Origin of the sequence: Acinetobacter sp. P8-3-8 (assembly GCF_000214135.1) — a bacterium.
Lineage (GTDB): Bacteria > Pseudomonadota > Gammaproteobacteria > Pseudomonadales > Moraxellaceae > Acinetobacter.
On the sequence record NZ_AFIE01000003.1, the window covers coordinates 57,672 to 115,342 of the forward strand.

General features: G+C 38.1%; 56 protein-coding genes (1 of these 56 only partly in view). 32 read left to right on the forward strand and 24 right to left on the reverse strand.

All coding sequences use genetic code 11. The annotated features are described in order from the left end of the window. Nucleotides 1-97 precede the first annotated feature (97 nt). From GGG_RS0102460 to GGG_RS0102480, 5 genes are all read right to left on the reverse strand, one after another. A complete protein-coding gene (locus tag GGG_RS0102460) occupies nt 98-430 on the reverse strand; it encodes a chaperone modulator CbpM (protein ID WP_010111802.1) in 333 nt (110 codons plus the stop codon). 38 nt (nt 431-468) lie between these two features. Further along, nucleotides 469-1,446 carry a DnaJ C-terminal domain-containing protein gene (locus GGG_RS0102465; RefSeq protein ID WP_010111804.1) on the reverse strand — a complete coding sequence of 326 codons (978 nt, stop codon included), beginning with the start codon at nt 1,444-1,446 and terminating at the stop codon, nt 469-471. Between the two features lie 258 nt (nt 1,447-1,704). Then, on the reverse strand, nt 1,705-2,580 hold the full coding sequence (locus tag GGG_RS0102470; protein WP_010111806.1) for an Hsp33 family molecular chaperone HslO: 876 nt from the start codon (nt 2,578-2,580) through the stop codon (nt 1,705-1,707). Nucleotides 2,581-2,675: 95 nt separating this feature from the next. After that, entirely contained in the window at nt 2,676-4,568 is a 1,893-nt protein-coding gene (locus GGG_RS0102475; protein ID WP_010111807.1) for a monovalent cation:proton antiporter-2 (CPA2) family protein, read from the reverse strand. Nucleotides 4,569-4,735: 167 nt separating this feature from the next. Beyond that, a complete protein-coding gene (locus GGG_RS0102480) occupies nt 4,736-6,961 on the reverse strand; it encodes a primosomal protein N' (protein ID WP_010111808.1) in 2,226 nt (741 codons plus the stop codon). 154 nt (nt 6,962-7,115) lie between these two features. Here GGG_RS0102480 and gspF point away from each other — a divergent pair, with 154 nt between their 5' ends. The 3 genes from gspF to GGG_RS0102495 all read left to right on the forward strand — a co-directional run bounded on the left by gspF (nt 7,116) and on the right by GGG_RS0102495 (nt 9,435). Next, nucleotides 7,116-8,321, forward strand: coding sequence for a type II secretion system inner membrane protein GspF (gspF, locus tag GGG_RS0102485; RefSeq protein WP_010111809.1), 1,206 nt, complete (start codon nt 7,116-7,118; stop codon nt 8,319-8,321). Between the two features lie 49 nt (nt 8,322-8,370). Continuing rightward, entirely contained in the window at nt 8,371-8,808 is a 438-nt protein-coding gene (gene gspG, locus GGG_RS0102490) for a type II secretion system major pseudopilin GspG (RefSeq protein WP_010111810.1), read from the forward strand. Nucleotides 8,809-9,099: 291 nt separating this feature from the next. Next, a complete protein-coding gene (locus GGG_RS0102495; protein WP_010111812.1) occupies nt 9,100-9,435 on the forward strand; it encodes a hypothetical protein in 336 nt (111 codons plus the stop codon). A 61-nt stretch (nt 9,436-9,496) separates the two neighbouring features. On the opposite strand, the gene GGG_RS0102500 is transcribed toward GGG_RS0102495, so the two are convergent. Next, entirely contained in the window at nt 9,497-9,919 is a 423-nt protein-coding gene (locus GGG_RS0102500; RefSeq protein ID WP_010111814.1) for a GFA family protein, read from the reverse strand. 89 nt (nt 9,920-10,008) lie between these two features. Between GGG_RS0102500 and GGG_RS0102505 the strand changes: the two genes are divergently transcribed. Then, nucleotides 10,009-10,347, forward strand: coding sequence for a tRNA-binding protein (locus tag GGG_RS0102505; RefSeq protein WP_010111816.1), 339 nt, complete (start codon nt 10,009-10,011; stop codon nt 10,345-10,347). Between the two features lie 68 nt (nt 10,348-10,415). Here GGG_RS0102505 and lnt read toward each other — a convergent pair whose 3' ends face one another. Both lnt and GGG_RS0102515 read right to left on the reverse strand, forming a co-directional pair. Continuing rightward, nucleotides 10,416-11,975 carry an apolipoprotein N-acyltransferase gene (gene lnt, locus GGG_RS0102510; protein ID WP_010111818.1) on the reverse strand — a complete coding sequence of 520 codons (1,560 nt, stop codon included), beginning with the start codon at nt 11,973-11,975 and terminating at the stop codon, nt 10,416-10,418. Further along, nucleotides 11,972-12,811, reverse strand: a complete 840-nt coding sequence (locus GGG_RS0102515) for an HlyC/CorC family transporter (RefSeq protein WP_010111819.1) — start codon at nt 12,809-12,811, stop codon at nt 11,972-11,974. The genes lnt and GGG_RS0102515 overlap by 4 nt, the downstream gene beginning before the upstream one ends. Nucleotides 12,812-13,002: 191 nt before the next feature. Between GGG_RS0102515 and tusA the strand changes: the two genes are divergently transcribed. Beyond that, the gene (gene tusA, locus GGG_RS0102520) at nt 13,003-13,260 is read left to right on the forward strand and encodes a sulfurtransferase TusA (protein ID WP_010111820.1); all 258 of its coding nucleotides are present in this window, start codon (nt 13,003-13,005) and stop codon (nt 13,258-13,260) included. 101 nt (nt 13,261-13,361) lie between these two features. Here tusA and GGG_RS0102525 read toward each other — a convergent pair whose 3' ends face one another. Further along, nucleotides 13,362-15,074, reverse strand: a complete 1,713-nt coding sequence (locus tag GGG_RS0102525; RefSeq protein ID WP_010111821.1) for an electron transfer flavoprotein-ubiquinone oxidoreductase — start codon at nt 15,072-15,074, stop codon at nt 13,362-13,364. 202 nt (nt 15,075-15,276) lie between these two features. On the opposite strand from GGG_RS0102525, the gene GGG_RS0102530 reads away from it, so the two are divergent. The 5 genes from GGG_RS0102530 (at nt 15,277) to GGG_RS0102550 (ending at nt 19,736) form a co-directional block, all read left to right on the forward strand. Continuing rightward, a complete protein-coding gene (locus tag GGG_RS0102530; protein ID WP_010111822.1) occupies nt 15,277-15,888 on the forward strand; it encodes a DUF1285 domain-containing protein in 612 nt (203 codons plus the stop codon). A gap of 48 nt (nt 15,889-15,936) precedes the next feature. Next, nucleotides 15,937-16,815 (forward strand): glutamate racemase, encoded by an 879-nt coding sequence (gene murI, locus GGG_RS0102535; RefSeq protein WP_029574412.1) that lies wholly within the window; start codon nt 15,937-15,939, stop codon nt 16,813-16,815. 110 nt (nt 16,816-16,925) lie between these two features. Continuing rightward, complete coding sequence (locus tag GGG_RS0102540) at nt 16,926-17,942, forward strand: DUF4062 domain-containing protein (RefSeq protein WP_010111824.1); 1,017 nt, start codon at nt 16,926-16,928, stop codon at nt 17,940-17,942. Between the two features lie 108 nt (nt 17,943-18,050). After that, on the forward strand, nt 18,051-19,061 hold the full coding sequence (hemH, locus tag GGG_RS0102545) for a ferrochelatase (RefSeq protein ID WP_010111826.1): 1,011 nt from the start codon (nt 18,051-18,053) through the stop codon (nt 19,059-19,061). A 30-nt stretch (nt 19,062-19,091) separates the two neighbouring features. Then, on the forward strand, nt 19,092-19,736 hold the full coding sequence (locus GGG_RS0102550) for an MBL fold metallo-hydrolase (protein WP_010111827.1): 645 nt from the start codon (nt 19,092-19,094) through the stop codon (nt 19,734-19,736). Nucleotides 19,737-19,874: 138 nt separating this feature from the next. On the opposite strand, the gene GGG_RS20985 is transcribed toward GGG_RS0102550, so the two are convergent. Both GGG_RS20985 and GGG_RS0102560 read right to left on the reverse strand, forming a co-directional pair. Further along, complete coding sequence (locus GGG_RS20985; protein WP_157998074.1) at nt 19,875-20,015, reverse strand: hypothetical protein; 141 nt, start codon at nt 20,013-20,015, stop codon at nt 19,875-19,877. Nucleotides 20,016-20,567: 552 nt separating this feature from the next. After that, complete coding sequence (locus tag GGG_RS0102560; RefSeq protein ID WP_010111830.1) at nt 20,568-20,735, reverse strand: DNA gyrase inhibitor YacG; 168 nt, start codon at nt 20,733-20,735, stop codon at nt 20,568-20,570. A 72-nt stretch (nt 20,736-20,807) separates the two neighbouring features. Between GGG_RS0102560 and GGG_RS0102565 the strand changes: the two genes are divergently transcribed. The 3 genes from GGG_RS0102565 (at nt 20,808) to GGG_RS0102575 (ending at nt 23,240) form a co-directional block, all read left to right on the forward strand. Beyond that, nucleotides 20,808-21,470 carry an SAM-dependent methyltransferase gene (locus GGG_RS0102565; protein WP_171057643.1) on the forward strand — a complete coding sequence of 221 codons (663 nt, stop codon included), beginning with the start codon at nt 20,808-20,810 and terminating at the stop codon, nt 21,468-21,470. Continuing rightward, on the forward strand, nt 21,460-22,686 hold the full coding sequence (locus tag GGG_RS0102570) for a TIGR03862 family flavoprotein (protein ID WP_010111833.1): 1,227 nt from the start codon (nt 21,460-21,462) through the stop codon (nt 22,684-22,686). Before GGG_RS0102565 ends, GGG_RS0102570 begins: the two co-directional genes overlap by 11 nt. A gap of 143 nt (nt 22,687-22,829) precedes the next feature. Continuing rightward, nucleotides 22,830-23,240, forward strand: a complete 411-nt coding sequence (locus tag GGG_RS0102575) for a GFA family protein (RefSeq protein ID WP_010111834.1) — start codon at nt 22,830-22,832, stop codon at nt 23,238-23,240. 96 nt (nt 23,241-23,336) lie between these two features. Here GGG_RS0102575 and GGG_RS0102580 read toward each other — a convergent pair whose 3' ends face one another. Further along, nucleotides 23,337-23,669 (reverse strand): HopJ type III effector protein, encoded by a 333-nt coding sequence (locus GGG_RS0102580; RefSeq protein WP_010111835.1) that lies wholly within the window; start codon nt 23,667-23,669, stop codon nt 23,337-23,339. Between the two features lie 329 nt (nt 23,670-23,998). On the opposite strand from GGG_RS0102580, the gene GGG_RS0102585 reads away from it, so the two are divergent. After that, a complete protein-coding gene (locus GGG_RS0102585) occupies nt 23,999-24,253 on the forward strand; it encodes a hypothetical protein (RefSeq protein ID WP_010111836.1) in 255 nt (84 codons plus the stop codon). Nucleotides 24,254-24,388: 135 nt separating this feature from the next. Continuing rightward, nucleotides 24,389-25,228, forward strand: a complete 840-nt coding sequence (locus tag GGG_RS0102590; protein ID WP_010111837.1) for a DUF2071 domain-containing protein — start codon at nt 24,389-24,391, stop codon at nt 25,226-25,228. 381 nt (nt 25,229-25,609) lie between these two features. On the opposite strand, the gene GGG_RS0102595 is transcribed toward GGG_RS0102590, so the two are convergent. Together GGG_RS0102595 and GGG_RS0102600 are read right to left on the reverse strand one after the other, a co-directional pair. Further along, nucleotides 25,610-25,858 (reverse strand): type B 50S ribosomal protein L31, encoded by a 249-nt coding sequence (locus GGG_RS0102595; protein ID WP_010111838.1) that lies wholly within the window; start codon nt 25,856-25,858, stop codon nt 25,610-25,612. A 142-nt stretch (nt 25,859-26,000) separates the two neighbouring features. Continuing rightward, the gene (locus GGG_RS0102600; RefSeq protein ID WP_010111840.1) at nt 26,001-27,299 is read right to left on the reverse strand and encodes an AarF/ABC1/UbiB kinase family protein; all 1,299 of its coding nucleotides are present in this window, start codon (nt 27,297-27,299) and stop codon (nt 26,001-26,003) included. A 202-nt stretch (nt 27,300-27,501) separates the two neighbouring features. Here GGG_RS0102600 and GGG_RS0102605 point away from each other — a divergent pair, with 202 nt between their 5' ends. Further along, nucleotides 27,502-27,723, forward strand: a complete 222-nt coding sequence (locus GGG_RS0102605) for a DUF1737 domain-containing protein (RefSeq protein ID WP_010111842.1) — start codon at nt 27,502-27,504, stop codon at nt 27,721-27,723. Nucleotides 27,724-27,793: 70 nt separating this feature from the next. Here the strand turns inward: GGG_RS0102605 and GGG_RS0102610 are convergent, their stop codons facing one another. Next, on the reverse strand, nt 27,794-29,146 hold the full coding sequence (locus tag GGG_RS0102610) for an MATE family efflux transporter (protein WP_010111843.1): 1,353 nt from the start codon (nt 29,144-29,146) through the stop codon (nt 27,794-27,796). A 40-nt stretch (nt 29,147-29,186) separates the two neighbouring features. After that, on the reverse strand, nt 29,187-29,648 hold the full coding sequence (locus GGG_RS0102615; RefSeq protein WP_010111844.1) for a DMT family transporter: 462 nt from the start codon (nt 29,646-29,648) through the stop codon (nt 29,187-29,189). A gap of 120 nt (nt 29,649-29,768) precedes the next feature. On the opposite strand from GGG_RS0102615, the gene hemW reads away from it, so the two are divergent. Further along, nucleotides 29,769-30,923: a radical SAM family heme chaperone HemW gene (hemW, locus tag GGG_RS0102620; protein WP_010111845.1), complete on the forward strand. Its 1,155-nt coding sequence runs from the start codon at nt 29,769-29,771 to the stop codon at nt 30,921-30,923. Between the two features lie 150 nt (nt 30,924-31,073). Next, nucleotides 31,074-31,382, forward strand: a complete 309-nt coding sequence (locus tag GGG_RS0102625; protein WP_010111846.1) for a hypothetical protein — start codon at nt 31,074-31,076, stop codon at nt 31,380-31,382. 146 nt (nt 31,383-31,528) lie between these two features. Here the strand turns inward: GGG_RS0102625 and GGG_RS0102630 are convergent, their stop codons facing one another. Next, nucleotides 31,529-33,352, reverse strand: a complete 1,824-nt coding sequence (locus tag GGG_RS0102630) for an acyl-CoA dehydrogenase C-terminal domain-containing protein (protein ID WP_010111848.1) — start codon at nt 33,350-33,352, stop codon at nt 31,529-31,531. A gap of 234 nt (nt 33,353-33,586) precedes the next feature. On the opposite strand from GGG_RS0102630, the gene GGG_RS0102635 reads away from it, so the two are divergent. Then, nucleotides 33,587-35,944: a hypothetical protein gene (locus GGG_RS0102635; RefSeq protein ID WP_010111849.1), complete on the forward strand. Its 2,358-nt coding sequence runs from the start codon at nt 33,587-33,589 to the stop codon at nt 35,942-35,944. Between the two features lie 113 nt (nt 35,945-36,057). Here GGG_RS0102635 and aroE read toward each other — a convergent pair whose 3' ends face one another. Both aroE and hemF read right to left on the reverse strand, forming a co-directional pair. Further along, entirely contained in the window at nt 36,058-36,846 is a 789-nt protein-coding gene (gene aroE, locus GGG_RS0102640; RefSeq protein ID WP_010111850.1) for a shikimate dehydrogenase, read from the reverse strand. Between the two features lie 935 nt (nt 36,847-37,781). Continuing rightward, nucleotides 37,782-38,723 (reverse strand): oxygen-dependent coproporphyrinogen oxidase, encoded by a 942-nt coding sequence (gene hemF / locus GGG_RS0102645; RefSeq protein ID WP_010111851.1) that lies wholly within the window; start codon nt 38,721-38,723, stop codon nt 37,782-37,784. Between the two features lie 259 nt (nt 38,724-38,982). Here hemF and hemN point away from each other — a divergent pair, with 259 nt between their 5' ends. After that, the gene (gene hemN, locus GGG_RS0102650; RefSeq protein WP_010111852.1) at nt 38,983-40,347 is read left to right on the forward strand and encodes an oxygen-independent coproporphyrinogen III oxidase; all 1,365 of its coding nucleotides are present in this window, start codon (nt 38,983-38,985) and stop codon (nt 40,345-40,347) included. Nucleotides 40,348-40,688: 341 nt separating this feature from the next. Here the strand turns inward: hemN and ribA are convergent, their stop codons facing one another. Further along, nucleotides 40,689-41,291 carry a GTP cyclohydrolase II gene (ribA, locus tag GGG_RS0102655; protein ID WP_010111853.1) on the reverse strand — a complete coding sequence of 201 codons (603 nt, stop codon included), beginning with the start codon at nt 41,289-41,291 and terminating at the stop codon, nt 40,689-40,691. A 317-nt stretch (nt 41,292-41,608) separates the two neighbouring features. Here ribA and dxs point away from each other — a divergent pair, with 317 nt between their 5' ends. Then, complete coding sequence (gene dxs / locus GGG_RS0102660; RefSeq protein ID WP_010111855.1) at nt 41,609-43,525, forward strand: 1-deoxy-D-xylulose-5-phosphate synthase; 1,917 nt, start codon at nt 41,609-41,611, stop codon at nt 43,523-43,525. Between the two features lie 141 nt (nt 43,526-43,666). Then, nucleotides 43,667-44,497, forward strand: coding sequence for an inositol monophosphatase family protein (locus GGG_RS0102665; RefSeq protein ID WP_010111857.1), 831 nt, complete (start codon nt 43,667-43,669; stop codon nt 44,495-44,497). Nucleotides 44,498-44,557: 60 nt separating this feature from the next. Here the strand turns inward: GGG_RS0102665 and GGG_RS0102670 are convergent, their stop codons facing one another. Next, nucleotides 44,558-44,977 carry a hypothetical protein gene (locus GGG_RS0102670; protein WP_010111860.1) on the reverse strand — a complete coding sequence of 140 codons (420 nt, stop codon included), beginning with the start codon at nt 44,975-44,977 and terminating at the stop codon, nt 44,558-44,560. A 456-nt stretch (nt 44,978-45,433) separates the two neighbouring features. Between GGG_RS0102670 and GGG_RS0102675 the strand changes: the two genes are divergently transcribed. The 6 genes from GGG_RS0102675 to GGG_RS0102700 all read left to right on the forward strand — a co-directional run bounded on the left by GGG_RS0102675 (nt 45,434) and on the right by GGG_RS0102700 (nt 50,979). Next, on the forward strand, nt 45,434-47,335 hold the full coding sequence (locus GGG_RS0102675; protein WP_010111862.1) for a DEAD/DEAH box helicase: 1,902 nt from the start codon (nt 45,434-45,436) through the stop codon (nt 47,333-47,335). A 413-nt stretch (nt 47,336-47,748) separates the two neighbouring features. Then, nucleotides 47,749-48,567: an ABC transporter ATP-binding protein gene (locus GGG_RS0102680; RefSeq protein ID WP_010111864.1), complete on the forward strand. Its 819-nt coding sequence runs from the start codon at nt 47,749-47,751 to the stop codon at nt 48,565-48,567. After that, a complete protein-coding gene (gene mlaE / locus GGG_RS0102685; protein WP_010111866.1) occupies nt 48,564-49,343 on the forward strand; it encodes a lipid asymmetry maintenance ABC transporter permease subunit MlaE in 780 nt (259 codons plus the stop codon). The genes GGG_RS0102680 and mlaE overlap by 4 nt, the downstream gene beginning before the upstream one ends. Continuing rightward, the gene (locus GGG_RS0102690) at nt 49,343-50,020 is read left to right on the forward strand and encodes an outer membrane lipid asymmetry maintenance protein MlaD (protein WP_010111868.1); all 678 of its coding nucleotides are present in this window, start codon (nt 49,343-49,345) and stop codon (nt 50,018-50,020) included. The genes mlaE and GGG_RS0102690 overlap by 1 nt, the downstream gene beginning before the upstream one ends. Nucleotides 50,021-50,040: 20 nt before the next feature. Next, nucleotides 50,041-50,664, forward strand: coding sequence for a phospholipid-binding protein MlaC (locus GGG_RS0102695; RefSeq protein WP_010111870.1), 624 nt, complete (start codon nt 50,041-50,043; stop codon nt 50,662-50,664). Nucleotides 50,665-50,691: 27 nt separating this feature from the next. Beyond that, nucleotides 50,692-50,979 carry a lipid asymmetry maintenance protein MlaB gene (locus GGG_RS0102700; RefSeq protein WP_010111872.1) on the forward strand — a complete coding sequence of 96 codons (288 nt, stop codon included), beginning with the start codon at nt 50,692-50,694 and terminating at the stop codon, nt 50,977-50,979. 167 nt (nt 50,980-51,146) lie between these two features. Here GGG_RS0102700 and GGG_RS0102705 read toward each other — a convergent pair whose 3' ends face one another. Beyond that, nucleotides 51,147-52,160 (reverse strand): CorA family divalent cation transporter, encoded by a 1,014-nt coding sequence (locus tag GGG_RS0102705; protein WP_010111874.1) that lies wholly within the window; start codon nt 52,158-52,160, stop codon nt 51,147-51,149. Between the two features lie 156 nt (nt 52,161-52,316). On the opposite strand from GGG_RS0102705, the gene GGG_RS0102710 reads away from it, so the two are divergent. Both GGG_RS0102710 and GGG_RS0102715 read left to right on the forward strand, forming a co-directional pair. Further along, nucleotides 52,317-52,934, forward strand: a complete 618-nt coding sequence (locus GGG_RS0102710) for a TIGR00730 family Rossman fold protein (protein ID WP_010111876.1) — start codon at nt 52,317-52,319, stop codon at nt 52,932-52,934. A gap of 100 nt (nt 52,935-53,034) precedes the next feature. Then, complete coding sequence (locus GGG_RS0102715) at nt 53,035-53,427, forward strand: NUDIX domain-containing protein (RefSeq protein WP_010111877.1); 393 nt, start codon at nt 53,035-53,037, stop codon at nt 53,425-53,427. Between the two features lie 47 nt (nt 53,428-53,474). Here GGG_RS0102715 and GGG_RS0102720 read toward each other — a convergent pair whose 3' ends face one another. Together GGG_RS0102720 and recG are read right to left on the reverse strand one after the other, a co-directional pair. Further along, nucleotides 53,475-54,104 (reverse strand): ComF family protein, encoded by a 630-nt coding sequence (locus GGG_RS0102720; protein WP_029574413.1) that lies wholly within the window; start codon nt 54,102-54,104, stop codon nt 53,475-53,477. Between the two features lie 231 nt (nt 54,105-54,335). Then, nucleotides 54,336-56,381 (reverse strand): ATP-dependent DNA helicase RecG, encoded by a 2,046-nt coding sequence (gene recG, locus GGG_RS0102725; protein ID WP_010111880.1) that lies wholly within the window; start codon nt 56,379-56,381, stop codon nt 54,336-54,338. Nucleotides 56,382-56,441: 60 nt separating this feature from the next. Here recG and GGG_RS0102730 point away from each other — a divergent pair, with 60 nt between their 5' ends. Both GGG_RS0102730 and GGG_RS0102735 read left to right on the forward strand, forming a co-directional pair. Further along, nucleotides 56,442-57,227 carry an NAD(P)H-binding protein gene (locus GGG_RS0102730; protein WP_010111882.1) on the forward strand — a complete coding sequence of 262 codons (786 nt, stop codon included), beginning with the start codon at nt 56,442-56,444 and terminating at the stop codon, nt 57,225-57,227. A gap of 155 nt (nt 57,228-57,382) precedes the next feature. Beyond that, nucleotides 57,383-57,671: the 5' portion of a type II toxin-antitoxin system RelE/ParE family toxin gene (locus tag GGG_RS0102735; RefSeq protein WP_010111884.1), read on the forward strand. Its footprint extends 8 nt past the window's final position; only the first 289 of its 297 coding nucleotides appear in the window; its start codon is at nt 57,383-57,385; its stop codon lies beyond the right edge, outside the window.

The window sequence follows — 57,671 nt, forward strand, 5'->3', positions numbered from 1 at the left end:
AAAAACAACTTAGCAAAACATAAAGAACAGGTTGCTGATCATGACAGGTTAAATATTAACCTGTCACTAGCTATTAACAATTTGAAATGAATTAGCGTTATTCAAAGTGAAAGTGTTTGACTTGTTTGCGTAATTGTTGAACTTCATCAATTAAATCCATCATCATTGCGACGGCGGAAAGACTGGCTTCAAAGTCACGTTGTAGACGATAAGCTCGGCGAGCACGTGAAATATCCTCTCCAAAGAATTGATGAATACGATCTTCAGGACGTGCAGGTAAAATTTCATATTCAAGCAATTGCAAAATCCAATCAGGACTTTGACCGCATGCTTGTGCAAAGCGTTTCAGATCTAAATTTAAGTTTTCGTCAACGATTTCTGCATCCTGATAACCGTCATAGACAATCTCACGATATTGAATAGTTGTCATGATTGCTCTCCTTTGACATTGTTAATTTGCATACAGGTTTATGAACGAGGATTAAAATGTGAAAAAGCATCAGCAAAGTCTTGATAAGCTTTTTGCTGGGTTTCTGTTTCTGCTTTTGGATATACAATATTAATCACCAAATATAAGTGTCCTGGTGTTTTATTTGGTATCCCTTTGTCTTTTAAACGTAATTGTTGATTGTTTTTGGCATTTTTAGGAACGGTGACTTTTACTTTCCCTGCGGGTGTACTGACTTCAATGCTTTGTCCGAGTGCAGCTTCCCAAGGTGTGACATCAACGGTGTAATACACATCGGCGCCTTCTACATGAATACGATCTGTATCTTGGTACTGAATTTCAATGTATAAATCACCATTTTCACCACCATTAATCCCAGCTTGACCTTGCTTAGAAAGACGAATTTGTTGGCCTTCTTTCATGCCTTTTGGAATTTTAACTTGTAAGGTTTTACGCTGAACCTCAGGTTCGCCATAAGCATTATAAGTCGGGATTTGTAGGGTAATGCTTTGCGTTGAGCCTTCATAGGCAACGTCAATCGGAACTTCTATACTGGCGTGTTGGTCTTCACCCTTATAGCTTCTTTGCTGTCTAGAACCACGTTGACCAAAATCATGCTGTTGACCACCGCCAAAACCACCACCAAAACGACCGAATAAATCTTCAAATCCGCTAAAGTCTTGTGCATTGCCTTGGTGACTTTGCTGATAATACTGTCCATCACCAAAACCACCTGAACCTTGCCCAAAGCCGCCAGAACCTTGTCCAAAGCCACCAAAACCTTGTGGATGTTCTAATTCAAAGTCGTATTGCTTTTTCTTTTCTGCATCACCAAGCGTGTCATAAGCCACATTGATGGCCTGCATTTTTTCTTCAGCGTCGGCTTCCTTGCTTACATCTGGATGGTATTTTCTCGCTAATTTACGATAAGCCTTTTTAATTTCGTCGGGTGTTGCTGTTTTAGCGACACCTAATTCCTCATAGAAGTTTTTTGCCATATTTAAAGTCATTATTTGTTTAGCTTTATTCTATTTTTATGCTTTTTTTAGACAAGATGGAAGAGGCGAATGGTGTTGTTATTGTTTCAAAAGTTATCTATAGGACAAATTGGATTGATTCTGTAAATTCAGAAATTTTATATATTTAAGCTTAAATAGAAAAGAAGTTGGGTATTGTGAATGGAATCCCGAAATAAGTTCAGTGAATAAACTTATTTCGGGTTAAATATTTGCTGCTTTACATTTAGCTTAAATTACTTAGCTTAAATGTTCACCGAAAAGATCCAATGCCTCTTTTGCTGTGAATTGATATTTCTTATTACAGAATTGGCAATCCATTTCAATCGGATTTTGGATTTCTAAGGTTTCTTTAACTGCTTCTAAGCCAATTTGAATCAAGGCATTTTTGCATTTATCACGAGAACATGTGCAGCTAAATTGAAGTTTTTCAACTTCAGGAAGACGCACTTCTTCTTCGTTATATAAACGATAAAGAATGTCTTGCGCAGGCAAATCTGTTAACTCTGCTGGCTTAAGCGTTTCAGTCAGCATGGTTAAACGAGGCCACAAGTCTTCATCTACACGCTGTTGTTCTTCTTCATTATTACGTGGTAATAATTGAATCAGTAAGCCGCCTGAACGTTGTGCAGAACTTGCGAGGACAATACGTGTTGGAATCTGTGCCGACAAATCATAATATTGCATTAAACAACCTGCTAAAGTCGGTTGATCTAAGGCAACAATCCCTTGATAACGCTCACCAAATTCAGGTTCAATATTGATAAATAAAACAGGTTTGACCAAAGCTGCAAGCACGGCACGGCTGTCTTCACCTTGCATAAAACGAGGATCTTCTTCGTAATCTGCCAAAGCTCGAACATCACCTAAGTGGTTACATTCAGCCATTGCCCATTTAAACGTACCTTGTGCCTGAATTTGTAAGCTGATACGTCCTTTGATTTTTAATGTACTTGCTAACAAAGCGGTTGCGCTGAGCATTTCACCTAATAAAATCTGTACAGCAGGTGCATAGCTTCGTTGAGCCAAAATTGTTTGTAGTGCTTCTTCTAGATGCACAACTTCACCACGCACAGGACTATCTTCAATATAAAAACGTTGACGTAAATCAGACATAAAATTCTCCAAATCCCTGCTTAGATGGTGACGATATCTTAAATCACAAGTTTCATCTTATTGAAAATTCATTTTATAAGGGAAAACTTGATCATTTATAAAGGTGAATTGTCATTATCTCGAGTGACATTGATTCGATCTTGCTCAGTATGTGAAACATCTACTCGTTCAAGTCCTGATTCATCCTGATTTGGATCATCTTTAAATTGAGCTGGGTCTTGAGTAGCAGCTTGCGTATCACTTTCAAATAAATGCTCAAGCTCCGATAGGAAATTTTTATAGCTTTCAAACACTTTTTGCTCATCAGCATAAATATGTTGTTGTCGAGCTAATAATTGCTCATCGTAGTTTCGAAATATTTCAATACTGTCGTAGGCTTTTTCTTTAGAAAGACCCAATTCACATAGCATGCGATAACCCATCCCTAAAGAAGTCAGATAGGTTTCACGCCAAATATGTTTTACACCTAAATCACGTAATAAATGCGTATGGTGACGATCGCGAGCGCGAGCTAATAAGGTGATATTTGGATAATTCAAACGAATATGCCGTGCAACGTTCATTGAATCTTCAACATCATCAATTGCTAAAACAAAAACTTTGGCATGCTCAATACCTGCTGAACGTAATAGGTCGGGTAAAGTCACATCACCATAATATAATGTTCCACCATAACGACGAACAAAATCGATTCTTTGTAAATTATTATCAATCGCTGTAAATTGAAAATGTTGTATACGCGCTAAACGGGCAACGATTTGTCCAACACGTCCAAACCCTGCAATGATTAAAGCAGGGTGTTGATTGGGAATATCATCATATTTCGGTTCAACACCTTTATTCAGCCACGGAACGATTTTATTGTTGACCAACCAGAAGAAAATCGGCGTCATCACCATAGAAAGTGTCACGATTAAGGTAATCGGTTCGATGATCGCTAGAGTAAGGACTTTTTCACTTTTGGCAACGTTAAGTACCACAAATGCAAATTCACCACCTTGAGCCAAACAGACAGCAACCATTAAGCTATTTGACCAACTCATTTTCTTCAGGCGTGCTATTGCGACCATCACCAAGGCTTTGATCAAAATTAAAGCCAGTGCGCCCCCAATGATCAGTAAAGGCATATCAACAATTAAAGACAATTGTGTAGTCATACCGACCGTCATAAAGAATAGACCGAGTAATAGCCCTTTAAATGGCGCAATACTGGCCTCTAATTCATGGCGAAACTCTGAATCAGCTAACAATACACCTGTAAGGAATGCGCCTAATGTGGTACTGATTCCGATAAAATCCATCAATAAAACAACGCCAAGAACGATAAAAAGTCCAACGGCAGTAATTAGCTCTGTTGCACCACTTTTTGCGACAAAGCGGAAAAAAGGACGCATCACATAACGACTAAACAAGAATAAGCCTGTGAATGTTGCAATGATTCCAGCAAAGTATGCGATCCCGTGATGAGTGGTTTCACCGCCTGCTAAAAGAGGAATGATTGCGAGTAATGGAATGGCGGCAATATCTTGAAAGAGCAAAATTGAGAAAGATTGTTGACCATGTGTGGTATTGAGTTGCTGTTTTTCAGCAAGTAATTGTAAGACGAATGCTGTAGAAGAAAGAGCGAGGGCAAAGCCAATCACGAAGCTTGCAGAAAGTGATTGTTGAAGAAGCAGATAAACTGTTCCCATCAATACAATCCCTGTCACAACAACTTGTAGTGTTCCCATGACAAAAATGGATTGGCGCATTTCCCAAAGCCGTTGCGGACGAAGTTCTAAACCAATCAAGAACATCAGTAGAATCACACCAAATTCGGCAAGATGCATGATTTCTTCTGGGTCATTGGCAATATTAAATACACTAGGGCCAAGGATGATTCCAGTGAATAAATAGCCGAGGACAGTGGCGATCCCGAGCTTTTTCCCTAAAGGTACCAGTAATAAAGCTGCACCGAGGAAAATAGTAATTTGTAATAACAATGACATCCCTGCGCCTTTTGTCTTTCTCTTTCTATGCGAATTGTAACTTGGTTTTGTGACTGATTTAACGGTATTTGTGTGGTAATTTTCTCTAAAATCTAGTTTTGAAAATAGTTGTTAAAAATGACCCTCGAAATAGCCTAATCTTGAGTCATTTCTATTCAGAAATACCTTTAACTCAATTCTTGCGGATCGACATCAATGGTGACTTTCATATTTGATGGTTTTTGATGTAATAGGTTTTGCCACCATTGGCGAATGTAGAAATGCATTTTTGCCCGATCTTGTGAAAGCAATACGACATGTGCCTGATAACGACCTGCCTTACGTTCCATCGGTGCGGGGATTGGCCCCCAAATATCAATTAAATTTTCTTCTGAATTTTGTCTGAGTAATTGTGCCATTTCAGTGAGAAATTTTAAATTTTCATCCTGATTTTTAGATTCACAGCGAATCAAAATGGCATAACGAGCGGGCGGGAGTAACGCGATCTGACGCTCTTTTAATGTCTGTTTGGCAAAAGCACGGTAATCTTTTTCGATCAATGTATTTAAGAGGGGGTGATCTGGACGCAAAGTCTGCAAATAGACTTCGCCTTTCTTTTCACCACGCCCCGCACGTCCTGCAACTTGAATGATTAACTGTGCCGTGCGCTCTGTTGCACGGAAATCAACACTCAATAAACCTGCATCAATATCTAAAATAGCCACCAAGGTTACATAAGGAAAATGATGTCCTTTGGCGAGCATTTGTGTCCCCAACAAAATGGTGGGTTCACTCTTTTGGATTTGATCATAAAGCCGTTGCCAACTTCCAATACGACTGGTCGAGTCACGATCAACTCGTAATACAGGAAAATTCGGAAAGAGTTCATTTAATGTTTCTTCAACTTTAGCTGTCCCTATGCCAATCGGTTTTAATTGAGTTTGATTGCACTTAGGGCATGCATCAGGTAAACGATTAATTGTGCCACAATGATGACAATGTAAATGCTGATAAGGTTTGAGATGCAAAGTAAAGTGCGCATCACAATGTGGACAATTGGCTTGCCAACCACAACTTTCACAAATTAAAACAGGTGCATAGCCACGTCGATTTAAGAAAATTAAAACCTGTTCTTTTTTTTCTAAACGTTTTTTGATCTCAGCAATTAAAATATCACTTAGCCCATTTTGTTTTTTAGCGACTTTTAAATCGATTAAATGCATTTTAGGCATGACTGCCGAACCTGCACGTTGATTTAATTCGATACGCGTGAGCTTTTCTTGACGTGCTAGATAATAGCTATCGATACTCGGTGTCGCAGAACCTAAAATAATTGGGCAATTTTCAAGGTGTGCACGATACATGGCAACATCTCGTGCGTGGTAGCGAAAACCTTCTTGTTGTTTGAATGAAAGATCATGTTCTTCATCTAAAATAATTAAGCCCAAATTAGGTAAAGGCGTATAAATTGCTGAACGTGTACCGAGAATGATAGAAGCTTTGCCTGTTTGAGCATGCTGCCAAGCTTGTAAGCGTTTAGTGTCGTTTAAACCTGAGTGGAGTAGGGCAATATTGCAATGAAAGCGTGATTGAAAACGGCTAATGGTTTGTGGGGTTAAACCAATTTCAGGTACTAAAACAAGCACTTGTTTGCCTTGCTTTAATACCTCATACATCACTTGCAAATAAACTTCTGTTTTACCACTGCCTGTTAAACCATCCAATAAAAACGCTTGGTATTTATTTTGCGATTTTAAAATGGTTTGAATGGCTTTCTTTTGATCTTCATTTGGCGTTAAGGGCATTTGTGCCAATTGTACGGGTTCAGGTTTTATATTTTGTTCTTCTAAATCGCAACGAACGATTTCTTTCTTCTCAAGTGCTTTTAAGGTTGCTGTTTCAACCCCACTCAAATTGAGAATATTTTCATGCGTACCTTGAGGGTGCAATTTTAGAATTTTATAGGCTTCTTGTTGCTTTTCAGAACGCTTTACTTTGCCTTCAGCATTTAAGTCCAAGACTTTCCAAATGCGTGCCAAAAGATTGTAGGGTTTACCTTGACGTAATAAGGTAGGTAACGCTGTTTGAATGACCTCGCCAATAGGGAATTGATAATATTGTGCAGACCATGTCAATAAACTTAAAACTTTACTGTCTAAAATTGCTTGATCATCTAAAAGTTCAGTAATGAATTTGAGTTTGAAATGTGAGTCAATAGGTTCATCAGGTGCAATTTTTTTAACAATGATGCCAACAAGGTTTTGTCTGCCAAATGAGACAGCTACACGTGCGCCAACTTCTGCTTGAGCATATTGTTCAGCGCTGACTTGATAGTCAAAACAGTCGTTCAAATAGACAGGAACAGCAACCTGAATACGGTGAATGTGTTGTGGCGTATCAATTGTGTTCGGCATATAGAATATTCAATGGCTCAGTGATGAAATTGTATCGTGTACAGATTCGGCTTATGTTAGAGTGTGATCATCATTTATAAACATAAATATGAATGATTTTTAGGGTTTGACGCAACAGCGTAATCAAAAAATTTTGGAAAACTAGAGCATAATAATGCCAGCATATCAGTTTACTGCGATAGACACTTCTGGAAAACAGCAAAAAGGTGTGTTAGAGGGAGATTCAGCACGCCAGATTCGCCAACAATTACGGGATAAAGAACTTATTCCTGTAACTGTCGATGCTGTGGAGCAAAAGGACAAAAACAAAACGTCTGGGTTATTTCAACGTAAATTCTCTGCCTATGATTTAGCTTTGATGACACGGCAACTTTCGGTTTTAGTTGCGGCAGCGATTCCTTTAGAAGAGGCTTTACGTGCTGTGGCGAAACAAAGTGAAAAAGTGCATGTGCAAAATTTATTACTCTCTGCACGCTCAAAAGTTTTGGAAGGACATTCCTTAGCACAAGCCATGCAACAAACAGGAAGCTTTCCAGATTTATATATTGCAACAGTAGCAGCCGGTGAACGTTCAGGACATTTGGATTTAATTTTAGATCAATTATCGGATTACACAGAAAATCGTTTTGCGATGCAAAAGAAAATTCAGGGTGCAATGATTTACCCGATTATTCTGATGTTTATGTCTTTCGCAATCGTCATGGGTTTGATGACCTATGTTGTTCCAGATATTGTCAAAACATTTGATCAGAGCAAACAGGCGTTGCCGTGGATTACTGTGGCTTTAATGAAGGCGAGTGAAATCATTCGTCAAGCTTGGCCATTCATGTTGGTTGCTAGCGTGGTTGGAATTTTTCTATTAATACGTTTCTTACGCACGACTGCTGGGCATTATGCCTTTGATCGTTTAACACTCAGATTGCCATTATTCGGTAAATTATCACGTGGTATAAATGCAGCACGATTCGCAAGTACCTTGTCTATTTTGACTCAGTCAGGTGTACCATTGGTGGATGCATTGAAAATCGGTGCAGCAGTCAGTAGTAATTGGGTGATTCGTGATGCGGTGAATATTGCTGCGGAAAGAGTGACGGAAGGTGGAAATCTAGCAACGCAACTTGAGCGTTGTGGTTACTTTCCACCGATGATGGTACAAATGATCAAGAGCGGTGAAGCTTCTGGTGAATTAGACCGAATGTTGAGTCGTGCATCGGATATGCAAGATCGTGAAGTATCTTCATTTATTTCAACCTTACTGGCTTTGTTAGAACCGTTGATGTTGGTTTTCATGGCAGGTATTGTTTTGGTGATTGTGATCGCTGTGATGTTGCCAATCGTCAATATGAACAATATGATCTAAGCGACCTATATTTTATTATTTTTATAACGAAATTTGAGAGAGATTTTGAATGCAACGCATGTTAAATAAAAGCAAACAGTCAGGTTTCACATTAATCGAAGTGATGGTTGTTATTGTGATTTTAGGTGTTTTAGCGGCGTTAATCGTACCCAATGTGATGGGTCGTGGTGAAAAGGCTAAAGTTGATACCACTAAAATTACGTTAAAAGGCGTTGCTGGCGCTTTAGATCAATATAAATTGGACAATGGACATTATCCAAATACTCAAGAAGGTGGTTTAGATGCATTGGTAAACCAACCTGCGACTGCAAAAAACTGGTTGCCTGGTGGTTATGTGAAAGGTGGTTATCCGAAAGACAGTTGGGAAAATGATATTCAATATGTGATCCCAGGTTCTGAAGGACGCAAATTCGATTTATATTCTTTCGGTGCTGATGGTAAAGAAGGTGGTGAAGGAAATGATGCGGATGTGTATTACCAACCTTAATTGAAGTTATTTAGAAAGCGATTTAGATTGTTTTTATAGGATTAATCACTTCACTTGATTGAGTTAATAAATATTGAGCGAAGTGATAATCTTTCTTATTTGATTAAAATAATATAACATATTGAAAATATTGAATTTTAAAATAACTTCTTGTTTGAGAGTTATAATAAGAATTATTCCCATATTTAATAGTTACAAGAAAGTTAAACTAAGGATAAAAATAGACTTTTTATTTAATAGAAAGCTTGCATAATAGATTCTAAGGTAATTTGAATTACCAAGGAGGATGAGATGAAAGCATTATTATTATCAGATGAAATCAGCCAGTTTCATTGGATGATGCTGAAATCTGTTCTTTTGATTCTGAGCTTATTACCCATTAGCCAATTTTTTATGAATATTTGGCAAGATGCAGATGCAAGCAGCCAAATCATGATTGGTTTTATGGCAATCAGCGTATTTAGTGCATTAACGATTTTAAGTTTTTATAGTGCTTTGAATATGACCGTTGTGCATTTAAAAACTGAATTCTCATCATTATTAGAACAATATGTGGTAAAGATTTACCGTTATATTCCAATGCTGTCTTTAGCCGCAATGGTGTCATATTTAGTGACGCAGATTTAAGCTATTATTGATCTGAAAAAACCGAGGATGTCCTCGGTTTTTTGTGTATGGTCATCATATCTTATTTAAAAATATCAATAGTTTCATTCCATGTTGGTAGATGCTCATAATCAGTAGAATCCAAGTAAATTTTTTCCCAATTGGCTTTTGAACTTAAACAAAAATTTAATTGTTGAGTCGGGTAAATTTCGCCGTCAATAAGTCCTAATGGAATCCAAATCAAATGGGTTTGTCCAATCTGGTTCGGTACAGGTGAGCCACATTTTTTACAAAATGATGAGGTAAAACCTGTGTCTTTTTTATATGTAGAAATATTGTCTTGTCCAACCAGCCATTCAAAGTCATTTGCTTGAACTATTGTTGCATGGTTGGCATGTGTACCAGATTGTTTACGGCATAAACTACAATGGCATTGGTATATTGTTTCAATTTTTTTATTGATCTGAAAATGTATTGAGGCGCATAAACATTGTCCTTTTTGCATGATCTTTTGTCCGTTTTGTGTGAAGTTGTTGTTATAAAATTTATTTAGAATAAATGTGAATGAACGATAAAAACACGAATGGTGAAGCGATGCAACAGATCGAATGGAATGATTTTTTAAAAGTAGAATTACGTGTAGGAAAAATTATTCAGGCTGAGGTTTTTGAAAAAGCGCGCAATCCTGCTTATATTTTACATGTCGATTTTGGTGAAGAGCTTGGTATTAAAAAATCCAGTGCGCAGATTACCAATCTTTATCAGCCCGAAAATTTGATTGGAAAACTGGTCGTTGCTGTGGTGAATTTTCCAAAAAAGCAAATTGGCTCGATTCAATCAGAATGTTTGGTGACAGGGTTTCATAATCAAGATGGACATGTGGCATTGTGTGTGCCTGATTTAGATGTGCCTTTGGGAACGAAATTACTTTAGTTTTTTATTTAATCTCAATTCTCGATCTATCCTCTCGCCTTTAAAAAAGGAGAGAGGATTAATGTGAATTAACGTCTAGATTTAAAGCTGACATCAACTTTTTTAGGGCGGTAAATCCATCCTAAAATCAGTAACAATAAAGAGAAGACTAGAATTGGCCAATCGCTTAAACGTGTATATAAAGTTTCACCTTGCATCGCAGGTAAGTCACCACGTAATACGGCTTTTTTATCCATAGGCGCTTGTTTGACAATATGACCATTTTGATCAATAAAAGCAGTTACACCTGTATTGGTTGCACGAATAAACCAACGCCCATTTTCTTTAGCGCGCATTTGAACCATTTGCAGATGCTGTAAAGGCCCTGCGGTACCAGTAAACCACGCATCGTTAGAAACAGTCACTAAGAAGTCACTATTGATTGCATTGCGTCGTGTCAGATTTGGATAAGCGACTTCATAGCAAATCGCCGCAGCCAGCTTGTGACCTTTAATGTTAAAAGGTTTCTGATCGCTTGAGCCACGAGAAAAACCACTCATAGACGGGTCATTTTGCAGGGCAGGAAGCACCCAGCTTAATAAGCCTGATAATGGGATATATTCACCAAAGGGCACAAGACGTTGTTTCTTATATAAACCTGATGAGTCAGCACCTGAAGCCATCATGCTGTTGTAATACATTGGGTAACCATTTTGCTGAGATTCTTTTAAATCCCAATATGGAATACCAGTCACCCATGCTGTGCCTGATGCTTTGGCTTGTTGATCCATGACATCCAAAAACTGTTCAATATCTGTTTGGAATAATGGTATTGAAGATTCTGGCCAGACGATTAAATCACGGCCCCATTCAGTACGACTCAGGTTGACATAAATTTCAAGAGTTTTAACTTGGTATTCAGTTAGCCATTTTAAATCTTGTGGAATATTGCCTTGTATGAGCGAAACTGAAAGTGGTTTTTCAGCTTTGGGTTGTACAAAAGTGATATAAGAAGCACCCCATGCACCAAGTAATAATACTGCTGAAGGGATAATCCAAATGAGTTTTCGATTGAGAATTTCGACCACTGCGCAGGCAAGAATAATCACCACAAAAGAAACTGCGAACACTCCAAAAAGTGGAGCATAACTATCTAAGAATCGTTCAGTAAAAGCGTAGCCTGCAAACAGCCACGGGAATCCTGTAAATACCCAAGTTTTTGACCATTCAAAAACAACCCAAAGAGGCGCAAATGTAAGTGGTGTTTCAGGAAAGAAACGACGATATACCCAAGTTTGGATTGCAGTAAAAAGCCCCATGACGATCGCCATAATGGCAATCATTAAAATACTTAAAACAGCATTGGTATCGCCATAAACATGGATAGAGGTGTACAGCCAAAAAGCACCGACAAACCATAGACCAAAACCATAACTCCAGCCGATGGCAAAAGCTTGCTTAGGTGAGCGACCTTTTAAACACGCATAGAGTAGGGCTGGCGATAAAATCGCTAACCACCACCAATAATAAGGTGCAAGCGCTAAACTAAACACTGCACCCGAAATGAGTGCAATCAATAGAGGGAAGATAAGGGGAAGCTGTGTTTGTTGTTGTGATGGATTTAGTCGTTTGTCGAAGAATGCTCTCATTTACGTACAGCTCGAATCAGATGAATAGTGCGGGCATCTGCTTCAATAATGGTGAATTGCCAATCATCAAGCTCAATCACTTGACCTTGTAGGTCGCTCACTAAACCAATTTCTTGAAGCAATAATCCGCCAACAGTTTCTACTTCATCATCAGAAAAATCAGCATCTAAAACATTGTTAAAGTGTTCAATTGGTGTAAGTGCTTGCACAATCCATGTATTGGGTGTGCTATGTGATTTGTCTGGAATAATAAATTGAGCTTCTTCATCGACATTATCATGTTCATCTTCAATTTCGCCGACAATTTCTTCAAGAATATCTTCTAAAGTCACTAAACCTGCTGTTGAACCATATTCATCAATCACAATCGCAATATGCGTTTGCGTATTTTTCAACATTCTCAACACTTGGTCAGAACGAGCACTTTCAGGAACAAATAAAGGTTGGCGCATTAAAGAATGTACATCAACAACAGATGAACGATCTGTTAAAAACGGCAAAAGATCTTTGGCTAATAAAATACCAACCACATTTTCAGGTTGATCTGATGAGAAAACAGGAAAGCGTGAATGTGCAGATTCGATCAGAACATGCAAAATATCCAATAATTGATCATCTTCTTGTAAGCTTACCATTGCAGTTCGTGGAGTCATGACTTCACGGATTTTGGTTGCAGGAAGGTCTAATACGCCTTCAAGCATCGCAACAGTATCAGGTTCTAAAAAACGACGTGAATCTTGTACTAATTTTAACAGTTCATCGCGGGTTTCGGGAGCAGTACCTAACCATTTGCGTAAACCACGCATTCCCCACGATGGGCCTGATTCCTCGTGCATGATCTTTCCTAAAGACTCTTAATATCTAATAAATGATTTTTTTATCATACCGAAGAAAATACAGATGTCTATCTCTTAAGTTAAGTAAATAAGTGAATGCATACGTCATATTACACAGTTATGACAAGTCTTATTCATAATTAGAGTTTGTGCTAAAATTGCAGATCGATTTATCTTTTTTGAGAATAGAAATGTCTGAGCAGTTGCCTACACCAAGCATTCAATTGAATACGCGTGGATTGCGCTGCCCTGAACCTGTGATGATGTTACATCAAGCCATTCGCAAGTCTAAATCTGGCGATGTCGTTGAAGTATTTGCAACAGATAATTCAACATCGTGGGATATTCCTAAGTTTTGTATGCATCTCGGGCATGAATTGGTTTTACAAGAAGAAGTTTTGGATGATGCTGGAAATAAGGAATTTCACTATTTAGTGAAGAAGGGTTAATCTTGGTGAAATAGATTAAAATTTATTAATGGATAATAAAAAAATCCCTTCGCTATGAAGGGATTTTTTATGAAAAGCCTTGATTCACAAGGCGATTCGAATTACATATTCGGATAGTTTGGTCCACCACCACCTTCAGGGGTTACCCAAATGATGTTTTGTGAAGGATCTTTAATATCACAAGTCTTACAATGAACACAGTTCGCAGCATTGATTTGGAAACGCTTAGAACCATCATCATTTTCCATAACTTCATAAACACCAGCAGGGCAATAACGTTGAGCAGGCTCATCCCATTTTGGTAAATTCACTCGGATTGGAATCGTAGGATCAATCAACTTCAAATGCGCAGGCTGATTTTCTTCATGCACTGTATTGGATACAAATACTGAAGACAAACGGTCAAAAGTTAATTTACCATCTGGTTTTGGATAATTTGGCTTGAATGTAGACACATCAACAGTTTTCAAGGCACTGAAATCAGGCACTAAATCATGCAAAGTGAATGGCACTCTAAAGATATTTTGATCTACAAAGTTAAATGCACCACCCATCCATAAACCAAACTTATGCATTGCAGGGCCAAAGTTACGCGTACGATATAACTCTTCTTTTAACCAGCTATTCTCAAATTTGTCTGTATAAGCCGTAACTTCTTTAACAAATAAATCTTCACCTTCAGTCACACGAGCAATGGCTAAATCACCACCTTTACCCACGCCAGATTGAATCGCTTCAAACACAGCTTCGCCACACAACATGCCTGACTTCATTGCGGTATGAGAGCCTTTGATTTTGGCAAAGTTTAAGAAGCCAGCATCATCACCAATCAAACAACCACCTGGGAAGGTCAATTTAGGTAAAGAATTTAAACCACCTTTCACCACAGCACGAGCGCCATAAGAAATACGCTTACCACCCTCAAGATACTGCTTGATTAAAGGATGCGTTTTCCAACGTTGCATTTCAGCAAATGGATACATATGTGGATTTTCATAAGATAAATCGACGATCATACCTAAAGTAACTTGATTGTTCTCAGCATGATATAACCACCAACCACCAGTAGAACCTGTTTCAGTTAAAGGCCAACCTGAACCATGCATGACTAAACCAGGTTTATGTTTTGCAGGGTCGATTTCCCAAAGCTCTTTAATCCCAATACCGTAATGTTGAGGATCAGCTTTTTCGTCAAGATTATATTTAGCAATTAGGCGCTTACCTAAATGACCACGGCAACCTTCAGCAAAGATGGTGTATTTGGCATGCAGTTCATAACCTGGAGTAAAGTTATGCGTAGGCTCGCCATCTTTACCAATGCCCATATCACCTGTCTGAATCCCTTTAACCGTACCATCTTCATGATAAAGAATTTCAGCAGCAGCAAAGCCTGGGAAAATAGACACTTCTAATTCTTCAGCTTTAGTTCCCAACCAACGAACGACATTGCCCAAAGAAATGACATAGTTACCGTCATTGTGCATGGTTTTAGGAACCATCCAATGCGGCGCTTCTTGCGACTTATCAGCAGACATTAAAAAATAAGTTTTGTCTTCAGTCACAGGCACATTTAAAGGCGCGCCTTCTTCTTTCCAATTTGGAAAGAGTTCATTCATTGCACGAGGTTCAAGTACAGCACCAGAAAGGATATGCGCACCAACTTCAGAGCCTTTTTCAACCACACAAACAGAAAGGTCTGGCAGGTTGTTTTCAATCGCTAATTGACGAATTTTAATCGCAGCAGAAAGACCAGCAGGGCCTGCACCTACGATGACTACGTCAAACTCCATCGATTCACGTTCGATGTGTTCCATGTAGGACTCCTCATATTTCAAAGGGTGGCAACCGTATACATTTATTGAAAATAATAAAGCGGTGCTGCCGTGAGTGTTCTAAAAATTCCGTGATACGAATTAAGGCTCGTATCGATAATATATTTTGCGTTAGTATAGTTTCAAACCTTGATCTAGCCAATTGGCTGAGTCGTCTTATTTTTTAGTCAGCAGGGTATAAACCATGGTAAATCAAAATAATTCAACATCAGGGATTCAAAATCAACCTAGTGCTGATGATAAAAACTTAATGAGTATTGCACAATACTTAAAAGATGCACAGTCGAGTCACAAAAGGTCAATCCCACCTCTAGAGCAGTGGCATCCAAAGCATTGTGGCAAAATGGATTTGAAGGTAAAAGCCAATGGCGAATGGTGGCACGAAGGTCAATTGATTAAACGCCAAGCGCTTTTAGATCTGTTTAGTACAGTGTTGTGGAAGGAAGATGGGAAGTTTTATTTAAAAACTCCAGTTGAGCAGATAGAAATAGACGTTGAAGATGAACCTTTATTGGTGAATCAAGTTGATCAAATTGAAATTGATGGGCAACACTATTTGCAACTGACCACAACCAATCAAGATATCGTGATTGTTGATCAAGCACATCCGATTTTCATGCGTGAATTCGAAGGTGATATGCGTCCTTATGTACATGTTCGTTTTGGAATAAATGCACTGATTCAAAGACATGCTTTTTTTCATTTGATTGAATATGGTGAATTGCTTGAAAATGAACAAGGCAACACCATTTTATCTTTACAAAGTGGCGATTTGCACTTGCAATTGGGCACTTGAAGTTTAAGCTAATTAATTATTTTTTGACTCATACAAATAGTGGATCAAATGAGCGCCATTCTCCCTTTATATCCGTTAGAAAACCCAATGCCGAAAGCCACGGCAGATGCACCTATTGGTATTTTTGACTCTGGAATAGGTGGTTTGTCGATTGCTCAAGAAATTGCCAACTATTTACCGAATGAACATATTGTCTATTATGCCGATACCGCCCACGTACCCTATGGACCACGCTCGGATCAGAATATTCGTGAATTAACAGCAAATGCAATCGAATGGTTATATCGCCAAGGTTGTAAAATTGCCGTGGTAGCTTGTAATACGGCATCAGCATTTAGTTTGGACTATTTACGAGAACACTATGGGGAAAACTTTCCGATCATTGGTTTAGTCCCTGCGTTGAAGCCCGCTGTTTTGCAAAGTAAAAGCAAAGTGGTTGCTGTTTTAGCGACACCTGCAACATTTAGGGGGCAATTAATCAAGGATGTGATTCAGCGTTTTGCAGAGCCTTCAGCGGTTGAAGTTCTGAATGTAACGTGTTTAGACCTTGTGCCTTATGTCGAAGAAGGTTTGTACAATAGCCATGAATGTAAAGAAAGCTTAAGAAAAGTACTGGATCCGATTGTCGAAAAAAATGCAGATCACTTGGTGTTAGGCTGTACGCATTACCCATTTTTAAAGTCAGCGATTCAATCTTTGTATGAAAATCAATTGACTTTGGTTGATTCAGGATCGGCAGTGGCACGACAAACGGCACGTATTTTACTTAAAAATGAGTTAATATTGAAAAATACCCCTGTTGATAAGACAAGATTACGTTGTTTTGTCAGTGGGCAAAATGCAAAAGAGTTAGAAATGGTTTTAAAACACCTAATTCAACCTGAAATAACATGGTCAATCGAAAATATTGTTGATAAACTGGGCTAATTCTTTCAATATTGAATAGATTTTTAAATTTTTTAATAAGTGTAGGATGTTACTCCGATAATAATTCATGGAAGAATTAAACGAGTAATGTGACAAGAATGGGTTAACCTATGCTCGATAAACGTTATCAAGTTTTTATTACAACATCTGGCAAAGATATGCAGCCAGAAAGAATGGTTGTGTCACAGACGCTCATTGGGATGGGGTTCTTTTCGTGGGGATTAGAACAACGTACGCCATTGAGTACAGCATTTGCACGTCGTCAAATTGATGATTGTGATTATGTGTTGTTACTTTTGGGCAGTCAGTATGGTGAGCAGTCTGTATCTGGTGTGGGCTATATGCACCTAGAATATATTTATGCTGTGACCAAACAAAAACCGATTATTGTCTTTATGCATGAAAATCCAGATGCGCGTGAAGCGCATTTGAAAGATGAAGCACCTATTTTAAAAGAAAAATTTAAAGATTTTAGGCATCAACTTCAAAAAGAAGTTGAGCAGGTTGTGACCTATCGTACGTTACGAGATTTAGAGTTAGCCGTTCGTTCTTATATGCCGCAAATGCTAGAACGTTATCCTGTTGTGGGTTGGGTAAGACCGCAAAATATTCAAGTTCTACAAGATGAAATTGATCGCTTAAAAGCTAAATTGGCGCAAGTCACGGCTGAGCAAGGCAAAAATGAGTCTGATCCGTTTTTGACATTACCCAAAGTTTCTTTGCATGAAGCATTTAGTTTCGAGTATCGAATGCATGCTTATCAAGATGGTAATTTTAAAGAATTATCTCCTGTGCGTGAAATGACTTGGGCTGAATTGTTAAAGATTTTATCGATTGAGTTTCGACGTCCGACACCCGAAGATTACTTTTCTAAAGTATTGAATGAATATTTGAATAATACAGGTTTAACCGATGCTCAGGTGGTCATGCCTAGAGCGCATGCAGTGTCTAGAGCGCAAATTAATATCCGTTCATTGCATACGATTAAACAGCAAATGCGCCAAAATGATTGGATTACACCAGTGGGGCGTGATGACCGTCAACGTATGTTGTGGCAGATGACTGAAAAATGCGTAAAGTTATTGGAAAGTTATCAACGAATTGGTCAACGCTCATCCACCTTTTAATCAAACACATAAAGATATTTGTGCTTCAGGAAATATCTGTAATTTTGTTTGGTCTAAGACTCTGCTAAGCTAAGGTGTGGATTTCGATCTTGTTCAAATTGAGTAAAAATGTCTATATCTAAACCTAAAGTTTTGATTATTTTAGCAAATCTTGGAACGCCAGATGCGCCAACCGTACCCGCAGTACGTGCTTTTTTAAAACAATTTTTATCTGATCAACGTGTGATTGAAATTCCCAAACTGCTTTGGGCATTGATACTTCATGCCTTCGTTTTGCCTTTTCGTCCGAAGCGTGTAGCGGAAGCTTATGCACAAGTCTGGTCAAATGATTCTCCAATGCGAGAAATTCTTTTTGAACAAGTTGCATTAGTGCAAAAACAATTGTTCGCAAACAATGCTGATTTAGACTTAGATATTGTTGCAGCCATGACCTATGGGCAACCGGGTATCGATACTGTGCTCAAAGATGCAGAACACAAACTTTATGATCACATTATTCTTTTGCCTTTATTTCCGCAGTATTCTGCAACTTCAACCGCACCTTTATATGATGCGATTGCACAATGGTTATTGAAACAGCGAAATATACCCGGTTTAAGTTTTATCCGTGATTACTATCAGCATCCGCTATATATTCAAGCACTTGCCAATAGTGTACGAGACTATCAACAGCAACATGGACAGGCTTCAAAATTATTAATGTCCTTTCATGGTATTCCTCAACCGTATGCAGATAAGGGCGATCCTTATGCAGATCGTTGTCGAATTACGGCTTTTAAAGTTGCACAAGCGCTAGGTTTGGCTGATGACCAATGGGCGATCAGCTTTCAATCTCGATTTGGTAAGCAAGAATGGGTAAAGCCTTATACTGATCAATTGTTGTTAGAATGGGCAGCGTCAGGTGTGGATTCTGTACAGGTGCTCAGCCCTGCATTTTCAGCAGATTGCTTAGAAACATTAGAAGAACTCGCTATTCAAAATGCTGAATTATTCTTGAGCAAAGGTGGTCAGTCTTATGCTTACATTCCTGCTTTAAATGCTCGTGCTGATCATATTCAGTTATTTGAAAGTCTGCTACAAACTCAGTTGGATGCTATTCGGTCTAATCTAGCGGTTTGATATTTTCAGAACTATTTTGAGGAAATTATTATGTTGCAAGTCAAAATTGTCCCAGTTACTGCATTTGCGCAAAATTGTTCGATCGTTTGGGATTCTGAAACTAAAGAAGCAGTTTTGATTGATGCAGGTGGCGAACCTGAAAAACTGAAACAAGAAGTTGAAGCATTAGGCTTGAAAGTTAAGGCATTGTGGTTGACACATGGTCATTTGGATCATGCAGGTGCGGTGGGTGCATTGGTGAATGAATGGCATGTTCCAGTGATTGGGCCACATAAAGAAGATCAGTTTTGGTTAGATATGATTCAAGACGTATCTGCACGTTACGGCTTTCCAGTTCCAGAACCTGTACAGGTCGATCAATGGCTTGAAGGTGGTGAAAAACTGAAGCTCGGTGAAGAAGAGTTTGAAGTACGTTTCGCACCAGGTCATACACCAGGTCATGTTATGTTTTATAACCCAAAATATGGCGTGCTGTGGACGGGGGATGTGTTGTTTAAAGGATCGATTGGACGTACAGATTTCCCAAAAGGCAATCATCAACAGCTTTTAGATTCAATTCAAAGAGAATGTTTTAGTTTGCCAGATGAAACACAATTTATTTCGGGTCATGGTCCAATGAGTACCATTGGTTTTGAAAAGCAACATAATCCTTTTGTTGCGAGTAAAGCAGGTTAAGTGTTCAACAGCCTTTAAGTTTGCTGTATCCATAAAAAAGGATTCCTATGCCAATTAAGCACAAGAATCCTTTTTTATTTTATGAATGTGGGGATAAGGCTCTGAGTTAGGCATTGAGGCATTCGGAATATGCAAATTTTAGACAAAAGGATCGAATAAATGATCTTTCATTTCTAATCTGAGAATAAAACTTGCGATCGCAAATAAGCAAGCAATCGAAATCAAAGCACTGTCTAAATGATAAACACCAAGCGCTAAGAACACAGTCCCAATAACCACAAATACACTCATTATTGTTTTAAAAGTTATGTATAGTTTCACTTTTAATACTCTCTTTTGATAAATAATTAACATTTTTATCTTTAAGTGAGTGATTATACATAAGTTAAATTTTTAAAACAATTGTATTAAGTTGGATTAAATAGTTGGTGTTTTAATGTCCTCTAAAGGGATTTGTCACCTTATTTTTAGTTTCCAAAGTAATCAATACTATAGAAATCGCAAATAAAATTCCTACAAAAATAAGCGATAAATCAAGTGCATAAATGCCAATGAAAGTGAAGAAGATGCACAATAAAGATAAGACAATACTAAATACTTTTAGACCTATATACATTTTATGACTCCTACGCCTGCGTATAATGGTGAAATTGCTATAATTAGCTTTATATTTGAAATGTGATAACAGGGTTGCATTGTCACATTTTTTTGATTTCTTTAAAGTAGCTATTTATTATGAATAGTATATGAATTATGTGTTTAATGAATACACAAAATGAACAAGGTTTAGCTTATGTAACGATAAGCTTATCGATAAAAACGCTAAGAAAATTATAAATCTTCTTCTTGCGGGGCATCCTCAGTGGGTAATTTATAATCTTCATTTGCCCATGCACCTAAATCTATGAGTTTGCAACGCTCTGAGCAAAAAGGTCGAAATTCATTATTTTCCCATGTGGTTGGTGTACCGCATCTTGGACATGGAAATGATTTAGTCATGTTGAAATCCTCATTTTAAAAGCAAAATTCGTGAAGAGTTGTTAAACTTGTACAGATTTTTCTTAGTTTGATCTGATTATGCCGATTCGTCAATTTCAAGCACAGCGTATGCATGCTCCTCGTGATTTTCAATCCATTGAAAATAGTCCAATTTGTGTCGAAATTGGTGCAGGTAAAGGTAAACATGCATTACTTTTTTCAGGACAGCATCCTGATTTGAAATTGATTGCAGTTGAAAGAACACGTGAAAAATTCATTGCTATGCAAAAGCAGCATCAACTTGAAGGGCAATTGAATTTAAAACCTTTACATGCGGATGCTATCCCTTGGGTGGTGCATGGATTGTATCCAAATCAAGTGCAGCAATTTTTCATTCTATATCCAAATCCTGAACCGCATAATCCTGCACAACGTTGGCTGAATATGCCTTTCTTTGAGTTTTTAATATCAAGATTGCAGATCAATGGTACGGTGACATTGGCCAGTAATATTCCTGAATACATTGACGAAGCTGAACAGCAGTTGAAAGAGATTTGGAAATTACCTTATGAAAAACAGGTTATTGCTAAAGATTCAGCACGCACACATTTTGAAATCAAATATTTAGAGCGTGGTGAATTATGTCAACAATTGATTATTCAAAAGCCTGAGCACTATTCAACACGGTTTGATGGGTTTCAACCATTACAAGGTAAAAATGTACAAGCTCCAATAGAGACAATAGATGCAGACTAAGAAAATTGCGATTGTTGGTGCAGGTCCTGCGGGGTTAATGGCTGCGGAAGTATTGAGCCAATATTCAAATCAATTTCCAAATCAAAGCTATGAAATCCATGTTTTTGAGCAAAAACCTTCTGCGGCACGTAAATTCTTGATGGCAGGGAAAACGGGTTTAAATATTTCTCATGCTGAACCCATTGAACAATTTATTCAGCGTTATGATCACGTTGACTGGCTTAGACCATGGGTCGAGCAATGGGATGCGCAATGGATTCAAAACTGGATGCAAGGTTTAGGTATTGACTCCTACATTGGCAGTTCAGGACGGATTTTTCCTATTGAAATGAAAGCTGCACCACTATTAAGAGCATGGTTAAAGCGTCTAGCTGAACGAAATGTGGAATTTCACTATCGCCATCAGATTTTAGATCTAAAAAAGCAAAAATTAACAATCAAAAATTTAAAAGACCAAGCGGTTTTTGAGCAAGAATTTGATGCGATTATTCTCGCTTGTGGTGCTATTTCATGGGCACGCTTAGGCAGTGATGGTGAATGGCAAAAATGGCTTCCTCAGCAAGAACTTGAGCCCTTTCAGCCCAGTAATGCAGGTGTACTAAAAACATGGTCTAAATTTATGCAACCTGTATTTGGACAACCTTTAAAGCGTGTTGAGGCATGGGTTGAACATTTAGATTCAGCCAAAACCCAAGGCGACATTGTGATTAGTCATTATGGTTTAGAAAGTGGTCTGATTTATAAACAAGGTCGTGCATTACGTGATCTGCAAAAAGAGTCTCAAAAGTTGCAAATCAATTTAGATTTATTGCCTGATCAAAGCTTAGAGCAATTGATTCAAAAATTACAGCCATCTAAAAAACAATCGACCAATAATATTTGGCGTAAAGCAGGATTGGATGCGGCAAAGTCCAACTTAATTCGAGAGTTAGTCGATAAATCACTATGGAACCATCCTGAAGAATTAGCTCGACAGATTAAACATTTAAAAGTAGAACTTGAAGGTTTTCGCCCAATTGATGAAGCGATTAGCTGTGCAGGTGGAGTCAAACAGCAGGGATTAACAGAACATTTACAGCTTAAATCCAATCCATATGTATTTTGTTGTGGTGAAATGTTGGATTGGGATGCACCGACGGGCGGTTATTTACTCACAGCATGTTTTGCAACAGGACGTGCGGCAGGTGAAGGTGTGCATCATTATCTTGAATCTTGAATCTTGAATCTTGAATCTTGAATCTTGAATCTTGAAATAGGGCAGTCTTGACACTGAGCATATACAAAAAGCCGAGATTAAGCCTCGATTAAAATTGGAAATTTATGCTAGTTTGAGCATATTTCAAATCAAGAGATCGATGTATGTCTACTGAAAAATTATATACAGGAAGTTGTTTGTGCGGTGGGATTCACTATGAAATTCATGGGGAAATTGGGGAGATTGTTGAATGCCATTGCCAACGTTGTCGTAAAGCCAATGGTACTGCTTTTGCAACCAATGCATTGATTCAAAGAGCTGATTTTAAAATAGTAAAAGGTGAGAACTTATTAAAGAAATTTGATTCTACACCGACCACACAGCGTTGTTTCTGTAGTGAATGTGGTTCACCGATTATCAGTATTAAACCAGAGTTGCCTGATCATTATCGTTTGCGAATTGGAACGTTAGATACAGCAATTGAAAGCAAACCAACCATGCATATTTTTGCTGCCTATAAAGCAGAGTGGGATACCATTTGCGATGGTATGCCGCAGTATGACGAACGTCCTTAATAGCTCTTAATATTTGAAATTGCGTGTAAAAGGGATCATTGAAATCCCTTTTTATTTGAGAATGAGATAGCAGAAAAAGCTTATTTATTTAAAAGCTTATTTAGTAATTAAAGCTTGTCCTTCAAATTGAATCCCATTCCAGCCATTTAGCATAAACTGGCGAATATTTTGATGGTCTGTAGCTTCTGGCGTTGCCAATACTGAGGCATAGTGTTCAGCAAATAAAGCTAAAGTCTGTTGTTGATCAAGTTCATTGAGTTGAGCAAAAGAAAATACTTTAGCACTGCCTTGATTTTCAGTTGCAGCATTGTGTTGTTGACCATTTTTAAACGCCGTAGGTGTATGCGTATAACGCGCTTCGATAAAGGCAATTACATCTGCAAATTTTGCATCACCAGTTTGAAGTTGTGCTAATAGTTGTTGAACCATGTCTTTTCCAAAATATTCCTAAAATCAAATGCGACTATATCATAGAGAAATCATAGCGAAAATTTGTCTAATCAACATCGTCTATGAATATGGATTATCCCCATTTTGGTGTACCCACATATTGGATGATCACGGTGTGGTTTTTATTGCATTAAATTGATGATTTTATTTGAAGAGAATAAAAGAAGTTGGTGAATTTTTGACATGTGGCTATTGAATATGATAAATAATTTGAATGAATTAAAAATGATTTTATCTTGAAAAATAAATGCTTGGGCAAAGCATTTTTGCATTATTACAAATACATTTATTCGCATGAGGATTTTCTGATGTATAAAAAATTATTTTTTATATTTTATGGACTAGGTTTCTTTTCTTTGTTGTTCTTTAGCTTAGACAACCCACAGCTTTTTACTCTTCCATTTGTAATGTTTCTTATCTGCTCATTTTTTGCTGGTCTTTTCTATATGAATAAGGTGAAGGAAAATCAAGCAAAGCTATCAAAATTTGAATCTATGCTTTACAAAATGTCTCCTGTTTTATTTCCCTCTTTACTGGTAATGGTTAAGGTTGTTGCAAATTAACTTTTATATTCTTCAGTGATTATAATAAAAAAAGGAATAAAAACAGGAATTAAAACTAGAATACTTCACAGAGTCTGTTGATAAAGTTTATCTTATCAACAGACTGGGTTATGTAATTATCATTGGAAGCTATAGATGAACCGCCATACTTATAAAAACCATCACAGTCACTGGCTTGAAAAAAGTATTGCTTTTATTGTTCATCTTGGCTTTTTGCTTAATCTCCGCCGTTTCGTGATGCTGTTTTTGCCTTTTTTTAAACTACAAAGCCGTGTTAAAAATATTGTGTATTTATCTTGGTTGGTTGATATCGATCAGGTTCGTTCACGTTATCCTGAATCGGTAAAATTATGCGAAAAGCAAAATAAAACCATCTTTACAATTTTGACCTACCAACATGAACATTTTGGTTTTTCATTTTTAGGATGGTTTCGAAAACTCATGCCATCTCCTAAGCAAAGTAATTGGAGATTTTATATTGATCCAATTCAACAAGAAAAAACCGTGATTTTTGAACAGGTGGTGGTTGATCAACTTTTATATGTTTTGAGTGGTCGCTTGGCAAGTGATGCAATGCCTGCTCAGTTTGCAAGACCCTTTGAACATTTATTTAAAGATCAAAAAATTCATACCAATTTTAAAATAGATCAGCAATATCAATTGCAAAGCTCAGTTCAGATAGATGCTGAAAAGCAACTATCTGAAGCATGGCAAACTTTATTCTCTTCTTGGGATGATGCAGTTCGGTATCTGGTCGATCAGGATCATGCATGGGTGGAGTGGGTAGATCAGCCCGAAAAGCTATCACAAGGCGATATTGAAATGCCTTTTGACTTTAGCCAAATTCAAGCTGCACAGGTTTTAGATATTCACTGTCCGCTGTTAAATGAATGGGGTGTGAATGAAAATGAAGTTTTCGCTTTTGTTGTTCCCGAGTTAGATTTTTACGTGAAAAATGAATATTCATTAAAATAGAATCTGCATGTTCCGTATGCAAGTCTGTGGATAAGTTTGTAGTTATACACATGATTTATATTTATACACATTAAATGTTTGAAGTATTGTGGAAATGAATTGGCTTCTTGTCGCATGTAGCGGCGTTATAGATACAAGTTTACGTTATGGAGCTAGATTCATTATCGCAAAACCATAGAATTTATTCCCTTGGACGATGTGGTCTGTCGATGTGATTTGTTTAGCAATAATAGGTTTTTATCTTTTTCAAATGATTCTATCTACAAAATAACTGCAAATTTTTGCATAAAAAAAGAAGTCTAAGCAGGAGGATATCGCTTAGACTTCAAACACAATTTCAATATAAAAGTACATTCTTAAATTAAGATTAACAATCCTTACTTAACGTTTAAAACGGGAAAAACGTTTATTAAAGCTTGCCACACGACCTTCATTGCTGGCTTGGCGAACCTCACCTGTATAGAACGGGTGTGATGCACTTGATATATCAAGTGTTACATAGGGATATGTTTTTCCTTGATATTCTTTGCTTTGTTTCGACTGAATGGTACTGCCAATAACAAAGTAAGCATCTGCATTGGTATCGTGGAATAAGACTTCTTGATATTGCGGATGAATATTCGCTCTCATTTTCTATACTCCAATATTTATGTAATGTTATAATATTACATTATTGATATTCATAATGTCAAATCGACATTTTCAATCTTTTTAAAAGCATTATTAGATGAGTATATATGCAGAGATTAAACAGTCATCTCTGCAAAAGAGTTTAATCAATGGATGGGACGAGTTCTTCAAATAGATCATTCAAATTGTCATTCACTTTTAAGTGAATTAAGTTCCAATATTGTCCTGAAATGGTTCGATTGACCATTAGCGTATCAGGAGAAGGTTTAAATACATCCCAATATTTCAGTGATTTTTTCACTAATTTCACACCATCGTGGTGTGCAGAATTTTCAGCAAAATCATAATGGGTCATCAGAGGGCGTAATAAAATTTCAAGCCATGCTGTATAGAGTTCTTCTGGAAATTTGTCTTTCTCCGCAAGCGCATCTAAGTCCATTAAGTGATTTTCAATCGTTGCAATGTCTTGTTGACGTGCGGCACGAACTAAACTTTTAAAATGAACAATAATTTCGTTGGATAATGTTTTGACTCCACCGAAATCATAAATGATCACACTGCCATCTTCACGGAATGCAAAATTGCCCGGATGAGGGTCGCAATGAAAACGCTTTAAGAAAAAGATTTCTTGTCCTAAGGCACGAATCAGTCGGCGACCAATATCATTGCGTACAGCCAAATCCCAAGTGCTTGCTGTTTCAATACTTTCACCTTTTTCAAGGCTGAGCGTTAAAATTCGACGGCTTGAATATTCTGTGTAGACTTTAGGGATAATAATTTTGCTATCCAACGCTTGATGGAAAGTCTTAAATACTTGTAAATTCTGCGCTTCAATTTCGTAATTGAGCTCTTCGTGTAAACTGTCTTGGATTTCTTTAAATAAGCGATCTTGAAGTTTCTTATCGACTTTTAATACACCCATGAGGCGTAAAGCTAAACGAACTTGTTTGAGATCACTTTCACATGCCTCATCAACCCCTGGATATTGAACTTTTACTACAACTTCTGTGCCATTCGGCAACGTTGCTTTATGTACCTGTCCAATCGAGGCTGCGGCAAAAGGTTGTTCTTCAAAGTGTCTAAAGGTTTGTTCTAGTGGTTTGCCAAGCTCTTTTTCTACTTGTTGTTTAATCTCAGCAAAAGGCATTGCAGGTGCTTGGCGTTGTAATTTAGCAATCGCTCGTGCAACTTCAGGTGGGAAAATATCTTTGTATTGCGATGCAATCTGTCCGACCTTCATCACCGCACCTTTCATTTCACCTAAGGTATCAGCAATTTGCACACCAATATCTTGAAACAGTTTGCTGCGAGACTCATTCTTTTGCTCTTCATCTGCATTAAAGTTACGAATTGAATTAGATACCGTTTTTGTCGCAATACTTGCCGTCATACTGGCCAGCTTCATAAAGCGACGACCGGGTGTACTGGTATTTTTAGACATTCGTGAGCATCCTTTAATGTGGATCATGCGTGTGATTGATTTTGATCATAGGCGACTATTCTTAAACTGCCTACTTTAAATTGTTAAATGTTTGTTTCTGTTTGGCTATTTTATGCCTTGGATTTTGATTTGGTTTTTATCCATTCAACTGCATAATTTTTGATTTAGAATACTGATAATATTCTTATTTATACATTCTTTTATGAAAGTTTATCGTTATTTGACAGGTAAAGATGATGTGCATTTTTGTGCAAGAGTAAGCAAAGCGTTGAATGATGGATATGAATTATATGGTGCTCCAACCATGACTTTTAATGGCACAGAGGTGATTGTTGGACAGGTGATTGTGAAAGATGAAGTGGACGAGTCTGAATTATCTGAACAGTTTCAGCGTGCATATCAGCTTCAGTTTGAGAAAAATTAAGTGAATTTGGATGTATATAAAAAATAATGCTGTCATCAACAGCATTATTTTGATTTTGAATATTTACTGATTAAGCCTGACTCAAGCGCTTATTGTTCATATATAAACGCATCAGTAATAATACGCAGGCGATACTTAATCCAACAATTAAACCGACCCAAACGCCCGCTGCGCCCATGTCTGTGTAACGTGCTAGATAAATGCCGACAGGGAATGCAATCACCCAATATGCAAGCATGGTGATCCACATTGGGCCTTTGGTGTCTTGCATACCACGTAAGCAACCTGCAGCGCTAACTTGCCATGCATCCATAAGCTGGTAAGCAATCGCAAATAAAATCAGATAAATCGCAACTTGTGATACATCATAATCACTGGTGTACGCAGACACGATCAATGGACGCAATAACCACATCAACAGCATAGTAATCAGTGCGAATAGTGTCCCAGTGATCAGTCCAATTTTTTGTACTTTACGCATTGCAATCCAATTCTTTTCACCATAATAGGTTCCAGTACGAATAGTCAGCGCGAGTGCCAAAGACATTGGAATCATAAACAATTGTGATGTGACAGAAATCGCAATTTGATGTGCGGCAACGGTCACTTCACCAAGCGGGCTGAGGATGATTGCCCCCGTACTAAAAATACTGACTTCAAAGAAAATAGCGAGACCAATTGGAAGCCCAAGCTTTAGGATGCGTTTGATTAACACGCTGTCCATCTTCTCAAAAACTTTTAAAGGTTGAGTCGCTTGATAACGTTTCGCCTTGAAGATGTATAAACTCAGAGTAATGAACATAATCCATTGCAAAATTGCTGTTGCAAAACCGCAGCCCGCACTACCCAAATGTGGAATTGGCCCAATGCCGTACATGAAAATAAAATTCAGCGGAATTTGTACAATCAGTGCCAATAAACTAATGAGCGTAATTGGACGAGGGTAGCCTAATGCTTCCGAATAGCCACGTAAAGTTGAATACATGGTGTATGCAGGCATACCAAAAGCAATGGCATGTAAAAATAAACTGGCTTTAGGCAATAAAGACTCAGGTACGCCAAGTAAAGGCAACAACAACGGCATGGTTTGTAAAATAAGCATGGCGATAATGCCAAGCAATAACGCAACCCATAAAGATTGGCGAACGATAGACGGAATTTTTTCAGGGGTACGTGCGCCGTTCGCTTCTGCAACCAAAGGTGTGGTCGCAATCATAATGCCACTAAAAAGTAATAAAACAGGAATCCATAAACCCACGCCGACCGCAATTGCAGCCAAATCTTCTGCGGACATATGTCCAGCCATGATGGTATCAATCAACCCGAAGCCCGCAGCAGCGAATTGGGTGATTAATATGGGGAACATCAAATGAAAAAGTTGCTTTAATTCAAAGCGGGTAGTTGTGACAGCAGTATTTGACACAAAATTTACTCGTTTTAAATGTGCTTAAATTAAAAAATGGTTAGCGTTGTAGAGTGAGAAGCACACCAAAAAAAATCACCACGCTACCTAAAAGACGTTGCCAGTTGATCGGTGTTTTTTCTACGCCTAACCACCCAAACTGATCCATTACCATCGACATGGAAATTTGACCAAAGATAATTAACCCAGAAAGTGTTAAAAATCCAAGTTTTGGTGCAGCGTAAATGCTGATACTAATCGCATAGACGCCTAAACAGCCACCTAACCATAGATACCATGGAATTTGAGCGAACTGTGCAAGTGATGGTTTCGGCTGTGATTGAAAAAACACAAATACGGCGAGCACTATTGTACCAACTAAAAAGGATAAAAGGGCAGCTTGTAGTGGTGAGTAGAGATATTCACGCAATTGAGCATTGATTGCTGTTTGAAAGGTCATAGCAATTCCAATTCCCATGGCTAAAGGCAAAAGCAGTAACAGTTGGCTCGATAGTTTTATCATTTTATTCACCTTTATTTTTAGCTTGTACATTTACATGAAGTAAATTGATGGCTCGTGCACATGCTCAGCTTCAAGTCATGTTAAAATCATAGGTATTCCATTTTGTTCTGAGCTTGTTCCTTGGCTGATTTAAATCCTCACGATGTGCCTTTGTCTTTATATATTCACATGCCTTGGTGTGTACGCAAATGTCCTTATTGTGACTTTAACTCACATGCCGTGCCTGATGGGAAATTATCATTAGATTTAGAGCAAGAATATTTACAGGCTTTGGTTGAAGACTTTAAAACTCAAATTGATTTTGCGCAAGGTCGTAAAATTCATAGTGTTTTTATTGGTGGGGGAACGCCATCATTAATTTCTGCCAAAGGTTATCAATGGTTATTTGGGCAATTAAAAAGCCTTTTAGCTTTTGAAGATGGCTGTGAAATTACCTTAGAAGCCAATCCTGGAACAGTTGAACATGATCCATTTTCAGGATATCTCGAAGCAGGTATTAACCGTTTATCTATTGGTGTACAAAGTTTTAATACCGACCATTTACAAAAATTAGGACGTATTCATTCAAATAATGATGCGATTTCTGCGATTCAACTTGCCAAAGAAGCAGGCTTTCAGCGGATCAATGTTGACTTGATGCATGGGCTGCCTGAACAGACTTTAGAACAAGCTTTATTGGATTTAAAATTGGCAGTGGAAAATGGCGCAACACATATCTCTTGGTATCAATTGACCATTGAACCGAATACCGTATTTTTCCGTACTCAACCGATTTTACCTTTGGATGATGTGCTTGAAACGATTCAAGAGCAAGGTGAAGCTTATTTACAAGCCAACGGTTTTATCAATTATGAAGTGTCTGCGTGGCGTAAGGAAAAACCATCTGCACATAATTTAAATTATTGGCAATTTGGTGATTATTTGGCGATTGGGGCAGGGGCACATGGCAAGGTAACGCAGCCAGATGGTGTGTATCGGTTCCAAAAAACACGCTTACCGAAAGATTATTTAGCCAAGGTCCCTGCTGAGCATGTGCAATATCATCGGATTGAAAATGATGAGATGCCTTTTGAATTTATGATGAATGCTTTGCGTTTAAATGAGGGTGTACACGCTAATACTTATCAACAACGGACTGGTTTAAAATTAGCTACTTTGGATAAAGCTGTGAGCTCATTGCGTGAACGCAAGTTGATGGTAGATGATCAAAACCGTTTGGCATGTACTGAGCAAGGGCATGTATTTCTAAATTCAGTATTAGAAGCGTTTATTTAGAATTTTAAATAGATAAGATATTTCATGATATAAAATATTATGAAATAAGAATTAAATGATTGATGTGGAGTTTTGCTAACAGCCTCTCACTAAGTGTACTTAAGAAGAAAGATGAACCTAAGGTTAAGATTTTAAGTGGAAAAGCTAATCATGGAAAACAAATATTTTTTAGAACAAAAGGATATTGATTTAAAGAAGAGTCAAATCATAAAAATAATGAAGGTGAGTATTTTTTTTGGGAAATGTGTTGGAATTGTTGTACTTGGTTTAGGTGTTTTCTTCTGTATTTCGATTATTTTAATACCTTTAGGATTACCTATGATTCCTATAGGATTAGCTATTTACGATCTACTACCAAAAGCTCTCACTCAAATTTTAAATAAAAAAATTGCAACGATTGATACAAGACAATTACGACTGGACAATCAAATACATGATAAAAGTGACTTTAATATGTGACTCTAAATTCTATAACATTTTATTTTGAAGATAATGAGCTATAAATAGTAAGGTGTTACCTTATGAGTTTAATCCCTGCTTTTGATCCAAGAAATCAAACAAAAAGAGCGCCTAAGCGCTCTTTCATCACATCAAAATTTTAAAACTTAGTAGTCAAAACTAAAATGATCAGCTTCTAAAGACATCATAGTTTTCGATGGATTAACCATAGATTCAGCATGACCTTGTGAACGAGGCAATAATTGTTCGAAGTAGAAATCAGCAACTTTGATTTTTGCTTTATAGAATTCAGGAACTTCAGCGCCTTCACCAGAAGCAAGTTTTTCTGACGCTACAGCGGCTTGTTGAGCCCAATAATACGCCATCATTGCATAACCAGAGAACATCAAGAAATCTACAGAAGCAGAAGAAACGATGTCACGGTCTTTACGTGCTGCAAGCATGATGCGAACAGTTAGAGCATTCCACTGTGCACAGATTTTTGTCAAATCCCATGCAAAACGACGCATATATTTGTTACGTGCATGTTGACCACAGAACTTCAAGATTTCAGCAGTGTATTCACGAACCACTTTACCTTTAGAAGAAAGTAGAACTTTACGACCAATCAAGTCGAGCGCTTGTACACCAGTTGTACCTTCGTACAATGTTGAAATACGTGCATCACGAGCGATCTGCTCCATGCCATGTTCTTTGATATAACCATGACCACCAAAAACTTGCATACCGTGGTTTGCAGCTTCCAAGCCCATTTCAGTTAAGAAGCCTTTGAGGATTGGTGTGTAGAAACCTAATTTATCATCATATTCATCAAATTTAGCTTGGTCGCCTTGAGCAAGGGCATCTGCCATTTTGTCAGCAAGTTGAGCAGCATGATAAATCATTGAACGGCCACCCTCAGCAATTGCTTTTTGGGTCAATAGCATACGACGTACATCTGCATGGTGAATAATGGCATCAGCAACACGATCTGGATCTTTTTTACCAGAAAGTGCGCGCATAGACATACGCTCTTTCGCATACGGTAAAGCACCTTGGAATGACAATTCCGCATGTGCAATACCTTGAACAGCCGTACCAATACGTGCAGTGTTCATAAATGTGAACATCGCATGTAAGCCTTTATTCACTTCACCAATGAGGTAACCTGTTGCAGCATCAAAATTAAGCACAGCAGTTGCATTCGCATGGATACCCATTTTGTGTTCAATCGAACCACACGTTACAGGGTTACGTTCACCTACACGACCATCTTCAGTTGGAATGAATTTTGGTACGATGAATAATGAAATACCACGTGTACCTGCAGGCGCATCTGGAAGACGTGCAAGTACGATATGAACGATATTTTCAGTTAAATCATGCTCACCCGCAGAGATGAAGATTTTAGTCCCTGTGATTGCATAAGTACCATCAGCTTTTGGTTCAGCTTTAGTTTTAACTTGACCTAAGTCTGTACCACATTGAGGTTCAGTTAAACACATTGTACCTGACCAAGTACCTGCAGTGAGGTGTGGCATATAGGTATTTTTTTGTTCATCGGTACCGAATTGCATGATGGTGTTCATACAGCCCATACTTAAACCTGGGTACATGGTGAAAGACCAGTTTGCAGTCCCCATCATTTCAGATTTCACCAAATTTAAAGACATTGGTAAGCCTTGACCACCAAACTCTTCTGGATAAGAAAGACCTTGCCATCCACCTTGTACGAATTGGGCATAAGCTTCTTTAAAGCCTTTAGGCGTTGTTACTTCGCCATCTTTAAAATGACAACCTTCCTGATCACCTGACTGATTTAAAGGAGAAAGTACGTTTTCACAGAAATCTGCTGCACTATCGATAATCATATCGACTGTATCTGCATCGGCATTTTCGCCAATCGACAGCGTTTTATAATGTGCTGGATAGTCAAAAACTTCGTTCATTAAAAAACGAATATCACGGACGGGAGCTTTATATGCTGGCATGGGTTTAATCCTAATTTAGAAATATTTTTTGATTCTTCGATCGATGATTTCATTATTCATAATCAAACTGAGAATGCATTGATAAGACATTCTAAAAAAACTGTCAGAAAGGCTAATTTGTAAGAAAAGATACAGGTAACTTTGATTATTTTTTGATAATGTTGGGAGTTTATTTTTAAATGTTTTATATTCATTTTATATGGTTATTATAAATATTAGGGTGAAAAGTATCTTATGCAATTATCAAAATTAACTTTATGTCTTTTGGGTTTGAGTTTATCTGCGTGTTCTACTCATATTGTAAAAAACAATACAAATCAGGATTCTGCACAACGTGCGGTACAAGGTTTAAACGCATTGTATGAATATCCAAGTTTTGATTATCGTGGGCAAGTACGTTTTCAGATTCATAAGACCAATCAAAATACGTTAAAAGATGATGCTCAACGTCAACTTGATCCAACGGTTGAAAAAAAGTTAGAGCAATATTTAAAGCAGCAAAAGATTCAATTGTCAGCAGCGCAGAAAAAAGAACTTTATCAAGACTTGGCACAACAAGATTCTCGTTCTGTGAATGATTTTTTGGGTAAAGGTGCAGATGTTGTACAAAGTATTTTGAATGATATGCAAATTCAGTATGACGGAACGGTGAATTATCGTCAGAAAATGGCTTCATTCAATCTCGAAACTAAATATAAGAAGCCGAATCTATCTGTTGAGATTCGTGTTCCAACTGTTATTGATTTCAATGATTATAAGTTTTATACGCAAATTTTCTCTTTGATGCCGTATTTGGCCAATCCACAAGATCAGAATAAATATGCGTACTATGATTTCTCAAAATATAAAGATGAAATTTCTAGAGTTGATGTAAAAGCGTTTATCGAATTTCTAAAACAATCTGGTGCAATCTCTTATGTTTTAGCACCGAAAGATCAAATTGAAACGCTGAAGCTTACGGCTGCCGAGCAACAGGCAGGCGTTGTTGAAAAAATTCGATTAAATACGTCCTTAGAAGAGTTATTTTTACAAGCGAATTTATATTCTTCAATTAACCGTCAATATTTTGTGAATTCTGTATTGGGGTTAAATCCAACCACATTATCCAAAATTATGGATGATCCTGACTTAAAAGCTTCTAAACCTGAGTCAAAAACCAAGTCTTCGGGTTTTGAAGATGGTTCAGAAGAAGCTTTAGATGCAATGTATCAACTTTCCGATGCAGTGAACCACGTCATTTATGATAGTCATAAAGATGATGATGCGCAGCAAGAAGAATCAGAAGCTGACGGGACAGAAGGTGTAAAAGCTTCGGCTGGTTCTGTTGATGAAGATAAGTATGCCGAAGATGAAGGTTCAAGTACTGCAAATGAAAACGATGATATCGATGTAGACGATGAGGAGTCACCAAAAGCAGAAAATATATTAACAGAGCAACAATGTAACGATTTGGCGAAAACCAAGACCAATGCACGTTTTGGTGATGTACGATATTGTCAATATTATTATGATATTGATGTATTCAATGCTAAACCAAAGCAAAATCCAGCTTTTGATATAAAACGTAGTAAAAAAGATGCAGCACTTGTAGAAAAGTTTTCCACTTTAGGGAAAAAAGACCAATTGGTTGATGCAAATCAATTCAAACAATTATGGGAACAATATCAAACAGATATTAATGCGAGTTTACCGCCTAAAGATCAGAGAAATCCAATGATTATTGATCTTGTGCTGGATGATAAAGGTCGTGCTATTCGAGCAGATTATGGTGTAGGAATGGATTTTGGCGAGTTAAATCGTAAATTAGACATTCAGTTTGATATGCAGTTCTTGAACTATGGGAATGCCACCAAAATAGATCGCCAAGCTTTAAGTGAAGCCAAATCTTTTCAAGACTCATTTGATGGAAGTTTCTTAGGAAAAGCGGTTGGTGGTTTTTCAGGAAAATCATCGGATCAATCTAAACAAGATCATCTAAGTTTAGATGAGCGTTTAGAAAAATTAGCAGAGCAAGTTTTTGTTCAAACAGGTTCTTATGAGCAAACTTACAAAACAGTATTTATCGCTAAATTAACTGCTAAAAATCCTGACTTGGTTAAACAATATTCAGCGCAAGATTTGCAAGAAATTGCGAGTGTATACGCTTATGCTTATTCGGATGAAGCGGTTTATAACCCTCAAGGTGATGCTTTAAAACGCATTGAAGCTTTAAAGACAAAACATCATTTAGAAGAGGATCAACAATATGATGATGCGCTTGGAAATAGCATTGATAGTATTGTGAATGAAGTTTGGAAAACGAAACAAACGGTTTTAGACGTTCAAAAATTGCAGAAGCAATATAAAACGACGGAAGCTGTATTTGCACAATATTATATGCAAAAGTTTGAAGCTGAAAATACAGTTGAAAAAGAGCAACGTGCGGAATATTTAAAGACCGTAAATGTTTTAGCTAAGTCTTATATCGCTTTGAAGAAAAACAAATTTAATGATCAATTGGTTGCGAGTCTAAATGAAGATTCAGTCGAATTTATTGATTATGCATTGTTTAAAAAAGCATATCAGGCTTTAAGTGATGCACAGTTGAAATAATACAGTGTGTTAAGTTTTTAGTATGAAGAAAAGAACCTCACATGAGGTTCTTTTTTATTATTGGACTTAGATTCGCATTTGAAGAGATGCGCATTTGAAGGTTAGCCCTTCAATTAAAGAAAATCTTTGAGCTTGGGACGCACGCCATTCCAAATATAAAAAGCTTCAATGGCTTGTCCGACCAACATTCCAAATCCCTCAGATGTCGGTACGCCACGTGCTTTAGCTTGATCAAGGAAACTTGATGGTTTGCCGTATGCCATTTCATAAGCATAGTTAAACTGTAGATTTTCAGGAAGAATGAGTGCATCACCACTTAAGCTCGCAGATGTTGCATTAATGACAATATCAAACTGACCTTGCAACTCATCTAAGCCACATGCAGATAACTCAGCATCTGGAACAGCAGTTTTTAAATCACTCACCAATTGTTCAGCACGGGCTAATGTACGATTGGCAATGACAATTTTTTGTGCACCTGCTTTCACTAAAGGATAGATGACGCCTCGTGTTGCACCGCCTGCACCAATGATGAGGATTGAACTCTTTGCTAAATTCCAATCTAAGGCTTGGATGGCATCGACTAAACCTTGGCCATCAGTGTTATCACCGTGTAGTACACCATCTTGCATCCATAAAGTATTGACTGCTTTGGCTATTTTGGCACGTTCAGTGAGTTGTTGGCATAAGGTAAAAGCTTGCTCTTTGAATGGAACAGTAACATTCATCCCAACGCCATTTTGTGCAAAGAATTCTTTGACACTGCTTTCGAAGCCATCTAAGGGCGCAAGGCGTTTGACATAATTTAGATCAAGACCTGTTTTGTCTGCAAATGCATGGTGTAATTCAGGTGAACGAGATTGCTCAATTGGGTTGCCAATGACTGCGAATTGTTTGCTCATGCCACATATCCATGTATTGATCTAGAAAGTGGCAACAATATACGTGAAAACAGGAAGAACGACAAAAATAACAGCGGAGTATGGGGGATAATGTTGACTGGGATTCTTATTTTTTTGTTTAAAATTATCAGTGAATCAGGGTGTTAATCTATTTATGGGTTGCAGATTGAATGAATGAAGTCTAAAAAAATCATTGCAAAAATGACTAAAAACCCAATAGAAAGTAAAACACTAGAGGTAATCGAAATACTATCAGAAAGCTGATTATTTGAAATAATAGTGACTGTAATTGAGCAGACTAAAAGGAAAAGAACACTAAACGATAGTATAATTTTATGATTTTCTAGTAAATTTTTCATTACTAAACCTCGGATGAAAGGAGAAAATTAATACTTTAAGAAATTAAAAAATATTAATTAAAAATTAAGCAAATTTTAAGTTTTGTATATTAAACAAATTCGCATTAAAACGAAATTAAAAAACACGCTTATTGTGAGTTATTCTCATTATTAATTGTGAGTAAATCTTTCGAAAAATTAAACAATGTAAAAAAGCTAACTTTATTAAAAAGTTAGCTTAGGTCATAAATTTGATCAAATATTGCGATCAATTGTATTTATTTAACCTGAACTCGAGATATGTATGTTCCCTACTATACGATACGCGGAAACGTCAGTCGCATTGTTTGAGGCCGGGCTACATTTGCAATGTACTGTTTTTGCAATACATTTGGTACTTGATAGTATCTGTCGAGTTGGCGACTGACAAATGGTTTTGCCTACTTTTCCCGAAAGAAAAGTAGGTCGAACCGAAGGTTAATTCTTGTATCTGACTTTAAATGGTAAGACTCCGTTGTGCCTGATCTATCTTTTCAATAACTTACATCAGAATTTATCCCGAACTGACGTTATTTAGATAGCCGTTCTTGAGATTGCTTATTTTAGCTTAGCGAGCCAATTTCTAGGTTTGAGATAATAATCTGTCAGTTTCTTTTCTGGACTATTTTCGTCCCATTCAGGACGATATGACCATGCAGCAAGTGGTGGCATACTGACGAGAATGGATTCAATGCGTCCACCTGTTTGTAGACCAAATAAAGTGCCACGATCATAAACCAAATTGTATTCAACATAGCGTCCACGGCGGTATAACTGGAAGTCACGTTGTGCTTCGGTATAAGGTTTATTCTGGTTTTTTTGCAAAATTGGGATGATTGCCTGTAAATAACCATTGCCAACAGCTTGCATGTATTCAAAACATTTTTCAAAGTCCCATTGATTCAGGTCATCAAAAAATAATCCACCTACACCACGTTGTTCATCTCGATGCTTTAAATAGAAATAATCATCACACCATTGTTTATGTTTTTCGTAAATTTCATCACCAAAAGGGGTCGAAAGGTCAAAGGCTGTTTGATGCCAAGCAGTGATATCTTCATCATCGGGGTAAAAAGGAGTGAGATCAAAACCACCGCCAAACCACCAAATCGGATCTTGCCCTTCACGCTCAGCAACAAATAAACGTACATTGGCATGTGAGGTTGGAACATTGGGGTTGCGAGGATGAATAACCAATGAAACGCCCATCGCTTGAGCTTTCGCACCTGCAATATCGGGATGTCGTTCAGTTGCTGAAGCAGGTAATTTAGAAATATTGATGTGAGAGAACATCACACCGCCTTTTTCAATCACGCTACCATTTTGCAAGACACGTGAGCGACCACCACCGCCTTCTGGACGTTGCCAATCATCGATTTCAAAGGTTGCAGTACCACCGCCTAATTCTTCTTGATGCTCTAGAGCCGAACAAATACGAGCTTGTAAATCGACAAGAAAGTCACGGACACGTTGAATATCCGCTGAAGTAGGGTTCTGCATGACAATCCTCAAAAGGGGAAGGGAAGACTGTCTACATCAAAACATAAATTGATTAAAAAATTAAGTGAATTACCCAAAAGTACGCATGTTCGCCACAAGAAATTGAAAAGCAATATGATTTTTTAGGCAATATTGTGGGAATTCCGATCAATTCACTAGGTTGAATTCAAACGCTAAGCTCAGCACAATAGACTTAACAAGGTTTCATTGATGTGATTCCTGATAAAAATTGATGTTAGTTGAGCCTTAAGTCATGAATATGAGTTGTTCCCTCATTCAGAAATACAACGTCGCTGGCCCTCGCTATACCAGTTACCCAACGGTTCCTTATTGGGAGGAAGCAGCATTTTCTTTGCAGCAATGGACGCAGAGTTTAAAGCGTTCTTTTGATGAATCGAATACGACAGAAGGCATCAGCTTATATATTCATTTACCTTTTTGTGAAAGCTTATGTACCTTTTGTGGTTGTCATAAAAAAGTCACCAAACGCCATGAGGTTGAGCAACCTTATATTCAGGCTGTATTAAAAGAGTGGGACTTATATTGTCAGTTATTGGGCGATATTCCCCAAATTAAAGAAATTCATTTGGGTGGTGGAACACCGACATTCTTTTCAGTTGAACATTTACAACAGTTGATTCATGGCATTTTAGCTAAAGCCACCTTTGCCGATGGGCATGAATTTAGTTTTGAAGGGCATCCAAACAATACGACAAAGGCACATTTACAAGCTTTGTATGATCTCGGTTTTCGCCGTGTCAGTTATGGTGTGCAGGATTATAATGAGAATGTTCAAAAAGCCATTCATCGCATTCAACCTTTTGAAAATGTAGAAAAAGTCACGAAGTGGGCGAGAGAGATTGGTTATGAATCCATTTCACATGATTTGGTTTTTGGGTTGCCATTTCAAAGCTTGGAAGATGTGTTAAAAACCATTGATTTAACCAATAGTTTGTTACCTGATCGTTTGGCTTTTTATAGCTATGCACATGTGCCTTGGATTAAGGGCAATGGTCAACGTGGTTTTAAAGACCATGATGTTCCAAAGGATGATGAAAAACGTACGTTGTATGAAGAAGGTAAAAATAAGCTTTTAGCACATGGCTACCATGAAATTGGTATGGATCATTTTGCTTTAAATCGTGATGGGATGTACCAATCATTTAAAGCAGGCACTTTACATCGCAATTTTATGGGCTATACCTCATCTAAAACTCAAGTGATGATTGGGCTTGGTGTGTCTTCGATTAGTGATAGTTGGTATAGCTTTGCGCAAAATGAAAAGGTTTTAGATGATTATTATGCACGTCTTGAAAAGAATGAAATTCCTGTATTTAAAGGGCATATGCTGAGTCCTGAAGATTTGAAAATTCGTAAGCATATTTTAAATTTGATGTGTACTTTTGAAACGTCTTGGAAAGAACCAAGTATGGATTTTCCTGAACGTGTTGATGTAATTCAGCAGTTGGTTGAGATGCAACAAGATGGTTTATTGCAGATTGAAAATGATCGCATCGTGATTACAGAACAGGGCAAACCTTTTGTTCGTAATATTTGTATGGCCTTTGATTTGCGTTTAAAGCGTAGAAAACCTGAAACACAGATTTTCTCGATGACGGTTTGATTGCTAAATTGATTACACAAGAGAGCTTTTTAGTTTTAGTCCAGTAAATGGATACACGAAAATGTCATCCGCAACGTGTTTGAGGCAGGACTACATAAAAAAATTAAAGTTTCTGCGATTTATTTTTCAAAAACTGGTAGTTGTCGAGTTTTGCGGTGAGGAGCAATGCTCCGCAAGGTGGTTTTCTTGCAAAGCTTCGCTTTTCATTTTCCCGAAAGAAAAGTAGGTCGAGCCGAAGGCTAACCCTAAATTTGAATTTTAATTGTGGAAAGACGCTGTTGTGAAACTGTTTATACAGCGCCGATTAGCAGTAGAATTTAAATTTTAGCGAGAATTCTTGATCAAAAATCATCTTTTTCATACATATGTGACATACGATCATGCTTGGTTTTTAAATAATCTTCATTGAATTTATTCAAACCTACAGTCAGTGGTACACGATCAACAACATCAATACCTAAATCCGTTAATGCTTTTAATTTTAAAGGATTATTGGTAATAAGTTTGACCTGTTTAACCTGTAACTGATCAAGCATGATGGTACACATATCATAAGTACGTGCATCGGCAGGCAGATTTAACAACAAATTAGCATCCACAGTATCATGCCCTTGATCTTGCAAGGCATAAGCACGGATTTTATTGGTCAAACCAATACCACGACCTTCCTGACGTAGATACAAAATCACACCTTGACCCGCTTCATTCATCATTTTCATGGTGTTGTGTAATTGTGGACCACAATCACATTTCAAAGAACCAAAGGCATCGCCTGTTAAGCACTCTGAATGAATACGAACCAAGACAGGTTCAGTGGGAGCAGTTTCCAAACCCTTGGAAAGAGCAACGTGTTCTTCACCTGTTTGAGGGTCTTGAAACACAGAAATCTTAAACTCACCATAAGCGGTCGGTAAATTTGAAGTGGCAACAAACTCTATTGACACAGAATCTTCCATTATTTGTTTAGAAATTGGTTAAAGTATAGCGTAATGCTCGGACATTGGTAGAATTGTAAAACAAGTTTTTAAGTATAAGTTTGCTTTAAAAATTTCTTTTTTGTATAAAGCAAACAATAATAGTTGATATATAGATAGATTATTCAGGATAATCTAAGTTACGAGCACACTTGCAGCATTCTATATCGTTCAGTGACGCATCGTTATAAATGTGGCTGATTGAATGTGATATGATTCGATTTCACGATCATGCTAACCCGTGTACCTAGCTTAGATTTGCCAGGCTTTAGAAGGCTTTGCCACATATGTTGTATACCGAAATACCTAGTCAACGTCCTGTTACGCCTTTGTTGGATGCAATTAATCATCCTCAACAATTACGTCAACTCGAGCAAAGCCAATTGGCACAAGTCGCAGACGAGTTGCGTCAATTTATTTTGTATGCTGCTGGACAAAGTGGTGGACATTTTGGTGCAAACCTTGGCGTTATCGAACTCACGGTCGCATTACACTATTGCTTTAATACGCCAAATGACCGTTTAGTTTGGGATGTGGGTCATCAAGCTTATCCGCATAAAGCCTTAACAGGTCGCCGTGAGCAATTGACCACAATTCGTTCGAAAAATGGTTTGGCTGCGTTTCCTGCACGAGAAGAATCTGAATTTGATACTTTTGGTGTTGGTCATTCATCTACTGCAATTTCAGCAGGTTTAGGCATGGCCTTGGCGCGTCGTTATCAACAAAACCCATGTGATGTGGTTGCAATCGTAGGCGATGGGGCAATGACGGCAGGCATGGCTTTTGAAGCGATGAATGATGCTGTTGCACATGATGCAGACTTGATTGTTGTTTTAAATGATAATGACATGTCAATTTCATGCAGTACAGGTGGTTTTGCCAAACACTTAGCTTCAATTTGGGAGCAAGGTCAGTTCGTCAATATTGATGAGCAAGGTCAGGCTTTTATTCAGGATCATCCTGAATGGAATTACACCTCACGCTTACATCAATCTGCAACCGATGCAGCGGATAATTTATTTAAAGCCATTGGTTTTGATTATTTTGGCCCATTTGATGGTCATGATGTTGAGCAGTTGGTACAAGTATTCAATGCGTTAAAAAAACGTAAAGGCCCTCGTCTGATTCATATTTATACAGTGAAAGGTAAAGGCTTTGCACCTGCTGAAGTCGATCAAATTAAATATCATGCGATTAGCAAATTAAATACAGCGCCTGCAAAAGCTGAACCTATCAAAACAGCACCTAAATATTCAGATGTATTTGGACAATGGCTTTGTGATGAAGCTGCGCAAGATGATAAGTTGATTGCGATTACGCCAGCCATGTGTGAAGGTTCGGGCATGGTGCAGTTTGCAAAACAATATCCTGAGCGCTATTTTGATGTCGCTATTGCAGAACAACATGCAGTGACCTTAGCAGCAGGTATGGCATGTGAAGGTTTAAAACCTGTAGTTGCGATTTATTCAACTTTCTTACAACGTGGTTATGATCAACTCATTCACGATGTAGCTTTACAAAATTTAGATGTGACATTTGGTATTGATCGTGCAGGTTTAGTCGGTGAAGATGGGCCAACGCATGCAGGTGCATACGATTATGCATTTATGCGTACTGTACCGAATATGGTGATTATGGCACCTAAAGACGAAAATGAATGTCGTCAAATGTTGCATACTGCATATGTATACAAAGGCCCAACGGCTGTACGTTACCCACGTGGTAATGGCTTAGGTGTTGAAATTCAAAAGCAATTGACTGAGCTTGAAATTGGTAAAGCTGAATTGTTGTTAGAGTTAAATACACAGCACGATGAAGGGATTAGCATTTTAGCCTTTGGTAGCCGTGTTCAGCCTGCATTAGACGTTGCAAAACAACTTGCATCACGACTTGATGTTGCAATTCGTGTGGTGAATATGCGTTTTGTAAAACCTTTAGATGAGCAAATCATTCGTGATTTAGCAGAACGAACCAGTTTGTTTGTAACAGTGGAAGAACACGCAGTCATGGCAGGTGCGGGTAGTGCGGTGAATGAATTCCTTGCACAGGCTCAAATTGTAAAACCAATTTTAAATTTGGGCTTACCTGATGAGTTTTTAGCACAAGCAAGCCATGCAGAAATGCTCACAGATTGCGGATTGGATGCAGATGGCATTCAAAAATTCATTGAACAAGCATGGTCGAAGCTTGTGCAACATGCTTAAAACAAAGCAAAAATTGCACAAACATTGAAAATGTAAAATTTTAGAAACAAAATTTCCCTAAAAGCCCCGATATTTGCTAAAATATTGGGGCTTTTATGCATTATTCTTTATCAGTATCTTCAAATTTGTAGTGGGTGTTCAATGGAACCTATGGTGGTGATGGCTGCGCGTGCGGCTCAATTAGTTGGTCTAGAGCTTTTAAAAGCGCATCAAAATCGTCATAAACTCGATCTGCAAGTCGAAGAAAAAGGTATTGATGGTCCAGTGACTCGTGTAGATCGTTACATCGAGCAACTCACGATTGATACACTTCGTAAAAGTTATAAAAATCACAGCTTCCTTGGTGAAGAATTTGGACTACAAGAAGGTAAAGGTCACGACGCCGATTGGTGTTGGGTGATTGATCCGCTTGATGGTACTTTAAACTTTATCAATGGTTTCCCTCATTTCTGTGTCTCTATTGCTGTTCAACATAAAGGTGTAACTCAACACGGTGTTATTTATGACCCTGTGAAAGATGAGCTATTCTCTGCAAGCCGTGGTCGTGGCGCAATGTTGAATCAACGCCGTATTCGTGTAAATGTAAAAGACAGTCTTGAAAATACGTTCATGGCTGTAGGCCATGCTTACCGTGCTAAACGTAACGGTGAAATTGTTTCTTATGCGAAAAATCATTTCGAATCATTGTTAAACGTTACTGAAGCGGGTGCACAATACCGTCGTTCAGGTTCGGCTGCATTGGATTTAGCGTATGTTGCAGCAGGTCGTTTTGATGCTTATTTTGAACTGGGTTTAAAACCTTGGGACATCGCTGCTGGCGAACTTATTGTAAAAGAAGCGGGCGGTACTGTGGTTGATGCACGTGGTGGAACAGATTCTATGGAAAATGGTCAAGTGATTGCATGTTCTATGAAAATGTTAAAACCATTGATGCAAGCTGTTGTTCCTGCTTGGGGTGAAGCTGCGAAGTAATTTATACTTCTGTAGATTGAGTTTTAAAAAGCCTTCATATTGATGAGGGCTTTTTTATGCCTATTTCATTTGTTGCGATGCAAGATAAATTTGAATGAGTTTAATATCGTGAAGGTCTTTTTCTCGTCCATAACTTTGTTTTAACTGCATTAATGTATGTAAATCAATAAACTGTATCTGATCGAAAATGTCTGCATTTTCGAAAAGCCATGCTGTACTTCTTTGAAAATCCGCTGTGTTTACATCAAGATAGACTTCAATAAAACCTTTATAGAGTTTCGGTTTGCCATTTGGTCGTACTTTATACGACCATTCATTACTAGTTTGTAGTTTTTCAAATAATTTAGGTGTCACAACAATATCAATATCATTGGTATTCCGAATACCTCGAATAGCCAATGAACCACCGCCGACAATAATATATTCTTTTTTAGGTAATTCTAATTGATGTATTTCTTTCAATAACTGTTGCTTATTCATTTTAATCTCAGCATTGTTATTTATAATGGAGGTGTTTTTATCGATAAGTAAATTAATAGGTCTTGTTTTAAGAAGCAAGTATCTGAATTTTTATATATAAAAGTTAATTTAGGCAATTAATTTTTAAAGTTGTTGTAAAAAACACTAAAACTTAGTGACATTATTAAAAATTCTGCTATACTCCGCCCACGCACTAAATTTCGTTCATTACCTGAACATTTCTCTTCTATATTGTGTATGCGCGTCCGGTCCAAAGAGAGGACATTATTTCGCGCCCCACCCAATCGCTTAAGCGATTCCTTCAGGTTGCGGCTGTAATCAAATGTGCGTTATACGCATCGTCGTTCTCGGATCGCCGCTGATTCTATATTTTCAGCGATTATTGCTGTGCCGCTTTTTGCCGATGTCCATCAGACCATATATTAATGGAGCACCCACATTAGGGTGAATATCTCTATGAGCAAAACTTTTGCTGAATTTTCTTTAGACGAATCACTACAGAAAGCACTTGAATCACTTGGCTTTACTACGCCTACTCCCGTTCAAGAACAATCTATTCCTGCGGCTTTAGAAGGTAAAGACCTTCTTGTATCAAGCCAAACAGGTTCTGGTAAAACTGCTGCATTCTTACTCCCAACGTTAAACGCTTTAGCTGGTCAAGAAACTTTCGTACCTTTTAAAGAACGTATGAAAGCAGTAACTCAACCAAACATTTTAGTTATTTCACCTACTCGTGAACTTGCACAACAAGTATGTCAAGATGCAATTGCATTTGTACGCCATATGAAAGGTGTACGTGTTGCTGCGATCATGGGTGGTATGCCTTTTGGTAAACAAATCCAACAATTAAAAGGTGCACAAGTTGTTGTTGCGACTCCAGGTCGTTTACTTGATCTTGTAAACCGTCGTCAAATCAAACTTGATTTAGTTGATGCTTTAATTGTCGATGAAGCTGACCGTATGCTTGATCTAGGTTTCTCTGAAGACTTAGAAGCAATCAGCGATTTAGCATTAAACCGCAAACAAACATTAATGTTCTCTGCAACATTTGCTCCACGTATTATTAATCTTGCTGAACGCATGATGAATGATCCACAACGTATTGCAATTGAAACAGGTCATTCTACAAATACTGACATTACCCAAACTTTACATTGGACTGATGGTTTTGAGCATAAGAAAAAATTGCTTACGCATTGGTTAAGTGAAGAAGATGTAGATCAGGCTGTTGTATTTGCTTCAACTCAAGAAGACACAGATATGCTTGCTGAAGAGCTTGCAGAAGCGGGTCTTTCAGTTGTAGCGCTTCATGGTGCTATGCCACAAACTGTACGTAACCGTCGTTTACGTAGCATTCGTGAAGGTCGTGCAAAAATCCTTGTTGCTACAGACGTAGCTGCACGTGGTCTTGACGTACCAACGATTTCTCACGTAATCAACTTCGGTCTTCCAATGAAGAATGAAGATTATGTACACCGTATTGGTCGTACTGGTCGTGCAGGTCGTACTGGTAAAGCAATCACTTTAGCAACTTATCGTGAACGCGGTAAAATCCGTGCTTTAGAAGACTATTTAGATGCACGTTTAAGTGTTTCTGAAATTGAAGGTTTAGAGCCGTCTCCACCTCCTGCTCGTGGTAGTCGTGATGGTGGTGGCCGTGGTCGTAACGGCGGTGGTCGTGGTCGCGATGGCGGTCGTGGTGGTTTCGGTGGTGGTCGTCGTTTTGAAGGTGAATCAAACTTCAAACGCCGTGAAGGTGGTGATGACCGTCCACGTCGTAGCTATGATGACAAGCCTCGTGGTGACCGTCCATCTTATGGCGATGACCGTCCTAAACGTGATTTTGGTGATCGTCCGCCACGCCGTGAAGGTGGTTATGGCGACCGTCCACAACGTTCTTTTGATGATCGTCCTAAGCGTGATTTTGGTGATCGTTCAGCGCCACGTCGTGAAGGTGGTTTCGGTGATCGTCCACAGCGTTCGTTTGATGATCGTCCAAAGCGTGAATTCAATTCTGATCGTCCACGTCGTGAAGGCGGTTTCAACGATAAACCTCGTTTTAACTCGAATGATGACAACCGTGGTAACAGCGTAGACTATAAACCACGTCGCGAAGGTAGCTTCGGTGATCGTCCTAAACGTGATTTTGGTGATCGTCCAGCACGCCGTGAAGGTGGTTTCGGTGATCGTCCACAACGTTCTTTTGGTGATGATCGTCCAAAACGTACTTTCGGTGGTGAAGACCGTCCTAAGCGTACATTTGGTGGCGAAGATCGTCCAAAACGTACTTTTGGCGGTGAAGATCGTCCAAAACGCGAATTTAATGCTGACCGTCCACGTCGCAAATTTAACGATTAATTAAATACCGTTAAGTAAAAAAACCAGTCTTCGGACTGGTTTTTTATTGCAAGTTCAAAAATATTTGTTAGAATAAAAGTGTGCGATTGATCAAATTTTTAAATCAAATAGAGAATTAAGAGTTATAAAAATATGAATTCACCTCAGGAAAATTTAACGCTTGGCGTGGTGATGTCCTATATCTTTTCGATTTTAGTTGTATCTAATATCGGCTATTTGATCTATGGACTCATTTCTGGATAAGTAAGTATATTGATTATTTAAACTAAAATATTATAAAAGCAAAATTATAAGAATAAACTTATTATCATTTAAACGATGAATTTCATCCGTTCCATTATCTTTTAGTTACATAAATTTAGGCATTTAAGAGTATAGTATGTGGGCTGATAAATGCAGGAAAATGTTCAGCTATGAATAAGCAAAATCATGCCGAAACAGAAGCTTTGATCGAAGTTAAGAGTTTAAGCTTTAACAGAGGTGAACGCATTATTTATGATAATGTGAATTTACAGATTCGTCGTGGACAGATTACCGCAATTATGGGGCCATCTGGAACAGGTAAAACGACCTTACTACGATTGATTGGTGGTCAACTCACTCCAGATGCTGGTCAAGTGATGCTTGATGGCAAGAATATAGCGTCCATGTCGCGTAATGAACTGTTCGCAGCTCGTGCCCGTATGGGGATGTTATTTCAAAGCGGTGCTTTATTTACAGATATGTCTGTTTATGAAAATGTGGCATTTCCAATTCGTGCGCACACGAAACTACCCGAAAATTTAATTGCAGAACTGGTTGCTTTAAAACTGGAGTCTGTCGGTTTGCGTGGTGCTGAAAAGTTAATGCCCGCAGAGCTTTCAGGTGGTATGAATCGACGTGTTGCATTGGCAAGAGCGATCGCCTTAGATCCAGATTTGATCATGTATGATGAACCGTTTGCAGGACAAGACCCAATCGTGATGGGCGTTTTGTCTCGTTTGATTCGTTCATTACGTGAAGCTTTGGATTTAACGACAATTATCGTATCGCACGATGTCGATGAAACGCTTTCAATTGCAGATTACATTTACGTGGTTGCTGAAGGTAAAGTTCAAGGTGAAGGTACGCCTGAACAATTAAGAAATCATGCATCACCATTTGTTCAGCAATTTTTAACGGGTTCAATAGATGGCCCTGTAGATTATCAATTTAGCCATCAAGCCTATTTAAATAATGAGGTTGGTTCATGAATGCTATTGCCTCACTAGGTAGACGCGTTCTAGAACGTGTTCAGGGAATTGGCGTTGCAACAACAATGTTGCTTCGTATTTTATGTTCTATACCTACGCTTATAGGTGTGAAACTTTTCATTTATCAAATGTATCGAGTTGGCGTACTTTCGCTACTGATCATTGCTGTGTCTGGTTTATTTATTGGCGCAGTTCTCGGACTACAGATGTACAACATCTTGGTCACTTTTGGTAGTGAAGCAATGTTAGGTGCTGCTGTCGCATTAACCCTATTACGTGAGCTTGCACCTGTGGTTGCAGCCTTGCTTTTTGCAGGGCGAGCTGGTTCAGCACTGACAGCTGAAATTGGTTTGATGAAAGCCACTGAGCAACTTTCGAGTATGGAAATGATTGGCGTCGACCCGTTAAAACGTGTGGTTTCACCACGTTTATGGGCAGGGATAGTCAGTCTGCCAATGCTATCTGTGATTTTTGCTGCCATTGGTATTATGGGTGGTAAAATGGTCGGTGTTGATTTTCTTGGTGCTGATGAAGGTTCATATTGGAGTGGTATTCTGAGCAGTACACAATTTATGAAAGATGTGCTGAACGGAACGATCATTAAAAGTTTAGTTTTTGCTTTAATTTGTACTTGGATTGCGGTGTATCAAGGCTATGCCTGTGAGCCAACATCTGAAGGTATCGCAACATCTACGACACGTACTGTTGTGTATTCATCGTTATGTGTTTTAGGTTTTGATTTCGTGTTGACTGCGGTCATGTTCGGAGGTGTTTAATGAAATCACGTACAAGTGAGCTGGCCGTAGGTATTTTTGTCATCATTTTTGGTGTTGCTTTATTTTTCTTGGCAATGAAAGTGAGTGGTTTGGTCGGCAGTAATCTAAAAGATAGCTATGAAATGTCGGCAACGTTTGACAATGTCAATGGTTTGAAACCACGTGCCAAAGTTACTATGAGTGGGGTTAAAATTGGACAAGTTGATGCAATCACGCTTGACCCTGTGACACGCCAAGCAACCGTTACATTTGATTTGGATGGTTCTTTAACTTCTTTTAATGCAGAGCAGCTGAAAAAAGTGAAAGAAAATGCTTTGGGTGATTTGCGTTACAGCGCGGATTATCAAGCAGCAACACCTGAGAAACAAAAAGAAATGGAACAACAACTGTTGGGTAACATGAAATCCATCACTAATATTGATGAAGATGCTTACATAATGGTTGCCACAAACGGTCTTCTGGGTGAGAAATATTTAAAAGTTGTGCCAGGTGGTGGAATAAATTACATCAAGCGTGGAGAGAGTATTGCGAATACTCAGGGCACAATGGATCTTGAAGATTTAATTACCAAATTTATTACCGGCGGCGCTGGAAAATCATCAACAGACGCATCGAAAGCTGATGATCAATCTGCAACGACCGAAACAACTGATGCTCAGACATCATTTGTCGAATAAGCATGAGAGGAGTGATTTAAATGAATATGCTTTTTAAACAAACTTTTGCTGCAAGTGTATTGGCAACAATGGTCGTAACAGCAGCTCAGGCAGCACCAACTGAAGCACCTCCTGCATTTGTTAAGCGTGTTGCAGATGGCTTAATTGGTCGTTTAAAAGCTGATCAAGGTAAATTGCAAAATCCTGCAACAATTAAAGCGATTGTACGTCAAAATCTTGATCCTTATGTTGACGGTCAAGCGTTTACACGTATTGTTATGGGAACTTATGCGAATGCAAGTACACCTGCACAACGCGCTCAGTTTGAACAAAACTTCCGTAATACTTTGATTGAAAATTATGGCTCTGCTTTTGCTAAATATTCAAGCCAAACGTATTCAATGCGTCCTTATAAAGAAACCAATAGTAAATTCCCAGTGGTTACGATTGACTTTAATAACAAGGGCGAGAAGATTCCTGTATCGTTCCAGTTATCAGATGTTAATAACCAATGGAAAGTACGTAATCTGAATGTGTCTGGTATCGATTTAGGCTTACAATTCCGTAATCAGTTTGCGGCAAACGTAAAGCGTAACGGTGGTAATATTGATAAAGCAATTGCTACGTTTAAACCAGATGCAGATGCAGCAGTAAGTAAAAAATAAGTTGTATCGCTAAGATAGGATGAACGAATGATTGAATTTAGAAATCAGGAATTGCATGTGAGTGGTAAGATCGCTTTTGAAAATGCTGAAAACTATTATTTAAATGGTTTGAAGGTTATTCAAAATGAAAAAGATTTTCCAATCACTGTGAATCTATCTCAGCTTGAACATGGTAGTACCTTAGCGTTATCGGTGTTAGTACAATGGTTGCGTCAAACACCAAAAACTCAGGGGCTACAGTTTAAAGCAGTTCCTGAAAAAATGATGAAGATCATTCAAGCCTGTCATTTGCAAGATGATTTAAAAATTATATAAATCATTGTCTTGTCTAGTTATTCAATAAAAAAGCACCGTAAGGTGCTTTTTTATATCTGTCAAATTTTGAAATTAGCAATATTCAATATATGCAAAAATACTCAGATACGATTGTAGATGTGGTGCGTTTCTTGCGCTTTGCTTTGTAGTAGTGCTCCAAAGCTTGCTTAAATCCATTTTTTCCATCTAAAGTAAACCAATGGGCCAACAAAGAATGAAATAAGGATCGTAATTACAATATAAAAACTGGTTGTTCCGTGTGCAAAAGGCAATACCTCAGTGTTCATTCCATAAATACTGGCAATCAACATTGGTGGAGCGAGCATACTTGGTAAAATAGAGAATCGACGGATCGTATCGTTCTGTTCAGTGTTAATGAATCCAGAAGTAGTATCCAGTAAGAATCGCACTTTTTGGAATAAGAATGCATCATGCTCTACAAGAGAACGGACATCTTCACTGAGCTCTCGAATATCTGCATCGTAAATGTGGCTTCCTAAAGCACGTGGACGTGATAGGAATGTTAAAACACGACGTAAATCAATTAAACACAGTTGTGCTTTTCCTAAAACATCCTCTTTTTGAGCTAAACGCGTAATCATGTCGTCTAGGTCTAGAATCATCTCACGATGGCGAACGTTCAGCACTTCTGTTGAGTACAATTCTAAGTCTTTGTGGATATCTTCCAAGATATCCGCAAGCTCATCCAGTTTTGCTTCAAGTAGACCTAAAAGAATCCAAGTCGGATCCTTATATTCAATATCATAATCATTACGTCGAGCACGTGCGCGAAAAGCACGGAAAGCGACAAGCTTCTCGCCACGCAGAGTAAATAAGCGTTCTTTATGCAAAATGAATGCAACGGTTTGTACTGTTGCTAACATATTAGATGAATCGTCAGAATCGCCTTCAACTTGATAGTTTTTATTTTTCGTTAAAAAATACGTACTGATATGTAAAATACCATCATCATCACGGTAAAATCGTGCAGATGAGGAAATGTCTTCCAAAGACTTAAGTGTTGGTAAATTTTGCTCATAAGCATCCAATACCCACTCTTGTTCTTCTTGTGAAGGTGCAATGAGATCGATCCACACCAATTCTGGGTGTAGGTCAAATCCGCCATTAATGGTTGCATCTTCCAAGCTACCGCGCTCAGTGGCGTAAAAGGCTTCAAGCATAGTGTCTTTTCTCCCTTGCGCTGTAGTGTTAAATCGATGTGTGTATTTTAGACAAGGATTTCAGGAAAAACACTGATTACATCGTTCTTTTGCAAAAAAAATCTTAGTTGGTTGTGTGTCACTGTAGCACGACAAAATTAAAATTAGGTTAAATTTATGAATTCTATTGCTATTTTTTGTGGTTCATCTCTAGGTTCGGATCAAAGCTTTGCCGATGTTGCTCAACTGACTGGTGAAACTATCGCCAAACAAGGTAAAACATTGGTCTATGGCGGTGGTCGTTCGGGTCTAATGGGTATTGTTGCTGACAGTGCATTGGCCGCAGGTGGTCAAGTGATCGGCGTGATTCCACAAGGATTGGTCGATCGTGAGTTGGCACATCCAGATTTAACTGAATTGTATATTGTCAAAAATATGCATGAACGTAAAACTAAAATGTCAGAATTATCAGATGGATTCATCGCTTTACCCGGCGGTGCAGGGACAATTGAAGAAATCTTTGAGCAATGGACTTGGGCACAATTGGGGATTCATTTAAAACCCTGTGCTTTTTTAAATGTTGATGGTTTCTATGATGATTTGCTTAAATTTATTCAATTGACTACGGATAAAGGATTTTCTAAAGCACGTTTTACTGATCAACTGATTCATTCAGTTTCTATTGATGAAATTTTAGTGCAATTTGAAAATTATCAAGCACCTGAACCGAAATGGGGTGTCAAAGATCGTGAAGAATTGGTCAAGTTAGATCAAGCAGATAAGAAGTTTGGTTAATTCATATTGTTTTAATCGCAAAATCGAATACATACACAATATATTGTTTTTAATTTTATTAATGGCACAATATATTGTGTTTGAGTTTTTTGAATAAATTATGAATGTGATTACCGTTGCCGCCGCTGTGATTTTGAATGAACAAAATCAATTGTTATTGGTGAGAAAGCAAAATACCCAATTTTTCATGCAAGTGGGTGGCAAACTTGAAGTGAATGAATTGCCAGAACAGACCATGCTTCGTGAAATCCATGAGGAAATTGGTGTTCAAGCTAAAATTCAACAATTTATTGGTCGTTTTGAAACACGGGCTGCCAATGAAGCGAATCATCAATTGGTGAGTTATGTCTACCAAGTGGATTTAGATCAAGTACCTAAAATTGATGCAGAAATTGCTGAGATGAAATGGATTGATTTGGATGATGATCAGACTTTACTTGCGCCATTAACCAAAGAGGTGGTGATTCCGTGGTGTAAGAAAATTCTTACATAATAACCCTCTCTCAGTCTCTCCCTGAGGGAGAGAGGTATTATCGCGGATTACTCCGCAGCAGCAATACAGGCACTATAAATTTGCTGACAACCTAGACTTTCTAACGCTTGAGTCAAAGCATGAATTGAGCTACCTGTCGTTACGACATCATCAATCATTAATACTTTTTTATATTTTCTGCGTTCTGTTTTGATCATTTGAAATTGGTTTTCAATATTTTCTATGCGTTCTATACGACTCAAGCCTTTTTGTGAATGTTGCGCTGCACGAATCACAGGTTGCCATACAGGGATTTTGAGTTCTTGTGCCATGATTTTGGCAATGATGAGCATTTGGTTGTAGCCACGTTCATTTAAACGGTCTGTGGAAATTGGCATTGGGACAATGGCTTGAACTTTGGGTAATCTTAAATTTAACAAGCTGTAAGCAAGTAGATTTTGATATTGCAGTTGTTGTTCGTATTTATACGTTTGAATGACTCGATCTATTGGAAAGCGATAGCGATGCGCGCATAAAATGTGTTGTGAATGTCTTTCGATATGTTGTTTGTACCACGGTAAATGATTCCAACAATCTGTGCAAAGTGAATGTTGTTGTTGTTTGTCGATGCCACAAAGTAGGCAAGGGGAGATACTTTGCATACTTTTATGGAGAAGTTGGCTGATCAATTGGAGCATAGGATTCGCTTTATTATTGTTTTTATTGAGCGTTAATTTTGCATAGTTATGATTTGAGCGCAATGTTATTTATCACTGTCTCAATCAAAAAATACAATCCATATTGTTTTAAATGATGTTTATTTTGTATTTATAGATGTAATCCCTCCCAACCTCCCTTTTTCAAAGGGAGGAGCTTTTTATATTTTTATGATGGAAATGCATTTACTCAAAACCGATAGAATTATTACACTACACATACGCATATCGTGGTGCTTCAGGTAGCCATCGTTTAAGCAAGGCTTCCGCATTTTCAGGATGGTCTTTTAAGACCTGAGCAGCGACATAATGTGCTTGATTGAGTAAATGATCATCACGTTCAAGCTTTGCGACACGAAAACCCATATCACCCGTTTGTTTCGTACCGAGTAGCTCACCCGGCCCACGAATTTCTAAATCTTTTTCTGCAATAATAAAGCCGTCATTGGTTTCACGCATGATGCGTAAACGTTCTTGACCATTTTGAGACAAAGGATTTTTATAGAGTAGGGCACAGAAACTCGCTGTCGCACCTCGTCCCACTCGTCCACGTAATTGGTGCAGTTGAGAAAGCCCTAAACGTTCTGCATTTTCAATCACCATAATCGATGCATTTGGTACGTCTACACCCACCTCAATAACGGTAGTCGCAATTAATAGTTGTAATTCATTATTTTTAAACTGTTGCATGACGGTTTGTTTTTCATCAGCTTTCATTTTGCCATGAACCAAACCAATATTGAGATGTGGAAAACGTTCTTTTATTTCCTGATAGGTTGCTTCAGCAGCTTGCGCATCTAAAGTTTCAGATTGTTCAACAAGCGTACATACCCAATAGGCTTGTTTGCCTTCAGCGCAATTGGTCGCAATACGATTTAATACTTCTTCTCGGCGATCAAGCGGAATGGTCACAGTTTGAATCGGGGTACGTCCTGGCGGAAGCTCATCAATCACTGAGGTGTCTAAATCACCATAAGCAGACATTGCCAAGGTACGAGGAATCGGTGTTGCTGTCATGACCAATTGATGTGGCGTGGTGTTATTTACACCTTTGTTACGTAGCGCTAAGCGTTGATCTACGCCAAAACGATGTTGTTCATCAATAATCACCAAACCGAGTTTGGAAAATTCAATATTGTCTTGAAATAAAGCATGCGTACCCACGATGACATTGGCAGTCCCATCTTTCAGTGTAAGTTCGGCAGCAGCACGTGCTTTGCCTTTTTGTTTGCCTGAAAGCCATGACACATTTAAACCTAAAGGCTCAAACCATTTTTTAAAGTTTATATAATGTTGTTCTGCCAAAATTTCTGTCGGCGCCATCAAGGCAACTTGCCATCCTTCCTCTAAGGCATGACATGCTGCGACACCTGCGACTAGGGTTTTCCCTGCACCTACATCACCTTGAACTAAACGTAGCATCGGTTTGTTTTGTTTTAAATCTTTGGAAATTTCATTCGAAACACGTTTTTGTGCATTGGTCATTTCAAAGGGCAAGCTGGCTAAAAGTTGCTTAGCAAATGTTTTGCTGGGTAGAAATGAAGGTGCTGCAATTTGCTGAATAAAAGCACGTCGTGTCAGTAAACTAATTTGGTGTGCGACCAATTCTTCAAAAATCAAACGTTGCTGAGCAGGATGCGAACCTTGCGAAAGCTGCAACATATTGGCATTTACAGGGGGGTGATGAATATATTCCAGTGCTTGATTTAACGCATAACCATTGGTGAATTTTTCAGGAAGTAATTCGGGTAAATCATCTGCATGATGCTTTAAAGCTTGTTTAACATACTCACGGAGCTTCGGTTGTGTTAAACCCTCAGTTGCTGGGTAAATTGCTGTGAGCTGTGTCTGAGGGAGTGGAGTGTGCTCTGTAATCAGTTGTATTTCAGGATGATACAACTCTAAACCACGCGCGCCGACACGGACTTCACCGAAAATTCTTAAACGATTACCTGCTTTGGCACGATCCATCAATGCTTTATAAATATGATAAAAACGTAAGGTCACTTTGCCGAAATCATCTTGCAATAAAATCGCCATCGATTTGCGCTTACCGGGTGGCATATCAATGGATTTGACCACACCTTCAAGCAGGTAGCTGCGACCAACTTGTAATTGGTTCATGGGAATGATCGTGCTACGATCTTCATAGTCACGTGGCAAATGAAACAGCAAATCATCTGTGTTGAAAATATTGAGCTTTTCAAGTAAGGCAGCGGCGGCATTGCCAAGCCCTTGCAATTGGTGGACGGCAGCCATGTCCCCTCAACTTAGGTTAAATTGATTTTGAAAAATCGGTTTTGAAGAATAGGTCACTTGATGCATATTCTATTTATTGGTTATGGTAAAACATCACAACGTGTTGCTAAACAATTATTTCAGCAAGATCACCAAATTACCACAGTTAGTCGTAGTCCGAAAGATGATGATTTTGCTCAACATCTCACTCAGGATATTCAGCAACTGAATTTGTTACAAGTTCAACCGATTGATGCAGTTTATGTATTACTTGCACCTTCACGTAATAATTCTCAAAGTCCAATTGAAAATTATCAACAAACTTATGTCGATTCTGTTCAACCTATTGTAAAAGCTTTAAAAGATCATCCGATTCAAAGAATCATCGTTGTGTCATCTACACGGGTTTATGGTGAAAGTCATGGCGAGCGTATTGATGATGATTCTGAAATTATTCCGAGTGATGAGCAGGGGCGATTGTTATTGAAAATGGAGCAGTTATGGCAACAGGCTTATCCATCTGAATGTGTGATTGTACGTCCAACAGGTATTTACGGAAATTCAGTTGCGCGTATGCAGAAACTTGCTGAAACGACAAAAACTTACCCGAATATTCATTGGTCAAATCGAATTCATATTGATGATTTGGCTCGTTTCCTTGTGCATTTGCTTCACGTGGAACGTGCTGAAAAATCGTATATTTGTACGAATAACCAACCGATTCCTTTGCATGAAATGATTTTAAAGATTCAACGTGAATTGGGTTTGCCTGAATTAGTTTTGGAAAGTGAGAGCGAGACAGGGAAGCGGATTTTTGCGAGAAGGATGGTGGAGAGTGGGTTTGAGTTGCAGCATGACAATTCTTGATAAAAAGTAAGTTCTTATGTGAAAATATTTTTTATATTCCTTATTAAAATAACAAACAAAAACGCTCAAATTTTTAAATGAGAAGTTTCAGTGTAAAAATACTTGTATGTTGTATTCGATCGAGTACAATTGAATAAGAATAAAAAGGAACTCTCATGATTGAAATTAAGCGTCTGTCTGAATTTGATGAATGGTTAGATGGCATTAAAGACAATATGACCCGTATTCGTTTGAATCGTAGATTGGATAAGGTCCAGCGTGGAAATTGGGGAGACATTAAGCCTCTGCAAGACGGTGTTTGGGAAATGAGAGAGTTCTTTGGTTCTGGTTGGAGAATGTACTATATCCAACATGGTGATGTTGTGATTGTCATGCTTGGTGGTGGAGATAAATCGACACAACAGCAAGATATCGATCGTGCAGTCAAGTTATCGAAAACATTGG

What these genes read in the sequence shown, in the direction of transcription:
- GGG_RS0102715 (WP_010111877.1), top strand. Translation starts at nt 53,035, where the DNA reads ATGAATGTGATTACCGTTGCCGCCGCTGTGATTTTGAATGAACAAAAT.
- recG (WP_010111880.1), bottom strand. Translation starts at nt 56,381, where the DNA reads ATGGCTGCCGTCCACCAATTGCAAGGGCTTGGCAATGCCGCCGCTGCC.
- GGG_RS0102525 (WP_010111821.1), bottom strand. Translation starts at nt 15,074, where the DNA reads ATGGAACACATCGAACGTGAATCGATGGAGTTTGACGTAGTCATCGTA.
- GGG_RS0102540 (WP_010111824.1), top strand. Translation starts at nt 16,926, where the DNA reads ATGCTCGATAAACGTTATCAAGTTTTTATTACAACATCTGGCAAAGAT.
- aroE (WP_010111850.1), bottom strand. Translation starts at nt 36,846, where the DNA reads ATGAGCAAACAATTCGCAGTCATTGGCAACCCAATTGAGCAATCTCGT.
- GGG_RS0102680 (WP_010111864.1), top strand. Translation starts at nt 47,749, where the DNA reads ATGAATAAGCAAAATCATGCCGAAACAGAAGCTTTGATCGAAGTTAAG.
- GGG_RS0102705 (WP_010111874.1), bottom strand. Translation starts at nt 52,160, where the DNA reads ATGCTTGAAGCCTTTTACGCCACTGAGCGCGGTAGCTTGGAAGATGCA.
- GGG_RS0102585 (WP_010111836.1), top strand. Translation starts at nt 23,999, where the DNA reads ATGTATAAAAAATTATTTTTTATATTTTATGGACTAGGTTTCTTTTCT.
- GGG_RS0102675 (WP_010111862.1), top strand. Translation starts at nt 45,434, where the DNA reads ATGAGCAAAACTTTTGCTGAATTTTCTTTAGACGAATCACTACAGAAA.
- GGG_RS0102575 (WP_010111834.1), top strand. Translation starts at nt 22,830, where the DNA reads ATGTCTACTGAAAAATTATATACAGGAAGTTGTTTGTGCGGTGGGATT.
- dxs (WP_010111855.1), top strand. Translation starts at nt 41,609, where the DNA reads ATGTTGTATACCGAAATACCTAGTCAACGTCCTGTTACGCCTTTGTTG.
- GGG_RS0102465 (WP_010111804.1), bottom strand. Translation starts at nt 1,446, where the DNA reads ATGGCAAAAAACTTCTATGAGGAATTAGGTGTCGCTAAAACAGCAACA.
- hemF (WP_010111851.1), bottom strand. Translation starts at nt 38,723, where the DNA reads ATGCAGAACCCTACTTCAGCGGATATTCAACGTGTCCGTGACTTTCTT.
- GGG_RS0102700 (WP_010111872.1), top strand. Translation starts at nt 50,692, where the DNA reads ATGATTGAATTTAGAAATCAGGAATTGCATGTGAGTGGTAAGATCGCT.
- hemN (WP_010111852.1), top strand. Translation starts at nt 38,983, where the DNA reads ATGAGTTGTTCCCTCATTCAGAAATACAACGTCGCTGGCCCTCGCTAT.
- gspF (WP_010111809.1), top strand. Translation starts at nt 7,116, where the DNA reads ATGCCAGCATATCAGTTTACTGCGATAGACACTTCTGGAAAACAGCAA.
- GGG_RS0102720 (WP_029574413.1), bottom strand. Translation starts at nt 54,104, where the DNA reads ATGCTCCAATTGATCAGCCAACTTCTCCATAAAAGTATGCAAAGTATC.
- GGG_RS0102590 (WP_010111837.1), top strand. Translation starts at nt 24,389, where the DNA reads ATGAACCGCCATACTTATAAAAACCATCACAGTCACTGGCTTGAAAAA.
- GGG_RS0102665 (WP_010111857.1), top strand. Translation starts at nt 43,667, where the DNA reads ATGGAACCTATGGTGGTGATGGCTGCGCGTGCGGCTCAATTAGTTGGT.
- gspG (WP_010111810.1), top strand. Translation starts at nt 8,371, where the DNA reads ATGCAACGCATGTTAAATAAAAGCAAACAGTCAGGTTTCACATTAATC.
- GGG_RS0102730 (WP_010111882.1), top strand. Translation starts at nt 56,442, where the DNA reads ATGCATATTCTATTTATTGGTTATGGTAAAACATCACAACGTGTTGCT.
- GGG_RS0102495 (WP_010111812.1), top strand. Translation starts at nt 9,100, where the DNA reads ATGAAAGCATTATTATTATCAGATGAAATCAGCCAGTTTCATTGGATG.
- GGG_RS0102670 (WP_010111860.1), bottom strand. Translation starts at nt 44,977, where the DNA reads ATGAATAAGCAACAGTTATTGAAAGAAATACATCAATTAGAATTACCT.
- GGG_RS0102470 (WP_010111806.1), bottom strand. Translation starts at nt 2,580, where the DNA reads ATGTCTGATTTACGTCAACGTTTTTATATTGAAGATAGTCCTGTGCGT.
- GGG_RS0102530 (WP_010111822.1), top strand. Translation starts at nt 15,277, where the DNA reads ATGGTAAATCAAAATAATTCAACATCAGGGATTCAAAATCAACCTAGT.
- lnt (WP_010111818.1), bottom strand. Translation starts at nt 11,975, where the DNA reads ATGAGAGCATTCTTCGACAAACGACTAAATCCATCACAACAACAAACA.
- GGG_RS0102480 (WP_010111808.1), bottom strand. Translation starts at nt 6,961, where the DNA reads ATGCCGAACACAATTGATACGCCACAACACATTCACCGTATTCAGGTT.
- GGG_RS0102580 (WP_010111835.1), bottom strand. Translation starts at nt 23,669, where the DNA reads ATGGTTCAACAACTATTAGCACAACTTCAAACTGGTGATGCAAAATTT.
- GGG_RS0102595 (WP_010111838.1), bottom strand. Translation starts at nt 25,858, where the DNA reads ATGAGAGCGAATATTCATCCGCAATATCAAGAAGTCTTATTCCACGAT.
- GGG_RS0102605 (WP_010111842.1), top strand. Translation starts at nt 27,502, where the DNA reads ATGAAAGTTTATCGTTATTTGACAGGTAAAGATGATGTGCATTTTTGT.
- GGG_RS0102695 (WP_010111870.1), top strand. Translation starts at nt 50,041, where the DNA reads ATGAATATGCTTTTTAAACAAACTTTTGCTGCAAGTGTATTGGCAACA.
- GGG_RS0102615 (WP_010111844.1), bottom strand. Translation starts at nt 29,648, where the DNA reads ATGATAAAACTATCGAGCCAACTGTTACTGCTTTTGCCTTTAGCCATG.
- GGG_RS0102550 (WP_010111827.1), top strand. Translation starts at nt 19,092, where the DNA reads ATGTTGCAAGTCAAAATTGTCCCAGTTACTGCATTTGCGCAAAATTGT.
- hemH (WP_010111826.1), top strand. Translation starts at nt 18,051, where the DNA reads ATGTCTATATCTAAACCTAAAGTTTTGATTATTTTAGCAAATCTTGGA.
- GGG_RS0102570 (WP_010111833.1), top strand. Translation starts at nt 21,460, where the DNA reads ATGCAGACTAAGAAAATTGCGATTGTTGGTGCAGGTCCTGCGGGGTTA.
- GGG_RS0102505 (WP_010111816.1), top strand. Translation starts at nt 10,009, where the DNA reads ATGCAACAGATCGAATGGAATGATTTTTTAAAAGTAGAATTACGTGTA.
- GGG_RS0102635 (WP_010111849.1), top strand. Translation starts at nt 33,587, where the DNA reads ATGCAATTATCAAAATTAACTTTATGTCTTTTGGGTTTGAGTTTATCT.
- GGG_RS0102710 (WP_010111876.1), top strand. Translation starts at nt 52,317, where the DNA reads ATGAATTCTATTGCTATTTTTTGTGGTTCATCTCTAGGTTCGGATCAA.
- GGG_RS0102515 (WP_010111819.1), bottom strand. Translation starts at nt 12,811, where the DNA reads ATGCACGAGGAATCAGGCCCATCGTGGGGAATGCGTGGTTTACGCAAA.
- GGG_RS0102475 (WP_010111807.1), bottom strand. Translation starts at nt 4,568, where the DNA reads ATGTCATTGTTATTACAAATTACTATTTTCCTCGGTGCAGCTTTATTA.
- GGG_RS0102690 (WP_010111868.1), top strand. Translation starts at nt 49,343, where the DNA reads ATGAAATCACGTACAAGTGAGCTGGCCGTAGGTATTTTTGTCATCATT.
- murI (WP_029574412.1), top strand. Translation starts at nt 15,937, where the DNA reads ATGAGCGCCATTCTCCCTTTATATCCGTTAGAAAACCCAATGCCGAAA.
- GGG_RS0102560 (WP_010111830.1), bottom strand. Translation starts at nt 20,735, where the DNA reads ATGACTAAATCATTTCCATGTCCAAGATGCGGTACACCAACCACATGG.
- GGG_RS0102630 (WP_010111848.1), bottom strand. Translation starts at nt 33,352, where the DNA reads ATGCCAGCATATAAAGCTCCCGTCCGTGATATTCGTTTTTTAATGAAC.
- GGG_RS0102460 (WP_010111802.1), bottom strand. Translation starts at nt 430, where the DNA reads ATGACAACTATTCAATATCGTGAGATTGTCTATGACGGTTATCAGGAT.
- tusA (WP_010111820.1), top strand. Translation starts at nt 13,003, where the DNA reads ATGTCTGAGCAGTTGCCTACACCAAGCATTCAATTGAATACGCGTGGA.
- GGG_RS0102625 (WP_010111846.1), top strand. Translation starts at nt 31,074, where the DNA reads ATGGAAAACAAATATTTTTTAGAACAAAAGGATATTGATTTAAAGAAG.
- GGG_RS0102600 (WP_010111840.1), bottom strand. Translation starts at nt 27,299, where the DNA reads ATGTCTAAAAATACCAGTACACCCGGTCGTCGCTTTATGAAGCTGGCC.
- mlaE (WP_010111866.1), top strand. Translation starts at nt 48,564, where the DNA reads ATGAATGCTATTGCCTCACTAGGTAGACGCGTTCTAGAACGTGTTCAG.
- GGG_RS0102500 (WP_010111814.1), bottom strand. Translation starts at nt 9,919, where the DNA reads ATGCAAAAAGGACAATGTTTATGCGCCTCAATACATTTTCAGATCAAT.